Annotated in this window: 46 protein-coding genes and 1 rRNA gene; 20 read left to right on the top strand and 27 right to left on the bottom strand. The window is 62.1% G+C overall.

Going from position 1 to position 51632, the window contains the following annotated elements:
* From rrf to HF682_RS14755, 4 genes are all read left to right on the top strand, one after another.
* Window positions 1–105 (top strand): 5S ribosomal RNA (gene rrf, locus HF682_RS14770); the annotation flags it as partial.
* A 185-nt stretch (window positions 106–290) separates the two neighbouring features.
* The gene (locus HF682_RS14765) at window positions 291–4415 is read left to right on the top strand and encodes a non-ribosomal peptide synthetase (protein WP_168878077.1); all 4125 of its coding nucleotides are present in this window, start codon (window positions 291–293) and stop codon (window positions 4413–4415) included.
* A gap of 29 nt (window positions 4416–4444) precedes the next feature.
* Window positions 4445–5341: a sterol desaturase family protein gene (locus HF682_RS14760; RefSeq protein WP_168878076.1), complete on the top strand. Its 897-nt coding sequence runs from the start codon at window positions 4445–4447 to the stop codon at window positions 5339–5341.
* 33 nt (window positions 5342–5374) lie between these two features.
* Window positions 5375–5710 (top strand): YnfA family protein, encoded by a 336-nt coding sequence (locus HF682_RS14755; protein WP_168878075.1) that lies wholly within the window; start codon window positions 5375–5377, stop codon window positions 5708–5710.
* A 46-nt stretch (window positions 5711–5756) separates the two neighbouring features.
* Here the strand turns inward: HF682_RS14755 and mtgA are convergent, their stop codons facing one another.
* Genes mtgA through HF682_RS14740 form a run of 3 tightly spaced genes read right to left on the bottom strand, consistent with a single transcriptional unit; the run spans window position 5757 to window position 7797 of the window.
* Window positions 5757–6506, bottom strand: a complete 750-nt coding sequence (gene mtgA / locus HF682_RS14750) for a monofunctional biosynthetic peptidoglycan transglycosylase (RefSeq protein ID WP_168878074.1) — start codon at window positions 6504–6506, stop codon at window positions 5757–5759.
* Window positions 6506–7342 carry a shikimate dehydrogenase gene (gene aroE, locus HF682_RS14745; protein ID WP_205882096.1) on the bottom strand — a complete coding sequence of 279 codons (837 nt, stop codon included), beginning with the start codon at window positions 7340–7342 and terminating at the stop codon, window positions 6506–6508. Before aroE ends, mtgA begins: the two co-directional genes overlap by 1 nt.
* Before the next feature lie 2 nt (window positions 7343–7344).
* Window positions 7345–7797 carry a rhodanese-like domain-containing protein gene (locus HF682_RS14740; RefSeq protein ID WP_168878073.1) on the bottom strand — a complete coding sequence of 151 codons (453 nt, stop codon included), beginning with the start codon at window positions 7795–7797 and terminating at the stop codon, window positions 7345–7347.
* A gap of 269 nt (window positions 7798–8066) precedes the next feature.
* Here HF682_RS14740 and glnA point away from each other — a divergent pair, with 269 nt between their 5' ends.
* Complete coding sequence (gene glnA, locus HF682_RS14735) at window positions 8067–9476, top strand: glutamate--ammonia ligase (protein ID WP_168878072.1); 1410 nt, start codon at window positions 8067–8069, stop codon at window positions 9474–9476.
* Window positions 9477–9542: 66 nt separating this feature from the next.
* On the opposite strand, the gene HF682_RS14730 is transcribed toward glnA, so the two are convergent.
* Window positions 9543–10052 carry a hypothetical protein gene (locus tag HF682_RS14730; protein ID WP_168878071.1) on the bottom strand — a complete coding sequence of 170 codons (510 nt, stop codon included), beginning with the start codon at window positions 10050–10052 and terminating at the stop codon, window positions 9543–9545.
* Between the two features lie 188 nt (window positions 10053–10240).
* Here HF682_RS14730 and ompR point away from each other — a divergent pair, with 188 nt between their 5' ends.
* Entirely contained in the window at window positions 10241–10972 is a 732-nt protein-coding gene (gene ompR, locus HF682_RS14725; RefSeq protein ID WP_168878070.1) for an osmolarity response regulator transcription factor OmpR, read from the top strand.
* Between the two features lie 91 nt (window positions 10973–11063).
* On the opposite strand, the gene HF682_RS14720 is transcribed toward ompR, so the two are convergent.
* On the bottom strand, window positions 11064–11501 hold the full coding sequence (locus tag HF682_RS14720; protein WP_168878069.1) for a hypothetical protein: 438 nt from the start codon (window positions 11499–11501) through the stop codon (window positions 11064–11066).
* 137 nt (window positions 11502–11638) lie between these two features.
* Window positions 11639–12001, bottom strand: coding sequence for a hypothetical protein (locus tag HF682_RS14715; RefSeq protein WP_168878068.1), 363 nt, complete (start codon window positions 11999–12001; stop codon window positions 11639–11641).
* A gap of 198 nt (window positions 12002–12199) precedes the next feature.
* On the opposite strand from HF682_RS14715, the gene HF682_RS14710 reads away from it, so the two are divergent.
* The 5 genes from HF682_RS14710 to HF682_RS14690 all read left to right on the top strand — a co-directional run bounded on the left by HF682_RS14710 (window position 12200) and on the right by HF682_RS14690 (window position 17577).
* The gene (locus HF682_RS14710) at window positions 12200–13516 is read left to right on the top strand and encodes an ATP-binding protein (RefSeq protein WP_168878067.1); all 1317 of its coding nucleotides are present in this window, start codon (window positions 12200–12202) and stop codon (window positions 13514–13516) included.
* A gap of 188 nt (window positions 13517–13704) precedes the next feature.
* On the top strand, window positions 13705–15147 hold the full coding sequence (gene mgtE, locus HF682_RS14705) for a magnesium transporter (RefSeq protein ID WP_168878066.1): 1443 nt from the start codon (window positions 13705–13707) through the stop codon (window positions 15145–15147).
* Entirely contained in the window at window positions 15144–15968 is an 825-nt protein-coding gene (prmC, locus tag HF682_RS14700; protein ID WP_168878065.1) for a peptide chain release factor N(5)-glutamine methyltransferase, read from the top strand. The genes mgtE and prmC overlap by 4 nt, the downstream gene beginning before the upstream one ends.
* On the top strand, window positions 15969–16682 hold the full coding sequence (locus HF682_RS14695; protein ID WP_168878064.1) for a helix-turn-helix domain-containing protein: 714 nt from the start codon (window positions 15969–15971) through the stop codon (window positions 16680–16682).
* Window positions 16683–16743: 61 nt separating this feature from the next.
* Complete coding sequence (locus HF682_RS14690) at window positions 16744–17577, top strand: DMT family transporter (RefSeq protein ID WP_168878063.1); 834 nt, start codon at window positions 16744–16746, stop codon at window positions 17575–17577.
* Here HF682_RS14690 and HF682_RS14685 read toward each other — a convergent pair.
* The 3 genes from HF682_RS14685 to hemC are packed head-to-tail and all read right to left on the bottom strand — an operon-like array spanning window position 17565 to window position 21575.
* A complete protein-coding gene (locus HF682_RS14685) occupies window positions 17565–18782 on the bottom strand; it encodes a heme biosynthesis HemY N-terminal domain-containing protein (RefSeq protein ID WP_168878062.1) in 1218 nt (405 codons plus the stop codon). The genes HF682_RS14690 and HF682_RS14685 overlap by 13 nt on opposite strands.
* On the bottom strand, window positions 18779–20632 hold the full coding sequence (locus tag HF682_RS14680) for a uroporphyrinogen-III C-methyltransferase (RefSeq protein WP_168878061.1): 1854 nt from the start codon (window positions 20630–20632) through the stop codon (window positions 18779–18781). Before HF682_RS14680 ends, HF682_RS14685 begins: the two co-directional genes overlap by 4 nt.
* A gap of 10 nt (window positions 20633–20642) precedes the next feature.
* Window positions 20643–21575, bottom strand: a complete 933-nt coding sequence (gene hemC / locus HF682_RS14675; RefSeq protein ID WP_168878060.1) for a hydroxymethylbilane synthase — start codon at window positions 21573–21575, stop codon at window positions 20643–20645.
* 250 nt (window positions 21576–21825) lie between these two features.
* Here hemC and ppc point away from each other — a divergent pair, with 250 nt between their 5' ends.
* The 4 genes from ppc to HF682_RS14655 all read left to right on the top strand — a co-directional run bounded on the left by ppc (window position 21826) and on the right by HF682_RS14655 (window position 26624).
* On the top strand, window positions 21826–24585 hold the full coding sequence (gene ppc, locus HF682_RS14670; RefSeq protein WP_308418747.1) for a phosphoenolpyruvate carboxylase: 2760 nt from the start codon (window positions 21826–21828) through the stop codon (window positions 24583–24585).
* A gap of 230 nt (window positions 24586–24815) precedes the next feature.
* On the top strand, window positions 24816–25352 hold the full coding sequence (locus tag HF682_RS14665) for a metal-dependent hydrolase (protein ID WP_168878059.1): 537 nt from the start codon (window positions 24816–24818) through the stop codon (window positions 25350–25352).
* An 11-nt stretch (window positions 25353–25363) separates the two neighbouring features.
* Entirely contained in the window at window positions 25364–26431 is a 1068-nt protein-coding gene (locus HF682_RS14660; protein WP_168878058.1) for a 3-deoxy-7-phosphoheptulonate synthase, read from the top strand.
* Window positions 26432–26441: 10 nt separating this feature from the next.
* Window positions 26442–26624: a hypothetical protein gene (locus HF682_RS14655; protein WP_168878057.1), complete on the top strand. Its 183-nt coding sequence runs from the start codon at window positions 26442–26444 to the stop codon at window positions 26622–26624.
* Window positions 26625–26713: 89 nt separating this feature from the next.
* Here HF682_RS14655 and HF682_RS14650 read toward each other — a convergent pair whose 3' ends face one another.
* Together HF682_RS14650 and HF682_RS14645 are read right to left on the bottom strand one after the other, a co-directional pair.
* Entirely contained in the window at window positions 26714–28138 is a 1425-nt protein-coding gene (locus HF682_RS14650; RefSeq protein ID WP_240947283.1) for a sensor domain-containing diguanylate cyclase, read from the bottom strand.
* Between the two features lie 83 nt (window positions 28139–28221).
* Complete coding sequence (locus HF682_RS14645) at window positions 28222–28995, bottom strand: class I SAM-dependent methyltransferase (RefSeq protein ID WP_168878055.1); 774 nt, start codon at window positions 28993–28995, stop codon at window positions 28222–28224.
* A 95-nt stretch (window positions 28996–29090) separates the two neighbouring features.
* Between HF682_RS14645 and HF682_RS14640 the strand changes: the two genes are divergently transcribed.
* Complete coding sequence (locus HF682_RS14640) at window positions 29091–30251, top strand: citrate synthase family protein (RefSeq protein ID WP_168878054.1); 1161 nt, start codon at window positions 29091–29093, stop codon at window positions 30249–30251.
* 1 nt (window position 30252) lies between these two features.
* On the opposite strand, the gene HF682_RS14635 is transcribed toward HF682_RS14640, so the two are convergent.
* From HF682_RS14635 to HF682_RS14605, 7 genes are all read right to left on the bottom strand, one after another.
* Window positions 30253–31473, bottom strand: coding sequence for a M24 family metallopeptidase (locus tag HF682_RS14635; protein WP_168878053.1), 1221 nt, complete (start codon window positions 31471–31473; stop codon window positions 30253–30255).
* A gap of 171 nt (window positions 31474–31644) precedes the next feature.
* On the bottom strand, window positions 31645–32709 hold the full coding sequence (gene fba, locus HF682_RS14630; protein WP_168878052.1) for a class II fructose-bisphosphate aldolase: 1065 nt from the start codon (window positions 32707–32709) through the stop codon (window positions 31645–31647).
* Window positions 32710–32899: 190 nt separating this feature from the next.
* On the bottom strand, window positions 32900–34075 hold the full coding sequence (locus tag HF682_RS14625; protein WP_168878051.1) for a phosphoglycerate kinase: 1176 nt from the start codon (window positions 34073–34075) through the stop codon (window positions 32900–32902).
* 109 nt (window positions 34076–34184) lie between these two features.
* Complete coding sequence (gene gap, locus HF682_RS14620) at window positions 34185–35198, bottom strand: type I glyceraldehyde-3-phosphate dehydrogenase (RefSeq protein WP_168878050.1); 1014 nt, start codon at window positions 35196–35198, stop codon at window positions 34185–34187.
* Between the two features lie 175 nt (window positions 35199–35373).
* The gene (tkt, locus tag HF682_RS14615; protein ID WP_168878049.1) at window positions 35374–37359 is read right to left on the bottom strand and encodes a transketolase; all 1986 of its coding nucleotides are present in this window, start codon (window positions 37357–37359) and stop codon (window positions 35374–35376) included.
* A 213-nt stretch (window positions 37360–37572) separates the two neighbouring features.
* On the bottom strand, window positions 37573–38868 hold the full coding sequence (locus tag HF682_RS14610) for an ammonium transporter (RefSeq protein ID WP_168878101.1): 1296 nt from the start codon (window positions 38866–38868) through the stop codon (window positions 37573–37575).
* 24 nt (window positions 38869–38892) lie between these two features.
* Complete coding sequence (locus HF682_RS14605; RefSeq protein ID WP_168878048.1) at window positions 38893–39231, bottom strand: P-II family nitrogen regulator; 339 nt, start codon at window positions 39229–39231, stop codon at window positions 38893–38895.
* Window positions 39232–39525: 294 nt separating this feature from the next.
* Here HF682_RS14605 and HF682_RS14600 point away from each other — a divergent pair, with 294 nt between their 5' ends.
* Together HF682_RS14600 and HF682_RS14595 are read left to right on the top strand one after the other, a co-directional pair.
* Window positions 39526–39783 carry an accessory factor UbiK family protein gene (locus HF682_RS14600; protein WP_168878047.1) on the top strand — a complete coding sequence of 86 codons (258 nt, stop codon included), beginning with the start codon at window positions 39526–39528 and terminating at the stop codon, window positions 39781–39783.
* Window positions 39784–39787: 4 nt separating this feature from the next.
* Complete coding sequence (locus HF682_RS14595; protein WP_205882094.1) at window positions 39788–41044, top strand: multifunctional CCA addition/repair protein; 1257 nt, start codon at window positions 39788–39790, stop codon at window positions 41042–41044.
* Here the strand turns inward: HF682_RS14595 and murB are convergent.
* The 3 genes from murB to HF682_RS14580 form a co-directional block, all read right to left on the bottom strand.
* Window positions 41034–42050 (bottom strand): UDP-N-acetylmuramate dehydrogenase, encoded by a 1017-nt coding sequence (murB, locus tag HF682_RS14590; protein ID WP_168878046.1) that lies wholly within the window; start codon window positions 42048–42050, stop codon window positions 41034–41036. The two genes, HF682_RS14595 and murB, sit on opposite strands and share 11 nt — an antisense overlap.
* Window positions 42040–43428 (bottom strand): MATE family efflux transporter, encoded by a 1389-nt coding sequence (locus HF682_RS14585; protein ID WP_168878045.1) that lies wholly within the window; start codon window positions 43426–43428, stop codon window positions 42040–42042. Before HF682_RS14585 ends, murB begins: the two co-directional genes overlap by 11 nt.
* Before the next feature lie 78 nt (window positions 43429–43506).
* Window positions 43507–44910: an MATE family efflux transporter gene (locus HF682_RS14580; protein ID WP_168878044.1), complete on the bottom strand. Its 1404-nt coding sequence runs from the start codon at window positions 44908–44910 to the stop codon at window positions 43507–43509.
* Between the two features lie 412 nt (window positions 44911–45322).
* Between HF682_RS14580 and HF682_RS14575 the strand changes: the two genes are divergently transcribed.
* Window positions 45323–46456, top strand: a complete 1134-nt coding sequence (locus HF682_RS14575) for a branched-chain amino acid ABC transporter substrate-binding protein (RefSeq protein WP_168878043.1) — start codon at window positions 45323–45325, stop codon at window positions 46454–46456.
* Window positions 46457–46577: 121 nt separating this feature from the next.
* The gene (locus tag HF682_RS14570; RefSeq protein ID WP_168878042.1) at window positions 46578–47591 is read left to right on the top strand and encodes a class 1 fructose-bisphosphatase; all 1014 of its coding nucleotides are present in this window, start codon (window positions 46578–46580) and stop codon (window positions 47589–47591) included.
* Window positions 47592–47663: 72 nt separating this feature from the next.
* Here the strand turns inward: HF682_RS14570 and adk are convergent, their stop codons facing one another.
* From adk to HF682_RS14540, 6 genes are read right to left on the bottom strand one after another with little or no spacing between them, the layout of a single operon-like run.
* Window positions 47664–48320: an adenylate kinase gene (gene adk, locus HF682_RS14565; protein WP_168878041.1), complete on the bottom strand. Its 657-nt coding sequence runs from the start codon at window positions 48318–48320 to the stop codon at window positions 47664–47666.
* A gap of 48 nt (window positions 48321–48368) precedes the next feature.
* Entirely contained in the window at window positions 48369–49157 is a 789-nt protein-coding gene (kdsB, locus tag HF682_RS14560; RefSeq protein WP_168878040.1) for a 3-deoxy-manno-octulosonate cytidylyltransferase, read from the bottom strand.
* On the bottom strand, window positions 49157–49336 hold the full coding sequence (locus HF682_RS14555) for a Trm112 family protein (protein ID WP_168878039.1): 180 nt from the start codon (window positions 49334–49336) through the stop codon (window positions 49157–49159). Before HF682_RS14555 ends, kdsB begins: the two co-directional genes overlap by 1 nt.
* On the bottom strand, window positions 49326–50333 hold the full coding sequence (gene lpxK / locus HF682_RS14550) for a tetraacyldisaccharide 4'-kinase (protein WP_168878038.1): 1008 nt from the start codon (window positions 50331–50333) through the stop codon (window positions 49326–49328). Before lpxK ends, HF682_RS14555 begins: the two co-directional genes overlap by 11 nt.
* A gap of 3 nt (window positions 50334–50336) precedes the next feature.
* Window positions 50337–50768, bottom strand: coding sequence for an ExbD/TolR family protein (locus HF682_RS14545; RefSeq protein WP_168878037.1), 432 nt, complete (start codon window positions 50766–50768; stop codon window positions 50337–50339).
* Between the two features lie 6 nt (window positions 50769–50774).
* Complete coding sequence (locus HF682_RS14540) at window positions 50775–51392, bottom strand: MotA/TolQ/ExbB proton channel family protein (RefSeq protein ID WP_168878036.1); 618 nt, start codon at window positions 51390–51392, stop codon at window positions 50775–50777.
* Between the last annotated feature and the right edge of the window lie 240 nt (window positions 51393–51632).

The following is a 51632-nucleotide window of genomic DNA, read 5'->3' as shown; positions in this document are numbered from 1 at the left end:
CATAGCGCGTTGGACCCACTCCTTCCCATCCCGAACAGGACAGTGAAACGACGTTGCGCCGATGATAGTGAGCAGATCGCTTGTGAAAGTAGGTCACCGCCAGGCTCCCATTTGAAGCCCCTGCAGACAGCTGCAGGGGCTTCTGCATTTGATGCTCTCTCATAGCACACCCTTGCATCTCTCTGTAATTCTCTATACGCTTCCCAAGATTTTAGCTTGGCTAAATAACAACATCACAAAGCCAGAGTCACGGTTACTGCGGATCGGGATGAGGACAGGGGATTGGGGCAATGGGGGCTACGGTAGAGGGCTTGCAGGCACTGTTGACGTGTGTGCAGCAGCAGGGTGGGCGGGTCGAGGTGGTAGATGGCAATCTGCGCCTGAAAGCCCCCAAGGGCGCATTAAGCGCCGACCTGCTGGCAGAGCTCAAGCAACACAAGGCGGACTTGCTGGCGTATCTGCAGGCCGGCGTACGCGATAAGACGGGTTCCCCCGAGTTGCTTGTCGCGCCCTTGTCGGCTGCGCAACGTCAGTTGTGGGTGCTGGATCAATTGGCACCGGGCAATCCCGTCTACAACAACCCGCTGGCTTTTCGGCTGAAGGGGCCGCTGGACAGGGCGGCCTTGGCCCGCGCTGTCCGCCATGTTGTGCAGCGGCACACTATTTTACGCAGTGTGTTTCAGCTCGCGCCCAGCGGAGAGCCACAGCAGCAGGTCCAGGCATGTCCTGCGGAGTTACTGACTGTTGTGGACGGTGCAACACTAGCCGTGGCGCACCGGGAGCAGGAGGCACAACGGCTGGCAGAGCAGGATGCGTTGACCGGGTTCGACCTGGCACAAGGCCCGGTATTTCGTAGCAGCCTGTACTGCTTTGCTGCAGATGACCACGTCTGGCTACTCAATGTGCATCACATTGCTGCGGATGGCTGGTCCATGGGAATCCTGCTTGACGAGCTGATGCTGAGCTATGCGGCTTTCCGGCAAGATCAGCTACCCTCCTTGCCTGCGCTACCCATTCAGTATGCTGACCATGCCCGGCAGCAGAATCAGATGCTGCAGGGGGAGACGCTACAAGCCTTGTTGCATTACTGGACAGACTTGTTGCACGATGCGCCAGCCATACTGCCGCTGCCAACCGATCACCCGCGTCCGCCTGTACAACGCTTCCGGGGAGGCAGTTTGAAGCTGGATGCGGATCCGGCTTTGTTACCGGCACTGCAGCAATTGGCCAGACAGGCAAACACCACGCTGTTTACGGTCATGATGGCCGCATTCTCCGTGCTGTTATGGCGCTATAGTGCGCAGACCGATTTATGCATCGGCACCCCGTTTGCCAGCCGCGACAAGCAGGAGCTGGAGCCGCTGATTGGCCATTTCATCAACCCGCTGGTCATGCGTAGCCGCATTGAGCCAGAGCGGAGCTTCATGTACCTGCTGGAGCAGATGAGGGCGCAGGTATTGGCGGCTTATGCGCACCAGGAGTTGCCATTTGACCGACTGGTCGAAGCGTTGAAGCCTGAGCGCCATACCAGCTATGCACCCTTGGTACAGGTGATGCTGGCCATGCAGAACATGCCCGGCAGCGCGGCTGAAATGACAGAGCTGCAATTCACACCCATACGGGCGGGGACGGCAAGCGCCAAATTTGATCTTTCGCTGGAGGTCATGACGAGTGCGAATGGGCTACGCGTGCATTGGGAATACGACAGCGACCTGTTTGAAGCCGCGACCATAGCCCGCATGGGGCAGCACTTCTTTAATGTGCTGCAAGCGGTGGTACAGACGCCGCAACGGCCACTTGCCTACCTGCAGGTACTGAGCGAGGCTGAGCAGCATCGCCAGTTGCACGAGTGGAACGCAACACAGCAACCGTTGTCGGGTGCAGCGGATCTGGTGTCACGGTTTGAGGCCGTGGCCAGACAATATCCGGCACAGCTCGCGGTATCCTCAGCGCACGGGACGCTGGATTATGCCACGCTAGACCACCAGGCCAACCGGCTTGCCCATGCCCTGAGGGCTCGAGGTATCAAGGCGGGCCAGTGGGTCGGACTCTGTCTTGAGCGTAGCCCAGACCTGCTGATCGGCATATTAGGGGTACTGAAGGCCGGCGCGGCTTATCTGCCAATGGACCCGAGCTTGCCGCTGGAGCGGCTTGAACTTTTGCGGGACGATGCCCAGCCCGCACTTGTCTTGCAGGAGGAACAAGGGCCTGCCTTGGGTGGGACGTTGTTACCTGAGCTGCTGGCCACCACGCCCTGCGAGCATGCGCTTGGTGACCCTGTGCAACCCGAGCAGCCTGCGTACGTCATCTACACTTCGGGTTCAACTGGACGACCGAAAGGTGTGGTGGTGCCTCATCGGGCAGTGGTCAACCTGCTGGACCATTGGCTACGCCGTATTGGGAGCCCGCCGGGGCTGGCAGGGTCATTATGGTCCAGCATTGGCTTTGATGTGTCGGTGCATGAAATCATGCTGCCCCTCATGAGCGGAGGCTGCCTGCATCTGGTGCCGGAAGCGGTGCGCACGGATCCGGCACTGCTGCTGGACTGGATGCGGCTGCAACGGATACAGCAAGCCTATTTGCCACCGGCATTCGTACGCTGGATCATGGATGCTCCGGAAGTACGCTTGCAGGGCTTGGCGCTGACACAATTGCTGGTTGGGGTGGAGCCGCTTTCCGAAGTGGGGCTGTACCGGATGCAGCAGGCGTTGCCGGGTTTGCAGATCCTGAATGGCTATGGTCCGACCGAGACCACCGTTTACAGCTGTGCCTATCACCCCGTGCAGGCGCTGGATCGACGCTGCCCGATTGGGCGCCCACTGGACAATACCCAAGTCTATTTGCTCGATGCCTGGCAAAACCCGGTGCCCGTTGGCGTTGCAGGAGAAATTCATATCGCGGGACGCGGACTGGCGCTGGGGTATCTGGGGGATGAAGCACAAACAGCGGCGGTATTTGTGAAGGACCCCTTTGCTGGCGAAGCCGGTGCCCGCATGTACCGAACGGGCGATTACGCGCGCTACCTGCCAGATGGCCATATCGAGTTTCTCGGGCGGCAGGACAATCAGGTCAAGGTGCGCGGCTACCGCATCGAGCTGGGTGAGGTTGAGGCTGCACTGCGGGCCGATCCATTAGTGCGGGAGGCGGTGGTGCTGACCGAGCAGGATGCTGCGGGTGAAGTCCAGTTGCTGGCGGCAATCGTGGCCCAGGGCGAAGCAGGTAGCCACTCGCCGGTGGAGTGGCGTAGCCGCCTGGCCCAGCGTGTACCCGCGCATATGGTGCCCAGCTTGATTGCGACGGTGGCGGAACTGCCCATGAGCAGTAATGGCAAGCTGGACCGGGCGAAGGTGCTGGCGCTGATCAAAGCCTCGGCCAGCAAGCAAGTCAACCTGGCCAGCCCGCGTGACCATGTGGAGTTCGGTTTGTACGAAATCTGGCGGTCGCTGCTGCTGCAGCCCCATATTGGCATCCGCGACAATTTCTTTGATGTTGGCGGCACCTCGGTGTCTGCCATCAAGCTGTCGCATGCCATCGAGGCCCGGTTCGGCAAGAGCCTGCCGCTGCGAGATATCCTGTTGCACCCGACCATTGAGGCGCAAGGCGGGCGGCTGCGGGCGGCAGAGACCGCCGTTGCCGCCAGCAGCCTGATTACGTTCCGGACTGGCGCTGCAGGACCCAAGCTGGTTTGCATTCATCCGGCAGGCGGCACGGCGTTCTGTTATCTGTCTCTGGCCAAGGCCTTGCCGGAATCGTACGGCGTTTATGGCATACAGTCCCCTGGCGTAGAAGTGGGAGGGGCTTTCTTGCCCACCGTTGAAGCCATGGCGGACACCTATCTGGAGATGCTAGGGGGGCTGACGGATCAGCCTTTGATCCTGACGGGCCTGTCCTATGGCGGCCTGATTGCCTATCAGATGGCGTGCCAACTGGCTCAAACCGGCAAGCGCGATGTGACGGTGTTGCTGCTGGATACCCAGGGGCTGGCGCAGGCGGAGGACCGCGCTGCCGTAGAAACCGTGAGTCTGGACGTCTTCCGCAGCAAGCTGGTCAAATTCAATGGCATGTATCCTGGGATTGATGATCAGCAGATCGAACAGTACTTCCGCATCTATAACCATCATTTGCTGACCATGCGCGACTATGTTGCGCCTGCCTGCCCTGTGCGGGTGGTCTTGGTGCAGGCGATGGGGGGCAAGTCTCGTCCTGAGCTGCATGAGGTGCGCCAGTACTGGCTTGAGCGGGTTGCTGCCCATGACTGGCGGGTGAAGCTGGTGCATGGCGACCATTGGGACATGCTGGAAAGCGCCGAAGTGCGACGTGTCACCGTTGTGCTGCTGCAAGAGTGGTCACGGCTCGCCCAAGGCGGCGTGAGCCAGCCACGACAGTTGCAACAGCATACCAGTGAAGTGAATTGAGCCCCGCAGGGGGCAACGAAGGAGCGGGCATGCAACAGGTCTGGGACTGGATCAAGGATGTACTGCTGGGTACGGGTGGGGCCTTGAAGTGGACGGCGCTGGTGGTCGCCCTGTTCATGTTGCTGGAAGGGGCACCGTTGCGTGGCCTCCTGCACCGTGGCTATAACCTGCTGGTTTTTGCGCTGAACATGATCGGCCTCGCTGTGGTGGGATTGGCTCTGGACCGGGTGGAAGCCGCCATGCCCGAACATGGCCTGATCGGACGGCTGTTGCCGGGCTGGACGCCAGGTCATCCCGGCAGCTGGCAGAATGTGCTGTGGGCCACCTTGCTGTATACCGTGGTGTACGACTTTTTCCACTACTGGGCGCACCGGGCGCAGCATGAGTTTGCCCCGCTCTGGGTGTTGCACCGGGTACATCACAATGATAACAATATGGATGCTTCCACCTCGGTCCGGCATAGTCTGGGCGCGGGGGTGGTGGGTACGGTACTGGCCCACTTCCCCACCTACCTGATCTTGGGCGGCGGCATGCTGCCTTACTTTGGGGCCATTATCCTGTTCTGGGTCTGGTTTTTCTTTACCCACGCGCAACTGCGCTGGTCCATGGGTTGGCTGACCGCCGTATTGGTGGGGCCACAGATGCATCGCATCCATCATGGCCGCTCGGTGGCGTACCACAACCGGAACTATGCCCAGTTCTTCCCCTTCTATGACTGGCTGTTCGGTACCTTGCGCATGCCTGAGCAGGATGAATGGCCTGAGACGGGGGTGGATGGCGATGATCAGCCGCGCTGGGCCTGGCAGCAGGTCTTCTTGCCGTGGTTGCATCCGGTTACCCCTGCCGCATTGCCCGAGCCTGTTGCCCCGGCGGTAGAGGTGGCTGACGACTCAGATCCGGCAGCACCCACCATGGCAGGCCGGTAGGTTGCGGCGGCCATTCCGGACGGGTTGTGCAGCATGGTTTTGCTGAAAGCCGCAGCCCTGTTTGCCGTAACGGCCCTGGCAGAGGTGGTAGGCTGCTATTTGCCATGGCTGGTGTTACGGCAGGGGCGGAGCATCTGGTTACTGTTACCGGCGGCGCTCTCGCTGTCGCTGTTCGCCTGGCTACTGACCTGGCACCCGACGGCAGCGGGGCGGACCTATGCGGCGTATGGCGGCATGTACATCATGGTGGCGTTGCTGTGGTTACGCTGGGTGGAGCAGGTACCATTAACGCGGTGGGACTGGCTGGGGGCAGGCATTGCCCTGCTGGGCATGGCGGTGATTGTGCTGCAACCGGCGACGGCTCGCTGAGCCCTTGCACTGCGGTGGCGTCGCATCGACACGCACCGCAGGCCGCTTAATCGGGGAGCTCGGATGATCCCATGCGCCGCAGGATGATGCCGGTCTTGCGCAGCAGCTTGCGGTCGCGCCGGTTTTTGTCAAAGTAGCGCGGGTTGGGAACCATGGCCGCCAGTTTGGCGGCCTGGCCTGCACTCAGGCTGCTGGCGCTGCGGCCATAGTAGTGCCTGGCGGCGGCTTCGGCCCCAAACACCCCTTCCCCCCACTCGATGCTGTTCAGGTAGATCTCGAAGATCCGTTCCTTGCTCATCATCTGTTCCAACATCACGGTGATCAAGGCTTCTTCCGCCTTGCGCCAAGGGGTGCGCTTGGAGGACAGGAACAGGTTCTTCGCCAGCTGCTGGCTGATGGTGGAGCCGCCCGCCACGATCTTCCCTTGCTTGAGGTTTTTCTGGAAGGCCAGCTTGATGCCTTCAATGTCGAAGCCATTATGGTCGGCAAACTTGGCGTCTTCCGAGGCAATCAGCGCGGCTTTCAGGTTGCGGGAGATTTTCTCGTAAGGAACCCATTCATGCTGCAGCTCGGCGTTGGGGTTGTCTTCACGGATCTCGGCCAGTTGCTCGCGCATGAAGGCAGTGTTGTCTGGATTGTGGTCTACCCACCACCAGATGTGCAGGAAAATCCACAAGTTGTAAACGATGGCCAGCAGAAAGCCCCACCACAGGATACGCTTCGTCCAGAACCAGAAGCCACGTTTGCGGGGCGGGGTGGCGGGGGGCAAGGGCGCGGTATTGAGCGTCTGTTCCATCAGTTCATCCACAGAGGGGTGGGTCGCAGCAGGCTGCGGACCGGTGCCGTATCAGGCCGTACGCCCCGCCACAGCAGAAAGGCTTCAGCCGCCTGTTCCAGCAGCATGCCGAGGCCATCGGCGACCCTGCTTGCACCCAGACTGCGTGCTTGCAGCAGGAAGGCGGTCGGGGTATCGGCGTACATCATGTCATAGGCTAGTGCATCCGGAGCAAACAGCCCGGCCGGCAAGGGCAGGGTTTCTGCGCCCAGACTGCTGGACGAGGCATTGATGACCACATCAAAATGCTGACCATCGAGATCTGGATAGCCACAACCCTCAACGGCGGGCTGATTCAGCAAGCGCGCCAGATGCACCGCTTTGTCGGCGGTACGGTTGGCAATCCACAGTGCAGCGGGCTGGGCCTGCCATAGCGGGAGCAGGGCACCCCGCGCAGCACCACCCGCGCCGAGCAGCAACACGCGTTTGCCGCTGAGCGGGCAGGCCAGGTTGTGTTGCAGGTCATGCACCAGGCCGACACCATCGGTGTTGTCCCCCAGCACCTGCGCGCCGTCGAAACGCAAGGTGTTGACGGCGCCTGCTAGCTCAGCACGGGCTGTCAGCGTGCCGTGCTGGCGGGCGTAGTCAAATGCTTCCAGCTTGAACGGTACGGTGACATTCAGACCACGCCCGCCTTGCTGGCGGAAGGTGTCAACCGTCACCACAAAGCCATCCAGCGGGGCAAGCAGGGCCTCGTAGTGGAGTGCCTGCTGTTCGGCCGCTGCAAAGGCAGCGTGAATGCGCGGCGATTTGCTGTGGGCAATCGGATTGCCGATTACCGCGTAGCGGTCCATCATGCTTACCCCTGCATCCATGGCAGTTTGCGGGCCTTCCAGCCGGAGACGTTCCCCCTGTGACCGTTGCCGTCTTTGTCGCCCTCGAAGCCTTCCAGCACGTTGTAGCTGGCGCTGTAGCCAGCCTGCTGGGCTTGTGCGGCGGCATCATGCGAGCGGGCGCCGGTGCGGCACAGAAACAGCACCACCGATTCGGGATCGACCTGAGCCTTCAGCTGGGCCAGAAAGTTGGGGTTGGGCTGCATGCCCGGCCAAGTCTTGAATTCGATTTCGATGGCACCCGGCACGCGGCCGACCAGCGCCCATTCGGCGGCGGAGCGGACATCGACCAGTTTGATGTGGGGATTGTGTTGCAGCAGGGCATGGGCTTCGTCCGGCTGCAGGGCGCCTGCATAAGGCAGGCCCAGCTGTGCGCCGCGCGATTTGGCGCGCAACAGGATGTCGTTGGCTTCGCTCATCGGTCAGTCATCCTTGAGTCATCAAACAGGCGCACATTATCGCATGAGTGCCCGGTGGCGGCAGCCGACTTGCATGATGCACCATGGCTGTGCAATTTCAAGTGGCTTGCACTATCATGGTGCAGTTCGTGGGGGTTGTGCTGGCTGGAACGCACCCGGATGGTGAAAAAAGGCTGGCATGCTTCATGCTACATAGTTTGCCGTTACCCGGCGCCTTGAAAAAGGTGCATGAGGCATTCAACCAAAAGACATCCATCATGGAGACTGCAATGGCCATCGCCGATGTACTGAAGCTGATCAAGGAAAACGACGTCAAATTCGTCGACCTGCGTTTTACCGATACCAAGGGTAAAGAACAGCACGTGACCGTGCCGTCCCACGTGGTGGACGACGAGTGGTTCGAGCGCGGCCACGCGTTTGATGGCTCTTCGATTGGCGGCTGGAAGGGCATTCAGGCTTCCGACATGCTGCTGTTGCCGGACCCGAACACCGCCAAGCTGGACCCGTTCTTCGACGAGCCGACCGTGTTTCTGACCTGCGACGTGATCGAGCCGGCCGACGGCAAGGGCTATGACCGTGATCCGCGCTCCATCGCCAAGCGTGCTGAAGCCTACCTGAAGGCCTCCGGCATTGGTGATACCGCCTACTTTGGTCCGGAACCTGAATTCTTCATTTTCGACAGCGTGCGCTGGAACGTCGACATGTCCGGCTGCTTTGTCGAGATCGAATCGGAAGAGGCCTCCTGGTCTTCTGCCAAGAAGTACGAGGGTGGCAATATGGGCCACCGTCCGGGCGTGAAGGGCGGCTACTTCCCGGTACCGCCGGTGGATGCCCTGCACGACATCCGTGCACAAATGGTGCTGATTCTGGAAGAGCTGGGCATTCCGGTGGAAGTGTTCCACCATGAAGTGGCCAACGCCGGTCAGTGCGAAATCGGCACCAAATTCTCCACCCTGGTGGAACGTGCCGACTGGACTCAGGTACTGAAGTACGTGGTGCACAACGTGGCGCACCAGTACGGCAAGACTGCCACCTTCATGCCGAAGCCGATCGTGGGTGACAATGGTTCGGGCATGCACGTGCACCAGTCCATCTGGAAGGATGGCAAGAACCTGTTCGCCGGTAATGGCTACGCCGGTCTGTCCGAGATGGCCCTGTACTACATCGGAGGGATCATCAAGCACGCCAAGGCCCTGAATGCCATCACCAACCCGGGTACCAACTCCTACAAGCGCCTGGTGCCGCATTACGAAGCACCGGTGAAGCTGGCTTACTCGGCCAAGAACCGTTCGGCGTCCATCCGCATTCCGCACGTGGCTTCCGACAAGGCGCGCCGTATCGAGACCCGCTTCCCGGATCCGCTGGCCAACCCGTACCTGTGCTTTGCTGCACTGATGATGGCGGGTCTGGACGGTATCCAGAACAAGATTCACCCGGGCGATCCGGCCGACAAGAACCTGTACGATCTGCCGCCGGAAGAAGACAAGCTGATCCCGACCGTGTGTGCCAGCCTGGAAGAAGCACTGGCCGCACTGGACGCAGACCGCGAGTTCCTGACCCGTGGTGGTGTGTTCAGCAACGACTTCATCGACGCCTACATTGAGCTGAAGATGGAAGAAGTGAACAAGACCCGGATGACCACCCACCCGGTGGAATTCCAGATGTACTACAGCCTGTAAGCCTTTGGCTGCAGGATGACAAAACGCCCCGGTTTGCGCCGGGGCGTTTTGTTTGCTGCCGACGGCTCAGCCTTTGCCTTTGCCGCCGCCGTGCCCTCCACCATCACGACCCCCGCGGTCGGAACCCCCACCATTGCGCCCACGCTGGCCACCGCCCTCGCGGCCTCGTTGTCCTTCTGCATCCGCTTCTGTCTTTTGTGCTTCCTTCGCTTTGCGGGCTTCGCGCAGGGCTTTACGGGCTGGCAGATTATCCAGCACCGGGGTTTCCGGTTGCGGCTGCAGGCTCTCTGGCTGGGGCTTGCCGGGTTTGCTCCCCGACGGTTTGCCGTCCAGAAGCTGACCCCGCGTCTTTTCAATGGTGGCCGCCTGCCGTGCCCAGCGTTCCCGTAGCCGCGCGGCGGCCTCCGGGGTGATGTCGCCATTTTCCAGCGCTTGCTGCAGGCGCTTCTCACGCAATTGCCAGCGCTCAGCCAGTTTGGGCGGCAGATTGCTGCCCTGATCCGGCGTTTCTGCATGCGCCGTGCTGCCAAAAGAGGCAAGCAACAGCAGCATGGCAAGCAAGGGGCGGGCGCGCATGGTCAGACTCGGGTGCAAGGCGGAAAACGGGATGAAGGCAGTATGATGCAGGAGTGTATCTGCATTGTGTCGCGCTGTGGGAACCGTGTAAAAAGCTGTAACCTGACCGCTGTTTACCACAGGCTTTTTACGCTTGGGGTGCAACAGGGGCTTGGCAGAACGCAGCCGGCTCCCCTACAGTACAAGGCATGACAAGCCCATCCCGACGCCTGCTGTTGATTGATGACGATGCCCGCATTCGCGAGCTGTTGACCCGCTACCTCACCGAGCAGGGCTTTGACGTTGACGTCTATGCAGACGCCAGCCAGCTGGAAAAACGGCTGCAGCAGCGACGCCCGCATCTGTTGATCCTGGACTTGATGCTACCGGGTGAAGATGGTTTGTCGGTGTGCCGCAAAATTCGTGCGCGCAACGACAATTTGCCCATCATCATGTTGACCGCCCGTGGTGACGACGTGGACCGCATCATCGGACTGGAGATGGGGGCGGATGACTACCTGCCCAAACCGTTCAATCCGCGGGAATTGCTGGCTCGCATCCAGGCGGTACTGCGGCGTCAGGCGGAGGTGCCCGCGCTGGCGGCGGCGCTGGATCCGGAAGAGGTCTATGTCTTTGCCGATTACCGGCTGGATGCAGGGCAACGCAAGTTGTTCCGCAATGACGTTGAGATTCCGTTGTCGCAAGCGGAATTCAGCTTGCTCAAAGTGCTGGCGATGCATCCGCGTCATCCGCTGTCGCGTGAGCGCTTGCTGGAGCTGTCTCGTGGCCGGGAATTTGAAGCGTTTGATCGCAGTGTCGATGTGCAGATTTCACGCCTGCGCAAACTGATTGAGGCCGACCCGTCGCAGCCGGGCTTTATCCAGACCGTGTGGGGCTTCGGCTATGTGTTTGTTCCGGATGGTGCGACTACCACACCTTGAAGGCGGCTGGTCTTCGATGTACAGACGGGCTTGAATGCCCCAGCCCCCCCCCGGCTGCGTGCACAGCCGGGGGGGCTGGGTAAGGCTGCGCTTAGCCGCCTTTGCCTTTGCCGCCTTTGTCCCCGCCCCGGCCACCGTGCTCACCATCCTTGTGCTCACCGCGGCCCTGATGCTCACCTTCCTGGCCCTCACCTTGGTGCTGGCTACGCTTGGCATCCCGCTTTTCATGCTGAATGTCATGTTTCAACTCATTAAGGCGATGCTCCAACCGGGCACGTTCCTGCCCGGTGAGGGTGCCGTCAGCCCGCAGCTCGGCTTCCCGTTTCTTGATGCGGTCCAGCTCGGCTTTCAGCCGATCAGCTTCAGCCTGTGTCAGGTTGCCATTTTGCAGGCCGCGCTCAATTTGCGATTGCAATTGTTGTTCACGCTGCTCCAGGGTCTTTGGCGCCTCATTTTGTGTCGGGGTGTCTTCGGCCCGAGCCACGCCAAAAGCCAGCAGCAGGGACAACAGCAGCAGGGAGGTCTTCATGATTTTAAACTCCGGATCGGGTGAATACGGGATCAGTGTGCGCCAGCGCTGTAAGTACTTTGTGTCCGCCAGGGTGGGCTTTGTAAAAAGGCGTACCGCTGGCGGGTCAGGGTTACAGGTATTTACAGATGGTCCGCTCAGCGACGGCGGCCACCGTTGCGATCACGGTCCTGCGCATCATGCTTCTGCCCATGGATATCGCGGGAGGCTTTGTTCAGATCGCGCTGCAAATCCGCACGCTCGCGGGCGGTCAACTCGCCATCTGCACGATAGCGGGCCTCTTCCCGTTTGATGTGCCGCTGCTCACGGGCCAGGCGGGCGGTTTCGTGCCAGGTCAGTTCGCCACTTTTCACACCCTGTTCAATGCGCTCGCGCTGCTCTTGCTGGCGGTCATTGATGGACGTGGGGTGATCGGCCTGCGGTGCGGGTTCACGCTCGGCATGGGCCAGCAGCGAGGTGAGCGAGAGGGTGAGGGCACTCATCAACAGAATGTGTTTCATGTGTAGCTCCTGTGTGGTCTTAAGGGTGATATGGCGTTTGCCATGGCCTGCAGTCTGCGGTCCGCGTGTAAGCCAGTTGTGTCGGAGCGGGTACGGGCTGTAAAAAAGTGAGCGGCCACATGGCCTGCGTTACAGCGATTTACAACTGCGGCATGTGGCAGATCGGCAAAGCGGGCGGCTTGGTCGTATCATGCAGACATGAAACGCCTGAACCTGCAGCGCTGGATGCCGCGCACCCTGTTTGGCCGACTGGCTGTTGTGGTCATCGTGACCCTGCTGTTGTCGCAATGGTTTGCCTGGGGCGTGTTGCGCTACTACCGGCAAAATCTGGTGGCAGGGCAGCTGAGTGAACAGGTGCTGGATACCTTGTCCGAACTGGAGGGGCAGCTGGAGGCCGTGCCGGAGGCGCAGCGGGCACAATGGCTGCGTGCCTACAACCGGCCTTATGGTCCCAACCTGTATCCACTGAGTGAGGCTGATCCGCCTGCAGACAACAATATCCCGGCGCAAGAGCAGGCGATTGTGCGGCAGCTGCAAGCGGACCAGCTTCCTATCCATGCCGTGCGCGTCCAGCGCCAGCCCAACTGGCGTTTGTGGCTGCAAGTCGATGTGCTGGAGCGCCCGTACTGGTTGTCCATCCCGCTTGGGCGTATTCGCAATGAACGGCGCTGGCCGTTGCTGGTGGGTATCAGCAGCTTTACCCTGTTTGCCATGTTGGGTGCGTCCTTCTTTGTCTGGCGTTTGAACCGGCCCCTGCGCGCACTGGGGATGGCCAGCAAGTTGCTGGCGGAAGGACAGTCACCGCCGCTGCTGGTGTCGAGCGGCCCGCAAGAGCTGCGGCTGCTGACGGATCAGTTCAACCAGATGGTGACTTCGCTGCGCGATGCTGACGATGCCCGACGGCTGATGCTGGCGGGCATCAGCCATGACCTGCGTACCCCGCTGACCCGGATGCGGCTGGCGGTTGAAATGATGCATGACGACAGCCTGCGCGACGGCATGCTGGGCGACCTGCAGGATATGGAACGCATCGTGCAGCAATTCATGATCTATATCGGTGGCGGCCCCAAAGAACGGGCGGAGGTGACCGATCTGCATGAACTGCTGCGACCGTTGCCGGACAAATACCCCTTGGGACAATTGCAGCTGCAGCTGGCGGTGGAAGCGCTGCCGAGGTTGACACTGCAGCCGCTGGCGATGAGCCGCCTGCTGGGTAATCTGCTGGACAATGCCTTCCGCTATGGCGCGCCACCGGTCATCGTACAAACCGGGCAGGATGCGCAGCAGGTCTGGCTGCAGATACGTGACCATGGGCAGGGTATTCCGGAGGCGGAGTGGGCCCGGTTACTACAGCCGTTTGAGCGCGGCAATGCGGCGCGCGGCGGCGATGGCGGCAGCGGACTGGGGCTGGCCATTGTGGCGCGGATTGCCCGTGAACAAGGTGCGCAATTGCGTCTGGCGCAGGCCGACGAAGGCGGGTTACTGGTTGAGCTGCGCTGGCCACGGCCTGCATGACGTTGCTGTGTTGCAACACAGGTTCAATGCTACAATGGCAGTATCACGCGGCAATCGGCCGCCCAGAAGGATGTGTACGACCCCAATGGACTTACCCAGTAAACGCAGTTACGCGTTCCCCTTGCAACATCGTCGTTGATCCCTTCGGGCGTTGAGCTGCAGCCCCCGATGGGGCGGAGCTTGGCGTCATGACCACCGAACTCGAACAAAAACCGCAGGAAAGCCTGCAGGACAACCTGAAACAAGTGGTTGCCCTGCTGCACAAGCACAAGCTGGTTGAGGACCTGATTCACAAGCAATCCGGCCCGCATCAGGATCTGGTGGAAACCCTGGTCCATCGCCAGCATCTCACCGAGCTGCAAAAGCGGCTGGATGCCTTGCATTCGGCGGACGTGGCACACATTCTCGAAGCGCTGCCGCTGGCCGACCGTCTGACCGTCTGGCATATGGTCAAGGCCGAGCGTGACGGCGACATCCTGCTGGAAGTCTCCGACTCGGTACGGGAATCACTGATCGCCGACATGGACGATCAGGAGTTGCTGGCGGCGGCCGAATCGCTGGATGCGGACGAGCTGGCCGATCTGGCCCCCGATTTGCCAGAAGACGTGGTGGCCGAGCTGATGACCGGCCTCGACGCCCAGGAGCGCGAGCGGCTGCAATCGGCCCTGTCTTACGAGGACGATCAGGTCGGCGCGCTGATGGACTTCGAAATGGTCACCATCCGCGATGATGTGTCGCTGGAAGTGGTGTTGCGCTACCTGCGCCGTTTCGATGAGCTGCCAGACCACACCGACAAGCTGTTTGTGGTCGACCAGGCGGGCTTGCTGCAAGGGGTACTGCCACTCAAGCGTCTGCTGCTGAATGATCCGGACAAGCGCGTGCTGGAGGTGATGGCGGATGATCCGGTCACCTTCTCGCCCGGGGATGACGTCAGCGATGCGGCGCAAGCCTTCGAGCGGTATGACCTGATTTCCGCCCCGGTGGTGGATGCCACCGGCAAACTGTGCGGACGGCTGACCATTGATGCGATGGTGGACGTAATTCGGGAAGAATCTGACAGCGAGATGCTGAATCTGGCCGGTTTGAAGGAGGAAGAGGATATCTTTGCCGGGGTGTGGCGCTCGGTGAAGAACCGCTGGGCCTGGCTGGCCATCAATCTGGTGACCGCCTTTGTGGCATCCCGGGTAATTGGCCTGTTTGAAGGTTCCATCGAAAAACTGGTGGCGCTGGCAGCGCTGATGCCGATTGTAGCGGGGATCGGCGGCAATTCCGGCAACCAGACCATCACCATGATCGTGCGCGCCATGGCGCTGGATCAGCTGCATCCGGACAGCGCGCGCTGGATGCTGAAAAAGGAAATCGGCGTCAGCCTGGCCAACGGGGTGATCTGGGGCGGCTTGATCGGCGTGGTGGCCTACGCGCTGTATGGTAGTCCCTTGCTGGGGTTGGTGATGACCGCCGCCATGACCTTGAACCTGATGCTGGCCGCCTTCATGGGGGTGATGATCCCGATGACCCTGGTCAAGCTGGGACGGGATCCCGCCATGGGGTCTTCGGTGATGATCACCGCGTGTACCGACTCGGGCGGCTTTTTCATCTTCCTCGGTCTGGCGACCGTGTTCCTGCTGTGAGTGACGATAGCCTCGATCAGCTGCTGCGCCATTGCGGCCTGCCCCGGCTGGAGGCGCGCCTGCTGCTGCAGCAGGTATTGCAGGTCAACCATGCCTGGCTGGTGGCCCATGGCGGGGAACCCATCTCGAGCGACGCCCGGCTCGATTTTGCCACGCTGGTGCAGCGTCGGCTGGCCGGAGAGCCGATTGCTTACTTGCTGGAGTGCCGCGAATTCTACGGGCGGCCCTTCCGCGTCACGCCCGCCGTGCTGATCCCGCGCCCGGATACCGAGCTGCTGATCGAACAGGCACTGGCCCATCTGCCGGCTGATGCACCGCTGCAGGTGCTGGATGTGGGCACCGGCAGCGGCTGTATCGCCATTACGCTGGCACTGGAGCGGCCACAGTGGCAGCTGACAGCACTGGACCTGTCCGATGCCGCCTTGCAGGTGGCGCAGCACAATGCCAGGCAGTTGGGCGCCTCCGTACGGTTTGTGCGCAGCGACTATCTGAGTGCCGTCACCGGGCAGCGGTTTGATGCCATTGTCAGCAACCCGCCCTATATCCCGCTGGGTGACCCCCACCTGCAGCAGGGCGACCTGCGCTATGAACCCGCCAATGCCTTGACCGATGGTGCCGATGGCTTGCAGGCTTACCGCGCACTGGCCCAGCAGGCGAAGGCCTGCCTGCGCCCCGGCGGCTGGTTGCTGGTCGAGCACGGTTATGACCAGGGCGAGACGGTGCCTGCCTTGTTGCAGCAAGCGGGTTGGCAACAAATCCGTTTGCACCATGATCTGGCCGGGCAAGCCCGTGTCACCTGCGCGCAGCGGCCGGAGGGTTGAATGAGTCAGGCTGCGCTTCGTCACTATGCGGCCAGCCATGGCAGCCATGCCCATGCGTTCAGCCAATGGCTGTGCTGCCTACAGGGTGCGCTGGAGCTGGAAGTGGAGGGGCATCTGTACCGGGTATTGCCGGGCAGCGGGGTGTGGATCCCGCCGCAGAGCCGCCATGACTTTGCGGGCTATCAGAACAATCAGTGTCTGGTGCTGGATTTGCCGGTGGAAGTCTTTCCACGCCGCCCGACCGCGTTTGGCTGGCCTGCCGCCTTGCGGCCCTTGCTGCAGCAGCTGCAACAGGCCTTGCAGCAGCGCCCCGACCATGTCGGGCTGCAGGCTGCCGTTGCGGGTGTGCTGTGCTGGCATCAATCCCCCACGCGTACGGCAACCCTGCCGCTGGACGCACTGGGCCACTGGGTGAGCGCCCATCTGCACCGGCCGATTACGGTGGCCGAACTGGCCCAGCTCTGCGGCTGGTCCGTGCCGCATTTTCACGATTGCTTCCGCCAGCATACTGGACTCACCCCGCAATCCTGGTTACGTCAGCTGCGTTTGCAGGCCGCCCGGCAGCGTTTACAGCAGGGTATGGCGGTGGCTGCGGTAGCGGCACAGGTGGGGTATGCCTCACCCTCCGCCCTCACCGCCGCCTTGCGGCGCAGCGATGGGGTGCGCGCCCGTGACCTGTGGCCAGATACGCACAAAATCGGCACCCCATCCTAGCCTTGCGACGATCCGCCCCGTCCTGCCACGCTAGCATGGGGTTTTTGCCAAGGAGAACACCATGCTGTGGGCGCTGATGGCCATCATCCTGTGGGCCAGCCTGGCGGTACTGGGGCTGGCGCTGGCGCACTGGCCGCCTTTCTTGTTGACGGGCCTTTCCCTGCTGCTGGGGGGACTGTTGAGCCTGCCGCACTGGCGGCAATGGCGGGTACCGCTGCGCACCTTGCTGCTGGGGGTGTATGGCCTGTTCGGTTTCCATTTCCTGCTGTTCATGGCGTTACGCCACGCGCCACCGATTGAGGCCAATCTGATCAACTACCTATGGCCTTTGCTGATTGTATTGCTGACGCCCCTGTTTCTGCCGGGGCACCGCTTGCGGGCCGTGCATGTGCTGGCGGCGGTGCTGGGCTTTGCCGGAGCGGCGCTGGCCATTGTTGGCGGGCGACAGTTCAGCCTGCAGGGCAGTGGCGTCGGCTTTGCGTTGGCCGGCTGTTCGGCCTTGGTCTGGGCGAGCTACTCACTGGCCAGTCGTCGGGTACCTCCATTCCCGACAGCGGCGGTTGGCGGTTTTTGCATGGTATCCGCTGCGCTGGCCTTGCTCTGCCACGGGCTGTGGGAGCCTGCGGTGGTGTGGCGGACGGTAGATGGTGTGAGTCTGCTGCTGTTGGGTCTGGGGCCGATGGGCGCGGCCTTTTACCTGTGGGATCGCGCGCTGAAGCAAGGCGATCCACGCCGGATCGGGGTGCTGGCTAACCTGACACCGCTGCTGTCTACCGTGGCCCTGCATCTGTGGACCGGGCGGCCACTGAGTGGGCAGGTCGGGCTGGCCGCCGTGTTGATCAGCGGGGCGGCCAGTCTGGTCTGGTGGTCCGGGCGGCGGGCTCAGTCGTCCTGATCGGCCAGTGCCTGCTCCACGGCGCTGGCGGCGGCCTCAAAATGCAGCTGTGCGGTGCTGGCCTCATCCAGCTGGGTCAGCAGGCGAGCCAGCTCAATATGGGTGACCGCAGAGGGGGCGACGGCCAGGCTGGCTTCCAGATAGCTGCGGGCCTTGCCCCAAAGCTGCTGCTGGCGGCAGAGGCGACCCAATGCCAGCAGCAGGCTGGCATCCTGCGGGTGTTGCTCCAGCCAGGCTTCGGCCTGCTGCACCCGCGCCAGCACTTCATCAGCCGGTGCGTCCGTGGGCAACTGGCTCAGTGCCAGCACCAGTGCAGGCTCCCAGCCATGCTGCAGTGCCTGGGTCAACACTTCCCGGCTGTCTTGCCACTGTTGCCAGTCGGTCAGCTTGCGAGCCGCTGTCAAGGCCATCTTGCTGTCCAGCCGGTAGTCAGCCGGCAGCTTGTTCCAGAAGCGGCGGAACAGCACCAGCTCCTGTACCTCGTCCCGCAGCTGGCGGGTGAACGCATGTTTGCGCAACTGCTCGGCTTGCACCGGGTTGATCGCCTCACTCTTTTCCAGTTGGGCAATCAGCGGCAGCACATGGGCAAACTGGCCCAATTGCTGGCGAGCGGTCAGTTCCAGCCGCAGGGCAGTGGTCAGCTTGGGCGCAATATTCTTGGCGGTATGCAGGGTTTCCAGCGCTTCTTCGTAGCGATGCGCTTTCAGTTGCAGCGAGGCTTGCACCATCAGCCGGGCGAGGTGGGTATCTGGCGTAGCCAGTTCACTGCGCGCCAGATAGGCATCACGCTTGTCGGTATTCTTGATCGAATCCGCTGCCGCGGCGGCCAGCAGCGCACTGATGGCGCGTGACTGTGGCGATTCTTCCAGCTCCAGCGTTTGCGAAGCCAGCCGCTCGGCGCGCGAGTAGCGACCTTCAAAGTAGGCTAGCAGTGCATCCAGCAGCGACTTCTGTGCCGCGTTGCGCCGCTTGCTGCGGTGGTAGTCGCGCACTTTCTGCGGCAGCGCCAGTGTGGTGGCAGCAGCACGGATGATGAAATAGGCGACAATGAAAGCCAGCACCGTCAGGAATACAAAGGTGTTGAAGCTGATGTCGATGCGATAAGGCGGCACAATCAGGATGGCATAGCCGGTGTTGACCCGGCTGAGCAGGGCCAGCACCACCGCCAGCACAAACAGCAGCAGGGTCCAGAACAGCGCCCTCATGGGTGGGCTCCTGCAGTGAGCTCCTGCTCTTGCAAGGTTTTCAGGCTGCCGAGTGCGCTCAGGCTGGCCGTCAGATCGGGCAATTTGACTTGCAGCGGCGTGGCCAGCATCTGGTTCAGCTGGGTCAGGCTCTGCTTCACGTCCATCGACTGGGTATCAAAGAAGCCCTGCAGGCTCTGGCGCACGGCTTGCAGGTCAGTGCGGAACACGTTTTCGTCGCGCTGTTGCAAGGCGGTGCGGGCGGACAGCAGGCGCAGCTTCATGTTCTCGCGCACAAAATAGGTCTGCTCGGCGGGCAGCAGTGGGGCATCCGGCTTGTCGATACGGCGGATACGGATCAGCTGCTTGATTTCGCCCCAAATTTCCTTGGACAGGCTGTCCGGTTCTTCCTTGACGTTGGGCAGCTTTGGCGCCTGCTGTGGGCGGCTGTCGATGCTGAAGGGCAGGTTGTCCACCACGGCCAGCATGGCATCCAGCCGCATGGTCAGGTTGACGGTATCCACATTGGGCAAGGTCTTGAGGGTGGCAATATCTTTGCCCACGCTCTGCCGCAGCGGCAGGAACTTGGGATTATCCTCCAGCGCCAGCCGCGACTGGGCTCCTTCCAGTGCTACCAGCGCGGCGCGCGGGTCGTTGGCAATCTGCAATTGCTGGCTGGCAGCCATCAGCAGCTGTTCGACTTCCGCCAGCAGCAGGCTGTCACGGTGCTGGTTCAGGTTCTGGTACAAGGCGGCCAGGGTCGCCTGCTGGCTTTGTGATTCGGCCATGCGGGTTTCCAGCGTGACCAGGCGTGAGCGCTCCTCAATACGCGCGCGCTCAATACGCTCAATCAGGTCACGGCTTTGCTTCTGAAAGGCGCCGGTTTCGGCCAGTCGCAGACCGACCTCACTCCTGAGCTGGCTCAGTTGCAGGCTGTTGTCGCGCCATTGCCAGATCAGGATGCCGAGGGCCACCAGGGCTACCAGCAAGGTCGGGTTGATCCGCTCAACCAGTCGCTCACCCAGGCCGGGGCGTTGTGGTTGTACGGGAGAAGCAGGTGTCGGTTCAGGCATCACAGTACGGCCAGTGGTCACGGGTGGGGGCGGCACATCCAGCGCGGCAGACAAAGCCTTCAACAAGGCGAGGTCACCACCGCTGCCGGCTTCGACAGCGCTGCCGCCGTGTGCCCGCACGGTATCCCCAATTTGCGGATGGGTGACACCGATCGGGATGGATTGTAGCTGCTTGAGCAGGCTTTCTCCAGCTGAGCTGAACAGATGGCGGGCCGCCTCACTGCTGGTGACGATAAAAGCATCCGGCGGGTCACTGCTCAGCAGGTCGGCCAGGTGCTGTGCGGTATCCTGTGGCAGCAGTCGACGGTAGCAGGGAATGTACTCTACCTGCGCCCCGCGCGCTTGCAAGCCATCACCCAGCTCCGCCTTGCCGTCTTCGCCACGGAAGATCAGGATTCGCTGCCCGTCCACCGACTGCAGTTCAGGCAGGGCCAGCACACCTTGGCTGTCGTACTGCTGGCGTGGGCACAGTACATCCGTGATGTGGGCTTGCTGCAAGGCGTGCGCGGTACCCGGGCCAATGGCCACAGCTTGCACCCCTTCTGGCCAGCTGCCGTGTGCCAGCAGCAGCGGCAGGGCCTGCTCGACGGCATTGGGGCTGACGAAGATGGCGAAACGGGCAGTAGACAGCGTTTCCGCCGCCTGGCGCAGCTGATGCGGATCAGGTAGCGGCTCGATCACCAGCAAGGGCAACAGCAGGGGTTCCCCCCCCAGCTCCCGGATGGATTGCATCAGGGCGCTGGCTTGTGCTGCCGGGCGGGTAACGACAATACGGCGGTGGTGCAGGGGTGGGTTCACCGAAGTCCAGTCAGGGCAGACTCAATGCTGCCATGATAGCATCCGCGCCCTGCGCAATCAGTGCCATTGCGGCGGCTTCACCCAGTTGTGTTGCGTCTGTCATACGACCGCGCTGCTCGGTGCGCAGCACTTGCTGGCCATCGGCTTGGGCCACGAAACCGCGCAGCCACAGCTGATCCCCCTCCAGTACCGCAAATCCCCCTAGCGGCACCTGACAGCTGCCACCCAGCTTGCGGCTCATGGCGCGCTCTGCTTGCACGCAGGCCGAGGTGGCGGCGTGATCCAGCCCGGCCAGCAGCGTGATCAGCTCAGGGCGATCACTGCGGCATTCAATGCCAATTGCGCCTTGGCCGACGGCGGGCAGGCTTTGCTCCGGCGGCAAGACGGCCCGGATGCGTTCTGCCAGCCCCAGCCGCTTCAGCCCGGCGACGGCCAGGATGATGGCGGCGTACTGGCCTTCATCCAGCTTGCGCAGGCGGGTGCCCAGATTGCCGCGCAAGGGTTCGATACGCAGATGCGGGTACTGCGCACGCAGCTGGCTTTCCCGCCGCAGGCTGGAGGTGCCAACTACGGCGCCGGCCGGCAGCGCTGCCAGACTGTCATACTGGTTGGATACCAGCGCATCAAAGGGTTCCTCCCGCTGCAGAATGGCGGGCAGGGCAAAGCCCTCCGGCAGCAGCATGGGGACGTCTTTCATCGAGTGCACGGCCAGATCGGCACGGCCTTCCTGCATGGCCAGTTCCAGCTCCTTGACGAACAGGCCTTTGCCACCAATTTTTGACAGACTGACATCCAGAATGCGGTCGCCCTGGGTGGTCATGCCCAGCAGTTCAACCTGCAGCCCCGGATATTGCGTTTGCAGCAGATGACGCACGTGTTCCGCCTGCCACAACGCCAGCGGGCTTTCACGGGTGGCGATGACGAGGCGGTCGGGGAAAGACATGAAAAAGTCCTTGATGATCAACTGTTAAAGGTGAACTGACAGTCTCATTGTACCATGCAGCAAATCGGCAACGGCTTGCGCTGGCGCAAGCAAAAAAACCTTTGCCGCGTTGCAATATTTTCGTCAAGATACGGCTTGTAGTTTGATTACATCATAAGAGGTGTTTTTTATGTAATGAAGGTGCCGAAAAGGCACCGGGCGTGGTGGTGATGCCGCAAGGCCGCATCACGCAGAATCGGGGGGATGCAAGGTGCGGGAAGAAGCAGAAGTCAAGTTGCGGCGTGACAAGGATGGACCCCTGCAGGACGATATTGCCCTGCTGGATCGCCTGTTGCTGGAAGTGCTGGCCTGTGTGGAAGGGGTGGAAACCGGGGCCACCATTACCCGCATCCGTGAAACTGCGCATGCCTTGGGGGATGCAGATCCCACCCAGCGCGCGGCGCTGGAAGCCGAACTGACCCAGCTGTCGCATGGCAATACCGTGGCGCTGGTGCGGGCATTCGCCTACTTCTCCCACCTGTCCAATATTGCCGAAGACCTGCACCACAACCGTCGCCGCCGCATTCACCGCATTGAAGGCTCCGCGCCACAGGTCGGCAGCTTGCCGCATGTGATGCAGCGGCTGCAGGAGCAACAAGTGACGCCAGGCAGCGTGCTCGAGCTCCTGCAAAATGGCTGGCTGTCGCCGGTGCTGACCGCGCACCCCACCGAAGTGCAGCGCAAGAGTGTGCTGGATTGTGAGCGCGAGATCGCCCGCCTGCTGACCGTGCGCAGCAACCCGTGGCTGACGCCAGAGGAGATGGACGCCAATACCGCAGCCCTGCGTCGCCTGGTGATGACCTTGTGGCAGTCGTCCGAGATTCGCAGCTTCAAGCTGACGGTATTCGACGAGATTCGCAACGGCCTCGCCTATTACGATTACACCTTCCTGCAGCAGTTGCCCGCGCTGTACCAGAATCTGGAAGCAGCGCTCGGCCAGCAGCTGGGTGCCCCAGTCGAGCTGCCTGCCTTTTTCCGAATGGGCAGCTGGATTGGCGGTGACCGCGATGGCAACCCCTTTGTCAACGCCGAAGTGCTGCGCTACGCCTTCAAGGTGCAGGCTGAAGTAGCCTTCCGCCATTATTTTGATTTGTTGTCGCGACTGGAATCGCGGCTGATGCTGTCCTCACGTGAGGTCAACGTGACGCACGATCTGGCTGCACTGGCCGCCAGCTCGGTACAGCAGCCGGAAAGCCGCAAAGACGAGCCCTACCGCCTGGCGCTGATGGCGATCCGGCAAAAGCTGGCCGCCAAGGCGCTGGCGCTGGGGCTGGATGGGGTGCGTACCTTTTGTGAAGGGGCGGAAGCGTATGCCACTCCGGCGGCTTTCCTTGCCGATCTGGCGGTGGTGGAGCATTCGCTGGAGTCGCATCAGAGTGGCTGGCTGACCGAGGGGACGCTGGCGCGTCTGCAGCGGGCGATCCAGATATTTGGCTTCCATCTGGCGACCATCGACGTACGCCAGCACTCTGGCGTGCATGAGCGGGTGGTCAGCGAGCTGCTGGCGGCTGCCGGGCTGGAGCACTACCCGGCGCTGGACGAAACCGCCCGCCTGCGGGTGTTGTTGCGTGAGCTGACTTCACCCCGCCCGCTGCGTTCGCCCTACTTTGCCTATGGCGAAGAAACCGCCAAGGAGCTGGCGATTTTCGACGCCATCCGCGACATTCGTCAGCAATTCGGCAAGGATGCCATCGTCCACGGCATCATTTCCAACGCCAACAGTGCGTCGGATGTGCTGGAAGTGGCGCTGATCCAGAAAGAGTGCGGCATGCTGCAGTTGCTGCCAACGCCGAAGACCGAGCTGATGGTGGTGCCGCTGTTCGAAACCATCGACGACCTGCAGCGCAGTGCGGGCATCATGCGCTCCCTGTTCGAGCTGCCGTTCTACCGCGCGCTGGTGGACAGCAAGCGCGGTACCCAGGAAATCATGCTGGGTTATTCTGACAGCAACAAGGATGGCGGCTATCTGACCTCCAACTGGGAGCTGTATCAGGCCGAGGTGGCGCTGGTGCAGGTTTGCGATGCCGCAGGGGTCAAGCTTCGCCTGTTCCACGGCCGCGGTGGTTCGGTAGGGCGCGGTGGAGGCCCCAGCCATGAGGCGATTCTGGCGCAACCGGCGGGTACGGTGCGCGGGCAGATTCGCATCACCGAGCAAGGTGAGGTGATCGCCTCCAAGTACGCCAACGCCGAGATTGGCTACCGCAATCTGGAAACCCTGCTGACGGCTTCATTGGAGGCCAGCCTGCTGCACCCGCCCACTGACCCGACCGATCCCGGCTGGCTGGAGGCCATGGCCGAGTTGTCCAATGCCTCATTCCGCGCCTACCGTGGGCTGGTGTACGAAACCGAGGGTTTCGAGACCTATTTCTCACAAGCCACGCCGATTGCCGAGATTGCGGCACTGAATATTGGCAGCCGCCCGGTAGCGCGCGGCGGCTTCAAGGGCATCAGTTCGCTGCGCGCGATCCCCTGGGTGTTCAGCTGGTCACAATCGCGGCTGATGATTCCGGGCTGGTATGGGCTCGGCAGTGCCGTTGCCCGCTTCGTCGAGCAGCGCGGTGACGAAGGCTGGGTTTTGCTGGGCCGGATGTACCGCGAGTGGCCGTTCTTCAAGACGGTGCTGTCCAATATGGAGCAGGTGCTGGCCAAGACCAATCTGGTGATTGCCGGTCGTTATGCTGAGCTGGTGACTGACAAGGCGCTGTCGCAACGCGTTTTCGGCACGCTGGTGGCGGAACGCGAGCGGACCATTGCTGCTGTGTTGCGCATCACCGGGCATGAAGCGCTGCTGGCCGGGAACCCGACCCTGGCGCGCAGTCTGAACACCCGCCTGCCGTATCTGGACGCGCTGTCGCACATTCAGGTGGACCTGCTCAAGCGTTTGCGCGGCGGGGATGAAGAGCCGATGGTGAAGCTGGCCATTTTGCAGACCATTAATGGGGTGGCGGCAGGGTTGCGCAACAGCGGCTGAAAACCTGTCCATAGCCTGCTGCGCGACGGTGATGCGGTGTTGAAAACAGCTTCGGAATGCTCATTTACATCGAGTAAACTCCGCTTCCTCAGCTGTTCTCGCCTTGCCTCACCCTCGCTCGCGAGGCTTTGGTCAGGTTTTAAGGGGCGCGGCTGCGGGCTGCGCCAGAGCATGGCGCAGCCCGCAGTGGCATGCTATAAGGGTAAGCTCGTCTACTGAGGAAGTGTGGCATGGCCACCCTGTTTACCCATCCCGCTGTTGCGTTGGCGCTCCGGCCTTGGCTGTCTAGCCTGCCCGCACAGCGCAGCGTCCTGTTGGGCGGTGTGCTGCTGACCATGCTGCCAGATGCCGATGTACTCAGCTTTGTGCTGCGTATCCCATATGAGCACATGCTGGGGCACCGGGGGCTGAGCCATTCCATCCTGTTTGCGGTGCTGGCAGGCTTCGTCTTTGCCTGGCTGCTGCGGCAGCGTGCCGGCTTTGCTGCGCTGTGGGGATTCGGTACGGTCTGCTGCCTGTCGCACAGTGTGCTGGACGCCATGACCTCCGGGGGGCTGGGCGTGGCCTGGCTGGCCCCATTCAGCAACGAACGTTTTTTTCTGCCGTGGCGACCGATCCGCGTATCGCCGATCGGGGTGGGCTTCTTCAGCCCGCGCGGCGTGGTGGTGATTTTGAGTGAGCTGGTATGGGTGTGGTTACCCTGCCTGCTGGTGATGGCGGTGGGTCGGGTCTGGCGCAAACGTCAGCAGACGGCACCCGTGCAGTAAAGTGAGTGAACATGCAGAATCTGGAAAACCTGAATATCCTGTCGTTTGACGACATGCCCTCGCCGGAGTCGATCCACCAGCGGGTACCGCTGACCGAGCGTGCGGCGCAGGTGGTGGCGCAAGGGCGGCAAGACCTCAAGCGTATTTTGGACCGGCAAGACCCGCGCCTGTTTGTGGTGGTCGGCCCCTGTTCCATCCACGACCCGGAAGCCGGGCTCGAATACGCCGCACGGCTGAAGCGACTGGCGGAGGAGGTGGGCGACACCCTGCTGCTGGTGATGCGGGTGTATTTTGAAAAACCGCGTACCTCGACCGGCTGGAAGGGTTTTATCAACGACCCGCGCATGGATGACTCCTTCCATATCGAAGAAGGCATGGAGCGAGGCCGGCGTTTCCTGCTGGACGTGGCTGAGCTGGGCCTGCCTGCTGCCACCGAGGCGCTGGACCCGATTTCGCCGCAGTACCTGGGTGACCTGATTGCCTGGACCGCGATTGGCGCACGGACCTCGGAATCGCAGACCCACCGTGAGATGTCGTCTGGCCTGTCCACGCCGGTCGGGTTCAAGAACGGTACCGATGGCTCGCTCGATGCCGCCGTGAATGCCATTTTGTCAGCCGCCAGCCCGCACAGCTTTCTCGGCATCAATGGCCAGGGTCGCTCCAGCGTGATCCGCACCCGCGGCAATGCTTACGGCCATCTGGTGTTACGCGGTGGTGGTGGGCGGCCCAACTATGATTCGGTCAGCGTGGCGATTGCCGAGACCGCGCTGAAAAAGGCCGGGCTGGCACAAAGCATTGTGGTGGATTGCTCACATGGCAATTCCTATAAAAAATATGAGCTGCAGCCGCTGGTACTGACCGATTGCGTACACCAGGTACGTGAGGGCAACCGCTCGATCGTCGGGGTGATGATCGAGAGCCACCTGCAAGCAGGTAATCAGCCGATTCCGGCGGACCTCAGCCAGTTGAAGTACGGCTGCTCGGTGACCGATGGCTGTGTGGACTGGGCGACGACGGAAGACATGATCCGCAAGGCAGCGGATACCTTGCGGGATGTGCTGCCGAAGCGTGTAGGTTAAGGGGGACGGGATGCGCGCAATACTGGGCGGTATGCTGGTGCTGACCCTGCTGACGGGCTGCCAGCGTGAGCAAAAGCCGGAAGACCGGCTGTTTGATGGCGATCGCAAGGCGCTGGAAAAGGCGCAAGGCGTGCAGCAGACGGTGGATCAGCAAGCGGCTTCCATGCAGCAGGGTATCGCCTCCGCCCAGTAGTGGACGGGCGCTGGCGCGCCGTCGGCGGGGGCGTGCCGGGCCAGCATCGGCCTGGACTTTCCCCTTGTTGCGGGTCGCCGGTCAAAGACTTACGGCGTCTCGTCTCGCCGATCCTGCAGTCCGCTGTGGTAGGCCCGCTTGGCTTCGTACATGCGGGTGTCTGCTTCGTGAATGGTCTGTTCCAGCTGGCCGCCTTCATGGCAGGTGGCCACACCCATGGACAGTGCCAAGGGGGTGCCGGGGTAGAACTGGTTATTGAGCTGGACCAGCCGGTCCAGCTGCTCGACCATGTTTTTACCGCCCGCCTCATCCGTACCAGGCAACAGCAGCACAAACTCATCGCCGCCAATACGGGCAGCAGAAGCAGGCCGGTCCACGGCCTTGTTCAACACTTCACCCACCCGGCGCAGCAAGGCATCGCCAGCGGCATGGCCCAGCAGGTCGTTGGTCTGCTTCAGACTATTGAGGTCCACAATCAGTACGGTCACCGGGAAGGGGCCGCGCCGCTGCAGGCGGTTCAGCTCGTCTGCATAGTAAGAACGGTTATACAGTTTGGTCAGCACATCGTGCTTGCCGAGAAATTCCAGATAGGCTTCTGCCTTCTTGCGGGCGGAGATATCGGTCAGCGCCACCTGCACCAGTGACCAGTCCCGCTCATAGCCGGGCAAGACGGAAAACTGCATGTAGATATGGCGGATACTGCCATCCAGCGCGTAGTTGACCACCTCGCGCTGCTGGAACAGCTTGCCCTGCCACAGGTCGATCAGCTGTTCAGTGAAGTTGCGCCGCATGTCATCACGGAAAATATCACCCAGACGAGCCAGCAGCGTGGTCTTGTCGGGGGCGCAGAACATCTCCAGTGTCTGTCGGTTCACGTCACTGACGCGAATCTCGCGCATGCAGCGATCGACAAACTCCGGGTGCACATCGGTAAACACCCGGAAATCGGTGATACCGGCTTCACGCACTTCATCCAGCAGAATCTTGACGGCGCTGAAGTCTTCCACCCATAGCGAGACCGGTGAGTGCTCGAATAAGCCCCGGGTATACGCCTCGCTTTGTGCCAGCCGCTCTTGTGCCTGACACAGGGCGGTGATGTTTTCGATCGACAACAGCACCCGTGACCAGTTTGCCTCATGTCCGGGCAGAATGGTGGCTTGCAGTTGAATGTCCAGCGGCTTGCCGCTGAGGGTGTAGTTGATGGTGCGCTGGTGCAGCGTGGTCTTGCCGTCCCACAATTGCTGTAGCTCGGACATGCTGCCCTGCATGCCGTTACGGAAGACCTGGTCCAGATTGGCGGTGAGCTGTTCGAAACTGTCCGCTTCAAACAGCTTCAAGGTGGCTTGATTCACCTTCAGTACCTGAATGCGGCGAGCACACTCGGTTCGCCGCTCAGGCACTTCATCCAGCCAGGCTTGCAGGTCGGTGACCCCGTTGCTTCGAAGCTGCTGGAAATGAGCGTGAACGGCACTAAAATCTTCCAGCCACAAGGAAACTGGGGCCAAGTCAAACATCAGGGCTTCATCGGACGGCATGAGGCAACTTTCAGAAGTGAGCCCTAACAGTTTAGCGGTTCCTGGCCCGGAAAGATGTGAATTTATGTCGCAAAAGGCTTGCGGGCGATGACGGCAAACACCCGATGGGGTACTTGCAGAACGGCTTGCGGAAAGTGGGCTTGTAACAGTAGGGCATGGGCGTCGTCAAAGCGGGCTACCGCGTCGGGTGGCAGCGAAGCCCCTACCCCCGCGCTGGCCCGGATGCGACCACGCCAGGCCTCGGGCGTGTAAGGAACGTCCAGATCAAAACTGAAGCTGTCCAGCCCGACAAAGCCTGCGTCCAGCAGATCGTTGAGGCGGCCTGGGTGGATGCCGCAACCACCATCTTTGTCCCACGCTGGGTTATGCTGTTTGACCAGCGCCTCCATGGCGGCGACCAGATTGCCCGGGCGCGGCAACCAGTCGAAGCTGGCAATCAGGACCGCACCGCCGAGCCGCAGTAGACGCAGAATTTCCTGCGTTGCCAGCCGGGCGTCAAACCAGTGCCAGCTCTGTCCGGCGGTGACCACGTCAAATGACCCTTCAGGCAGACCGGTCGCCTCGGCGCGACCCAGGTGGTAGTCCACCACCACCCCGGCACGCTGGTCCAGTTCGCGTGCTTGCGCCATCATGGGTGCTGCTATGTCCAGCCCGCTGACGCGGCAGCCGCGCAGGGCAAAGCCTCGGGCCAGTGTGCCGGTACCCGTTGCCAGATCCAGCAAGCGCTGGCCTTTCAGGCCGATGCCATAAGGTTGCAGGCGGGCAAACAGGTCCGGCGGAAAGCCCGCGCGGTGGGTAGCGTAGTCGGTCGCGGTTAAACCAAAATCGTAATTCATGATGTCATCCCCTATTGCGATGGATCCGCCCGGGCGGGGAGTTGCATGCATGCGCACTATTGCGCAGCGCTGCGGAAACGGTCAATCTTGATGTAATGAATCAACCTGACCTCCCTGATACCGACTGGCTGGACGCCAAGACTGCTGCCGCATGGCTGGGGGTGAGCCGTGCCACCCTCTACGCCTACGTCAGCCGGGGCTGGCTGCACCCGCGCGAGCAGGGCCGTCATCACCGCTATGCGGTGAAGGAGCTGGTGCGCTTGCGTGCACGGCAGCAGGCGCGCAGTGGCCGCGCAGCGGCGGCCCGCTCGCTGGACTGGGGCCAGCCGGTGCTGCAATCCGCGCTGACGCTGGTGCAGGCGGGGGAGCTGTATTACCGGGGGCGTGCGGTCACCCTGCTGGCACAGCAGGCTACGCTGGAGGACGTCGCCCGTTTGCTGTGGCAGGTGCCGGGGGAGGACTGGGCGCAGTGCCGTGCTCCAGCCGCCTTGCAGGGGCTGGATGTGTGGGCGGCACTGGCGCGTTGTGTGGGGCAGTTCTCCTTGCTACCGGTCTCGGCGATGGGCTTGGTGCGCACGGTGGCCCAAGCACTGCTGGGGCAGGGCGACCCAGGGCTCGCCCTGCACCACTGGTGTGCAGAGGCCTGGGAGCGGCCGGAATCGGCTGAGGCCATCCGGCTGGCGCTGGTGCTGTGTGCTGACCATGAACTGAACCCCTCCAGCTTTACCGCGCGCTGCATTGCGGCAACCGGGGCTGATTTGGCGGCGGTACTGCTGGGGGCGATGGCGGCACTGAGTGGGGCCCGGCACGGCGGCGCGACCCGTGAGGTGGCCACCTGGTGGGCGCAGCTACCAACGGAAACAGTGGCGCGGCGGGTGGCGTTGCAGGCGGCGGCAGGACAAGCGTCGGTGGGGTGGGGACATCCCCTGTACCCGCAAGGCGACCCGCGGGCACGCCTGATGCTGGCTACCCTGCCGATGTCGGACGCTGGGGTGCAGCTGGTGCAGGAGATGCAGGCCGCAGGGGCCGCACCGCCCAGCCTGGACTTTGGTCTGGTGGCCTTGGCACGGCACTGGCAATGGCCGCAGGATGCGGCGTTCACCCTGTTTGCCCTGGGGCGAAGCGTCGGCTGGCTGGCGCATGCACTGGAGCAGGTGGCGCAAGGGCAGCCGATCCGGCCGCGGGCTGACTATACCGGCCCGCTACCAGACCGTGAACCCGCGCCACCGGGGCGGCGGGTTCGTTTGCTGGACTGACTCAGGCGGCCAGGCCGAACGGATCGTCGATACTGTGCGATGGCTGGGTGAACCAGCGCGGGCCGTCTTCGCTCATGTAGAAGTGGTCTTCCAGACGGATGCCGAATTCGCCGGGCACACAGATCATTGGCTCGTTACTGAAGCACATGCCAACCTGCAGCGGGGTATCATCGCTGCCGACCAGGTACGGCCACTCGTGGATGTCCAGCCCGATACCGTGGCCGGTACGGTGCGGCAGACCTGGCAGGTCGTAACCGGCGCTCAGGCCGTGGGCGGCCAGACAGCGGCGTGCAGCGGCATCCACCTCCTTGCACGGCACACCCAGCTGCGCCGCCTTGAAGGCTGCAGCCTGTGCGGCTTTTTCGGCATTCCAGATCTCACGCTGGCGTGGGCTGGCCTCGCCGAACACGTAGCTGCGGGTGATGTCCGAGATGTAGCTGTGCAATTTGCAGCCGGTGTCGATCAGCACCATATCGCCTTGCTTCAGCGTCTGCGGGTACTTCACGCCGTGCGGGAACGCGCTGGCCTCGCCAAACAGCACGATGCAGAAGTAGGAGCCGTTGGCGCCGACCTTGCGATGCGCCGCTTCAATGAAGGCTTCTACCTCGGTCGTGGTGATGCCTTCATGCAGGATGCTGGCGACGGCCTTGTGCACTTCCAGTGTCATGTCCTTGGCGCGTTGCATCAGTGCAATTTCGGCGGGGGATTTGCAGGTACGGCAATGTGCCGTCACCGGCTTGGCGTCCACAAAATCATGGGCGGAGGTCAGCTTCTGTATGCCATTGACCACAAAGAACGGTGTGCTTTCGCTCAAACCGATCACCGGGCGACGACCCTGAGCAGGCAGTGTATCCAGCATGCGTACAAATAGCGCATACGGGCTCTCGTGCTCATGCCAGGCCAGCACTTCACCCTCCACCGCCATGTAGTCGCGCAGGGTGCCAATCTCAAACCAGGGCGAGATGTAACGCACGGGCCCTTGTGCGGGCAGCAAGGCGCCGACCATGCGCTCGCTGGGGTTCCAGCGGGTACCGGTAAAATAATACAGGTCGGTCCCGGCATGCAGATAGACGGCGTCGATACCGTTCGCCTGCATATAAGCCTGGGCCTTGGCGATGCGGGCCTGATACTCGGCCTGCTCAATAGGGCGTGCACCCGCTGTCATGTCTGACAGTCGGGCCAGTGCTGCTTCGGGCGTACTGCCGCCGATGCCGATACTCATTTGTCCTCAATCCTTGTTATGTTGTCAGGTGTCGCTAAAAAACAGTTTCCCGGCCTGACCAACATCCCATTTGATTGGTCCGACTAAAAAATGCAGCCGTATTATAGCGGGGGACAAGGACGAGCGAAACCCGCCGGGCGGATGCGCCGCCCGGCGGGTGAGTGGAAAGGGTCAGCGAACGACCGCTGCCAGCTCGCCCTTGGCGTAGCGGCTGGCCATGGCATCAAGCGACAGGGCTTTGATCTTGCTGGCCTGCCCGGCGGCACCAAACGCTTCGTAGCGGGCCACGCAGATGTCACGCATGGCGGTGACGGTTTCCTTCAGGTACTTGCGCGGGTCGAATTCGGCCGGGTTCTTGGCGAGGAAGCGGCGGATAGCGCCGGTGGACGCCAGGCGCAGGTCAGTGTCGATATTGACCTTGCGTACGCCGTGCTTGATGCCTTCCACGATCTCTTCGACCGGCACGCCGTAGGTTTCCGGAATCTGGCCACCAAACTCGTTGATCACCGCCAGCCAGTCCTGCGGCACGCTGGAACTGCCGTGCATCACCAGATGGGTGTTGGGGATGCGGGCGTGGATGGCCTTGATGCGGTCAATTGCCAGGATGTCGCCGGTCGGCGGGCGGCTGAACTTGTAGGCGCCGTGGCTGGTGCCAATGGCGATCGCCAGCGCATCCACCTGGGTGTCGCGCACAAAACGGGCGGCCTCTTCCGGGTCGGTCAGCAGCTGTGAATGGTCCAGCGTGCCTTCGGCACCCACGCCATCTTCCTCACCGGCCATGCCGGTTTCCAGCGAGCCCAGGCAACCGATTTCACCTTCCACCGACACGCCGCAGGCGTGAGCCATTTCAACGGTGGTACGGGTCACCCGCACGTTATAGTCGTAGTCAGTCGGGGTTTTGCCATCTTCAGCCAGCGAGCCGTCCATCATCACCGAACTGAAGCCCAGCTGGATCGAGCGCTGGCAAATGGCCGGACTGGTGCCGTGGTCCTGATGCATTACCACCGGGATATGCGGAAACTCTTCTACCGCCGCCAGAATCAGGTGGCGCAGAAACGGTGCACCCGCGTATTTGCGGGCACCGGCGGAAGCCTGCACGATCACCGGGCTGTCGGTCTTATCGGCCGCTTCCATGATGGCGCGCATCTGTTCCAGATTGTTGACGTTGAAAGCGGGCAGACCATAGCTGTGCTCGGCAGCGTGGTCGAGCAACTGGCGCATGGATACGAGAGGCATGCGAATCTCCGGGGTTGGCGGTGCCCCGTGCCTTGCGGCGGGGGAGGGGCAACCGCACGATTTCAGTCGAGTGGTATGCTGCTTGCTGTGGCGTATTGTACCACTGGCCCGCCTGCCGCCAAGCAGACCGCTATGGGACCACTGCAAGTGGTCTGCCATATCAGGCAGACCACATCCGATAGGCCGTTGATCAGGCGCGCTGTTGCAGGATGTCCACCGCCGGCAGCACCTTGCCTTCGAGGAACTCGAGGAAGGCGCCGCCACCGGTGGAAATATAGGATACCTGCTCGGTAATGCCATACTTGGCCACCGCCGCCAGCGTGTCGCCGCCACCGGCAATCGAGAAGGCCGCGCTATCGGCAATGGCGCGTGCCAGCGTTTCGGTGCCCTTGCCAAACTGATCAAATTCAAACACGCCGACCGGGCCATTCCACACCACCGTACCGGCATGGGCAATCAGCTCGGCCAGCTCATTGGCGGCGTTCGGGCCAATATCGAGGATCATCTCGTCGGCCCCGACGGCCGCCAGCGGCTTCACCGTGGCCGTGGCCGTGGCGCTGAATTCGCTGGCCACCACCACATCTTGCGGCAGAGGCACCTTGCCACCGCGGGCGCGCAGCTTCTGAATGACGGCTCGGGCTGCATCCAGCAGGTCCGGCTCGGCCAGCGACTTGCCGATCTGGTGGCCTTCAGCCAGCAGGAAGGTGTTGGCGATACCACCGCCGACGATCAACTGGTCTACCTTGTCGGCCAGTGCCTCCAGGATGGTCAGCTTGGTGGAGACCTTGGAGCCCGCCACGATGGCGACCAGCGGGCGAGCCGGTTGTGCCAGCGCCTTGCCCAGAGCGTCCAGTTCCGCCGCCAGCAGCACCCCGGCGCAGGCGACCGGGGCAAACTTGGCAACGGCGTGGGTGGAAGCCTCGGCACGGTGGGCGGTACCAAAGGCATCGTTCACGAACACATCACACAGCGCGGCATAGGCCTGCCCCAGTGCATCGCTGTTCTTCTTTTCACCGACATTGCAGCGCACGTTCTCCAGCATGGCGACTTCACCGGCTGCCAGCGACACGCCGTGTTGCTGCCAGTCGGCCACCAGCCGCACCGGCTTGCCCAGCAGCTCAGCCAGGCGGGCGACCACCGGGGCCAAGCTGTCTTCCGGCTTGAGCTCACCTTCGGTCGGGCGGCCCAGATGGGTCATCAGCAACACCGATGCACCCTGTGCCAGCGCCAGCTCAATCGACGGCAAGGAGGCGCGGATACGGGTATCGTCGCCAATCACACCGTCCTTGACCGGCACGTTCATGTCGACGCGAATCAGCACCCGCTTGCCGGCCAGCGCTTGATCACTCAGTTTCTTGAATTGCATGCCACCACTCCTGTTTCAGTTGGAATCCGCATCACAGCCGGGCGATCCCGGTTGCTCCATCTCTGTCCGATGACGCACCCCCGTCATCGCCCTGCTGCAGCGGAAACGCTCAAACGGCCATCAAGGCCTTGGCAGCATCCAGCATGCGGCAGGAGTAGCCCCACTCATTGTCGTACCAGGCCGACACATTGAGCAGGTTGCCATCCAGCACCTTGGTGAGGGTGGAGTCAAAAATGCTCGACGCCGGGGTGTGGTTGAAATCCACCGACACCAGCGGTTCGTCGTTGTAGTCAATGATGCCCTTCATCCTGCCGCTGGCAGCATCCGCCATCAGCTGATTGACTTCGTTCTTGTCGGTATTGCGCTTGAGCACCACCGCCAGATCCACCATCGACACATTGATGGTCGGTACCCGGATGGAGAAACCATCCAGTCGGCCATTGAGTTCCGGCAGTACCAGGCCCACTGCGGCTGCAGCGCCGGTCTTGGTCGGGATCATGCTTTGCGTGGCCGAGCGGGCACGGCGCAGGTCCTTGTGGCGCACGTCGGTCAGCACCTGATCATTGGTGTAGGCGTGGATGGTGGTCATCACCCCTTTTTCAATGCCGATGGCCTCGTGCAGCACCTTGACGATCGGTGCCAGGCAGTTGGTGGTGCAGGAGGCGTTCGACACCACCACATGCTCCGGGCGCAGAATGTGCTCGTTGACGCCGACCACGATGGTGGCATCCACGTCCTTGTCGCCCGGTGCCGAGATCAGCACCTTGCGGGCGCCCGCTTCCAGGTGCACCTTGGCCTTGGCCTTGCTGGTAAAGGCACCGGTACATTCCAGTACTACGTCCACCCCCAGCTCCCCCCACGGCAGTTCTGCCGGGTTACGGGTCGAGAAGAAACGGATGTCCTCACCGTTGACCCGTAGCCACTTGCCGTCGGCATCGGCCTTCACCTCAAACGGGAAGCGGCCGTGCACGGTATCGTACTTGGTCAGGTGGGCGTTGGTTTCCAGATCGCCCGAAGCGTTGATGGCCACCAGCTTGAATTCGCTGCGGCGCTGGGTTTCGTACAAGGCACGCAGCACATTGCGGCCAATCCGACCGTAGCCGTTGATGGCGATGCGGATCATGGGGGGAGACTCCTTACGGTTTCACGAGTGGGTTTGACAAGACCGTCCGCCCGGCATGGGGGTGCCTGACCATCCGATTGGGGGAGGATGGGGGAAGACGGGGTGATGAGGCCCCGCTGCCGCAGGCAGCTGGGGGAGGGGCGGGAGCAGGGCGTCATCGGGATGCTGCGCGGGATTACAGGACCGCCTTGACCTGGGCGACCACGTTATCCACGGTAAAGCCAAATTGCTTGAACAGGGCCGGGGCCGGGGCGGATTCACCAAAGGTGTCGATGCCGACAACGGCACCATGCAGGCCGACATACTTGCGCCAGTAGTCCGATACACCCGCCTCGATGGCCACACGTGGGGTGTGGCGCGGCAACACCGACTGCTGGTAAGCGCTGTCCTGACGGTCAAACAGGAAGGGCGACGGCATCGACACCACGCGAACGTGGATGCCTTGCTCGGCCAGCGCAGCTTGCGCTTTCACCGCCAGATCAACTTCGGAACCGGTGGCGATCAGTACCGCTTTCAGTTCACCCGCTTCGGCTTTCAGCACGTAGCCGCCCTTGCGGATATCCGCCAGCTGCTGGGCATCCTTCGGCTGGTAGGCCAGATTCTGGCGGCTGAAGATCAGGCAGCTTGGGGTGTTGCGGTGCTCCACCGCCACTTGCCAGGCCACCAGCGCTTCCGCGGTATCGGCCGGACGCCACACGTCCATGTTCGGGATCATGCGCAGGGTCGCGGTCTGTTCCACCGGCTGGTGGGTCGGACCATCTTCACCGAGGCCGATCGAATCATGGGTGAACACGAAGATCGGGTTGATCTTCATCAGCGCCGCCATGCGCAGGGCATTGCGGGCGTATTCCGAGAACATCAGGAAGGTGCCGCCGAACGGGCGGAAGCCGCCGTACAGGGTCATGCCGTTCATGATGGCGGCCATGCCGAACTCGCGTACGCCGTAGTAAATGTAGTTGCCACCGGCTTCCTTGCTGACGCCGCTGGCCCCTTTCCACAGGGTCAGGTTGGACCCGGCCAGGTCGGCCGAGCCGCCGATCAGTTCCGGCAGTTTCGGTGCCAGCGCCTGAATGGCGTTCTGGCTGGCCTTGCGGGTGGCAATGGTTTCCGCCTTGCTGTCTACCGCTTGCAGTTGCTCGGCAGCGTACTGGGCGAAGTCGGCCGGCAGTTCACCGGACAGACGGCGGCTCAGTTCGGCAGCCAGCTGCGGGTGGGCTTGCTGGTAAGCGGCGAAGCGCTGGTTCCACTCGGCTTCCAGGGCCTCACCCTTGGCGCGGGCATTCCAGGCTTCAGCAATCGGGGCCGGAATGTCGAACGCAGCATGCGGCCAGCCAATGGCGGCGCGGGTGGCGGCAATCTCATCTGCACCCAGCGGTGCGCCGTGGCTGTCGTGGGTGCCTTGCTTGTTGGGCGAACCCTTGCCGATCACGGTCTGGCAGCAGATCAGGGTGGGTTTGCCTGCGGTTTTGGCTTCGGCAATCGCGCGGCTCACCGCGTCGGCGTCATGACCATCCACTTTGGGGATCACATGCCAGCCATAGGCAGCAAAGCGTTGCGGCGTGTTGTCGGTGAACCAGCCTTCGACGTGACCGTCGATGGAAATACCGTTGTCGTCGTAGAACACCACCAGCTTGTCCAGCCCCAGCGTACCGGCCAGCGAGCAGGCTTCGTGCGAAATGCCTTCCATCAGGCAGCCATCGCCGAGGAACACATAGGTGTGATGGTTGATCAGGTCAAAGCCGTCGCGATTGAATTCGGCGGCCAGCATCTTTTCAGCCAGTGCCATGCCCACCGCATTGGCAATACCCTGCCCCAGCGGGCCGGTGGTGGTTTCCACGCCCGGTGCGTAGCCATACTCCGGGTGGCCCGGTGTGCGGCTGTGCAATTGGCGGAACTGCTTGAGGTCGTCGATCGACAGGTCGTAACCGGTCAGGTGCAGCAAGCTGTACAGCAGCATCGAGCCATGGCCGTTGGACAGCACAAAGCGGTCACGGTTGGGCCACTTCGGGTTGGCAGGATTGTGCTTCAGCTCGCCATGCCACAAGGCCACGGCGATGTCGGCCATGCCCATCGGCATGCCGGGGTGGCCAGAATTGGCTTGTTGCACGGCGTCCATGGCAAGGGCGCGAATGGCGTTGGCGAGGTCGGTACGGGAAACCATTGCAAGTTCCTATTGTGCGAGAAGGGTCACGCAGGGGGTGGGGGCAAAATAAAATCTGCTAATTATCGCGTATCGGGCCGGATGGCGGCAAGTCAGACCATTTTAGTACCAGCACAATTAAGGGTTTATCAGGGGGACAGGGTCGAAAAAAAACCGCCGGGCAAGCCGGCGGCCATCAAGAGACATGCCCTGTTTATGGCAGGACAGGAGTGATTATTCGACGTGCTCACCATGCAGCACGATGTCCAGCCCTTCGCGCTCTTCGTCGGTGCTGACACGCAGCCCGATGGTCATGTCCAGTACCTTCAGCAAGAGCCAGGTCACCACCAGGGTGTAGCACGCCGTCGCCAGCGTGGCCTGTGCTTGCACCCACAGCTGCTCCATCGGGGGCAACAGGACCGGGGTGCCCTTGGTGATGCTGGCGTCAGCCAGGACACCAGTCAGCAGGGCGCCGAGAATACCGCCGACACCATGCACGCCAAAGGCGTCCAGCGAGTCGTCGTAGCCCAGCTTGTGCTTGAGCCAGGTGGCGCTCCAGTAGCAGACAATACCAGCGACCAGACCCAGCACCAGAGCACCGCCTACCCCCACATAACCGGAGGCCGGGGTAATGGCGACCAGACCGGCAACGGCACCGGAGGCGAGGCCCAGCACCGATGGCTTGCCCTTGCCCAGCCACTCTGCAAACAGCCAGCTCAGGGCGGCAGCAGCAGCGGCCACCTGGGTGGCGACCATGGCCATCACGGCACGACCATCGGCGGCCAGCCAGCTACCGGCGTTGAAGCCGAACCAGCCGACCCACAGCATGCCGGTACCGATCAGGGTCAGCACCAGATTGTGCGGTGGCATGGCTTCGCGGCCAAAGCCCACCCGCTTGCCGAGCATCAGGGCACACACCAGACCGGCGACACCGGCGTTGATGTGCACCACGGTGCCACCAGCAAAATCAAGCGCACCTTTGGCGAACAGCCAGCCCCCGGCTTGCCACACCCAGTGCGCAACCGGGGCATAGACCACCAGTGACCACAGTACCGAGAACAGCAGCATGGCAGAAAACTTCATCCGCTCGGCAAAGGCACCGGTGATCAGTGCCGGGGTAATGATTGCAAAGGTCATCTGGAACATCATGAACAGCAGTTCCGGGATGGTGTAAGCGGTTCCGGCGCCATCGGTCCACAGGGTGCCATGGTCGATGCCGCGCAGCATTACCCGGTCCAGACCACCAATGAAGCTGTTGTTCGGGTCAAACGCCAGGCTATAGCCCACCACCACCCACAGTACGCTGACCGCGGCCGTGATGGCGAAGCTTTGCATCATGGTGGCCAACACGTTCTTGCGGCGAACCATGCCGCTGTAGAACAGCGCCAGGCCGGGCAGGGTCATGAACAATACCAGTGCGGTGGCAACCAGCATCCAGGCGGTATCGCCGCGATCCAGGGTAACCGGTGCGCCGGCCAATGCCGGCATCGCCAAGGCAGGGCTGGCCAGCGCCAGCAGAAAACGGGACATCTTCATGTTCAGGGCTCCAGCGGTTTACAGGGCGTCAGAACCGCTTTCGCCAGTGCGAATGCGGACCACTTGTTCCAGATCGAATACAAACACCTTGCCATCACCGATCTTGCCGGTGCGCGCGGCCTGTTCAATGGCCTCCACCGCCTGATCGACCAAGGCGTCGTCCAGGGCGACTTCCAGTTTGACTTTGGGCAAGAAGTCCACCACATACTCGGCGCCCCGATATAACTCGGTGTGCCCCTTCTGGCGTCCGAAACCTTTGACCTCGCTGACGGTCAATCCTTGCACGCCGATGGCGGACAAGGCTTCGCGCACCTCGTCCAGTTTGAATGGCTTGATTACCGCTGAAATGAACTTCATGACAGTTCCTATCTCCAGTCTGAGGAAGGGGTGCGGTGTTCTGCGCAGGGCGGCCCGCTTTTTATTGCACAGCAACATGCTGTTTCCCTCCTACTGGCAAAAGGCGTGCCAGCCCTGCAGTGCACCGCCAGACGCGGTAGCGCCGTGATTGAGGGTTGCTCATGCACCAGGGTGTGACGGGATGCGCATCAGACTGCACCGCATTGGTGCATGGACTTTGATGTGCTGCACTGCCGATGCGCCGACGGAATGGCATACAATGCAGACAAGCTGTTTGAACAAAGGACACAAACCATGTTGCGAGACAAACTGAAGGATGAGCTGTCACAGAAATTCTCTGAATTGCTGGCCAACAGCCCGGCCAAAGATCTGGAGAAGAACGTCAAGGCCATGCTGGGTAGCGCATTCGGCAAGCTGGATCTGGTGACCCGCGAAGAGTTTGATGTACAGACCCAGGTGTTGGCGCGAACCCGTGAGCAGCTCGCCGCGCTGGAGGCGCGGCTGCAGGCACTGGAAACGCCGCCACAGCCGCATGAGGCGGATGAGGCCTGAGCGGATGCAGGATCCCTTGTTGCAAGGCTTGCAGGTCTACCGGGTGGGGGGTGCGGTGCGCGACCGTCTGCTGGGGCTGCCGGTCAAGGACCATGACTACGTGGTGGTTGGCGCACGAGCGGAAGAGTTGCTGAGCCGGGGCTTTCAGCCGGTGGGGCGGGATTTTCCGGTGTTCCTGCACCCGGTCAGCCACGAGGAGTACGCGCTGGCGCGTACCGAACGCAAGTCGGGCAGTGGCTATACCGGCTTTGTGGTACACGCTGATCCGGAAGTTACGCTGGAGCAAGACCTGGCCCGGCGGGATCTCACCATCAATGCCATGGCGGAAGGCGCAGATGGCCTGCTGCTTGACCCCTACGGCGGTGAGGCGGATTTGCGCGCCGGGCTGCTGCGGCACGTGAGCCCGGCGTTTGTGGAAGACCCGGTGCGGGTGTTGCGGCTGGCCCGCTTTGCCGCCCGCTTTGGTTTTCAGACAGCACCGGAAACCGCTGTCTTGCTACAGCAGCTGGTGCAGAGCGGTGAGCTGGACCATCTGGTTGCTGAGCGGGTGTGGCAGGAATTTGCCAAGGGACTGATGGAAGCCCGGCCTTCGCTGATGATCCGCAGCCTGCGGGAAAGTGGGGCGCTGGCGGTGATCCTGCCCGAGCTGGATCGGCTGTTCGGGGTGCCGCAACCGCCACTGCATCATCCGGAAGTGGACAGTGGCGAGCACGTACTGCTGGCATTGGACCTCGCGGCAGAGGAAGGCGCGTCGCTGGCGGTGCGCTGGGCGGTGTTGCTGCATGATCTGGGCAAGGGACTGACGGATCCGGCGGATTGGCCCCGTCATCATGGGCATGAGCAGGCTGGCGTGCCTGTGGTCAGCGCGGTGTGCGAGCGTCTGAAGCTGCCCGCCGCCTTGCGTGAGCTGGCCGAGCTGGTGTGCCTGTTGCATTTGCAGATTCACCGTCTGGCCGAGCTGCGGCCGAGCACGGTACTCAAGTTGCTGGAGCGGGCGGACGCTGTCCGTCGTCCCGATCGCTTTGCCGAGCTGGTGCAGGCGTGCCGCTTTGATGCGCAAGGGCGAACCGGGCTGCAGCAACGTGCCTATCCGCAGCAGGCGCAGTGGCTGGAGCTGCAGCAGGCGGCGAGGGCGGTGGATGCCGGGGCAGTGGCCAAGGCGTGCGCCAAACCGCAGGCCATTCCGCAAGCGGTACATGATGCGCGCTTGCAGGCGGTCAGTGCCATTTTGGCCGCGCAGCGCAGCGGCGCTACAGGATGATGGGTTCGGGCTCCAGCGCGATCCCGAAGCGTTGCATCACGTCGCGCTGAATCGCCTGTGCCAGCGCCAGCACTTCGCCACCGCTGGCGCCGCCGTGGTTGACCAGTACCAGCGCCTGCCGCTCATACACCCCGGCCGCACCCTGTTGACGGCCTTTCCAGCCGCACTGGTCGATCAGCCAGCCTGCAGCCAGTTTGACCTGCCCGGCAGTGGCCGGGTAGTGCACCAGATTCGGGTATTGCGCCAGCAAGGCAGCCGCTTGCGCGGCGGGTACCAGCGGATTTTTGAAAAAGCTGCCGGCGTTGCCGATCACGGCCGGGTCCGGCAGCTTGCGCTGACGTACCCGAATCACTGCCTGTGCCACGTCTAGCGGCGTGGGGGCGCTGACCTGCATGGCGTCCAGCTCTTTCTGCAATTCGCCATAGCCGGTATGTACGGTGGCGGTCTTGTTCAGGCGGAAACGAACCCGCAGCACAATGCCATGCTCGCGCCAGGCGTGCTTGAACACGCTGTCGCGATAGCCAAAGGCGCACTGTTCCCGGTTCAGGGTATGCAGGCTACCGTCGCGTGCATCCAGCAGGGTGAGCTGCTCGAAGCAATCTTTCAGCTCTACCCCGTAGGCGCCAATATTCTGGATGGGGGCCGCGCCCACCGTGCCGGGGATCAGCGACAGGTTCTCCAGCCCGTAGCCACCTTGAGACAGCGTCCACTGCACAAAAGGATGCCAGGTCTCGCCAGCGGCCGCCTCCACCCACAGGGACGCGGCATCTTCGGCCACGCATTGCTTGCCCTGTGTGCACAGGCGGAACACCACCCCGGCAAAGTCACCGGTGGGCAGCAGGTTGCTGCCGCCGCCCAGAATCAGGCGCGGTAGCCCTGTCCAGCGCGGATCGTTCAGTGCGGGCCAGAGTTCATCATCCTGTTCGATGTGGACCAGCCAGCGGACGTGGGCGGCAACGGCAAAGGTGTGGTACGGCGTCAGCGACGCGTGAGGTTCAATGCGCATGGCCGGATTGTGCCACAAGCCGCTGCCGGTTGACGCGCAACAGGCTGATGGTGAGCAGCAGTGCCGCCACAAACAGCCCGGCGGTCAGCCCGTACCAGAAGCCGCGTGCGCCCAATGGCGCCCCCCCTGCGATGGGGGAAAAGGCCAGCCAGTAACCCAGCGGTACCGCAATCACCCAGAACGACAGGCCCATGATCCACATCGGCAGCGAACCTACCTTGTAGCCCCGCAAACCACCGCCTGCAGCGGCCTGCAGGCAGTCGCCCAGCTGAAAGGCTGCTCCGATGGGCAACAAGCCAATGGCGACCTGCAATGCGCCGTGATCACTGGTGTACAGGCTGGCAATCTGCATGGGGAACAGGAACATCAGCGAGCCCGACAGCAGCGCAAAACCACTGACCATCAGCAGGGCGACCATGGAGACCCGCCGTGCCTGATCGGGTCGCCCCGCGCCAATGTGCTGCCCGATGCGCACGGTGAGGGCATGCCCCAGGTTGCTGGGTACCATGAACATCAGGGCCGCAAAATTCATCACGATCTGATGGCCCGCCACCACTTCGGCCCCCAGTGAGGCCAGAAACAGGCTGACACTGGCAAAGGCCGCTACTTCAAACAGGTAGGTCACGCCAATGGTGGCACCCAGTCGCAAGATGGGCTTGATCAGACTCCAGTCCGGCCGCGGCAGCCGCAGTGGCAGGCGGAATGAGGCGTAGTTGCGGTGTCGGCGGACATGCCACAGCATGACGAAGAAGCCTGCCCACATGCTGATGCCGCTGGCCCAGCCACAACCAGCCCCGCCCATGGCGGGCAGGCCCCAGTGGCCGTAGATCAGCAACCAGTTCAAGGGGATGTTGAGCAATAACGATCCAAGTCCGATCACCATCATCGGGCGGGTGAGCGAAACACTGGCGGAGTAAAAGGTGAGCACCCGGAACAGCAGGGCCGCAGGGGTACCAAATATCATGCCGTACAGGTAGACCCGTGCCTGTGCCACCACTTCCGGTTGCGCACCGGTCAGGTGGAAAAGCTGGCTGCAACCGAGCAGCAGGAGCACCACCAGCACGCCGCAGATCAAGGCCAGCCATATCCCTTGCATGGCCAATCCGGGAATCTGCGCGTAGGTTTTGGCCCCATAGTGATTGGCAATGAAGGGGCCAATGGCACTGAGCAGGCCAAACAGGGTAACAAAGGGGATGACCCAGGTGTTCAGGCCCAGCGATACGCCAGCCAAGGAAACTGCGCCAGTTTGGCCTGCCATGACGGTATCCACAAAGCCCATCAGCAGCTGGGACAAGCCCGCAACGATGGTGGGGCCGGCCAGGCGAGCAAGGGCATTGCCTTCGGCAATGTGGGGGGCAAATCGGGTACGGAACGTCATGGTGTCAAAGAGCGAAAGTAAAGTTGGCCTTGCATTGTAGCGGATTCTATCCGGCATCGTACGGACGGAATCCGCCAATCAATGCGTGCTGGCCGCAGGCTGCAAAGGCGGTGAATGCAGGCAGGCCTGGCGGCTGACCCGGAGCAAGGCCCACAGCAGCATGCCGGCCGCCAGCGTCAGGCCCAGCAGCAAGGCCAGCCAGAAACCCAGCGCCCCCAAGGGTGGCAGGGTCAGCCCAGGCAGCAGGTCAGGCCGGTAAGCCAGCAGGTAACCCACCGGCATGGCGATGCACCAGAACGCGACGAGCATGGCCAGCATCGGCAGGGTACTGATCTTGTAGGCACGCAGGGCGGCGGAAGCGCAAACCTGTATTGCATCCGACAACTGATACCAGGCCGCCACCCCCAGCAGCACGCTGGCGATGTGCAGCACCGGCAGGTCGACATGGTAGAGATAAGCCAGACGCGCCGGGGTGGCCAGCCACATCAGGCTGGCACTGCCGCAGGCCACCAGCAGGGCCAGCAGCAGGCCGACTTGCCAGCGGAAGCGGGCGTCTTGCGGCTGCTGTGCCCCCAGTGCCTGAGCCACCCGGATGGACAGAGCAATGGAGAGCCCCTGTGGCAGCATATAGGTCAGGGTCGACAGGCTGGTGACGATCTGGTGTGCTGCCGTGGTGACTTCGCCCAGGCGGCTGATGAACAGGGCCACGCTGGAAAATGCCCCGACTTCACCAAGGAAAGTCAGGCCGATTGGCAAGCCAAAGCGTAACAGCTGCGCGAGCGTGGGCCAGTGCGGACGAGAAAAATTTTGCAAGGCGCGAAAGCCCTGGTAGCGCGGTGAGTGCTTCAGGTGCCACAGCTGCAGGGGCAGCAGCAACCACATGCTGATGCCGCTGGCCCAGCCACAGCCAGCGCCCCCCAAGGCGGGTAGTCCCCAGTGACCGTTGATCAGCAGCCAGTTCAGCGGAATGTTGAGCACAACCGCACCCAGCGCAAAGAACATGCCTGGGCGGGCATTGGAGGTGCTGGAGGCGTACAGGCCCAAGGTTCGTCCCAATAGCCCGGCGGGGGTGCCGATGGCAATGCCCTGCAAGAACAGATGAGCCTGGGCAATCACGGCAGCCGGTGCGCCTGTCGCCTCCAGTAACGGCCGCATATTCAGCAGCAGCAATACGGCCAATGCGGACAGGCCCAAGGTCAGCCACACGGCTTGCTGGGTGACATGGCGAATCTTGTCTGGCGCATTGGCACCATGATATTGCGCAACAAACGGTCCTACCGCGCTGCAGACGCCAAACAGGGAGAGAAACACGGCGATCCAGATGCTGCTGCCCATAGACACTGCCGCCAGAGCCACTGCGCCGGAGGGGGCCGCCATCAGGGTATCCAGCAGCCCCAGCAGCACATAGGCGATCTGGCTGATGATCAAAGGCAGCGCCAGGCGAACCAGCTGCCGGGCTTCATTGCGCGCGCGATTCAGCATGCCAGGCCCGCGCCACAGCTGTTTTGTCGCCATTCTTGCAACACTGACTGCTCCGTGAAATTACTGAGATCCCGACGAGTATAGCGGCTAATGGCCCCGTCTGGCTTGCGTATTGCTGTATGAGGGCCTGCGCGGCGTCTGTCATGGCGATTCAGCCGTGACGCGGGCTGTAGCGTCATGGTGCGGACAATTCCGGCAATCCGCGAGCGTTGGGCAAGGTCAAGGCTGTCCAGCCGCAGGATAAATGGGCGGACCTGTAGAAAACGCTTGATAGCAGATAAAAATCGGCGTAATAATTTCCCGCGCTCCCAAGCCCCATCAGGGTACGGGTATGGCCAACCCCCAGCAGTAAAACCGATATTATTGGCATACGTGAAACGTAAGTTCGCCCGCCAATGCATGAGGAGAGAGTATGTTTACCAAGAACAAGCTGGTTATCGCTGTTGCTTCCGCTGTTGCTCTGGCGGGTGTTGCTCACGCCGACATGGTGGTCAAGCTCGGCCAGGTCAGTCCGATGAGTGGTGGTATTGCTCACCTGGGCAAGGACAACGAAGCCGGCGCCAAGATGGCCATTGAAGAAGCCAACGCCAAGAAGATCAAGATCGGCGGCCAAGTGGTCACCTTCCAGCTGGTGTCGGAAGATGATGCTGCTGACCCGAAGACGGCAACCGTGGTTGCCCAGAAGCTGGTGGATGCTGGCGTGAAGGGCGTGGTGGGTCACCTGAACTCGGGTACCTCCATCCCGGCCTCCAAGATTTACTCTGATGCAGGCATTCCGCAGATCTCCCCGTCCGCGACCAACCCGAAGTACACCCAGCAAGGCTTCAAGACCACCTTCCGTGTGGTGGCGAACGACGTGCAACAAGGCACCGCCATGGGTTCCTTCGCGATCAAGAACCTGAAGGCCAAGACCGTGGCCATCATTGATGACCGTACCGCTTACGGCCAGGGTCTGGCTGACGAAGTGGAAAAGGCTGTCAAGGCTGCCGGTGGCAAGGTGGTGGCGCGTGAATTCGGTACCGACAAGACCACCGACTGGTCTGCCGTGCTGACCTCCATCAAGGCCAAGGCACCGGATGTGGTGCTGTACGGTGGCATGGACGCAACCGCTGGCCCGCAAGTGCAGCAAATGAAGCGTCTGGGCCTGAAGGCCAAGTACGTGGTGGGTGACGGTGGTTGCACCGGCGAAATGATCAAGCTGGCTGGCGACGGCATGTCCGGCGACGTGTACTGCACCGAAGCCGGTGTACCGCGCGCCATGATGCCGAAGGGCAAGGACTTCGAGAAGCGCTTCAAGGCCAAGTTCGGCATGGATATCCAGATCTATGCACCGTATGAATACGATGCCATGAACGCCATCATCGAAGCCATGAAGCAGGCTGACTCGGTCGAACCGGCCAAGTACCTGCCGAAGCTGGCTGCCATCAAGATGGCCGGTGTGACCGGTACCATCTCCTTTGACGCCAAGGGCGACATCAAGGGCGGCGCTGTGACCGTGAAGCAATTCACCAACGGCGCATGGAAAGATGTGCAAGTGGTGAAATGAGTCTCTGACTCGTCACACCCTGAAACGGCACCTTCGGGTGCCGTTTTTTCTTTGTGGCGGACTGGTATTCAGCCCGCTCATGCTGGGGTAAACTGCGCGCACTGCATCGTGGAGTCCCCCCATGTCCCGTGTCACCCTCAGCCGTTACCTGATCGAACAAACCCGCGATCATGGCACCCCTGCTGACCTGCGTTTCCTGATTGAAGTGGTGGCCCGTGCCTGCAAGGCCATCAGCCATGCCGTGTCGAAAGGCGCGCTGGGTGGCGTGCTGGGCAATGCGGGTACGGATAATGTCCAGGGTGAGGCACAAAAGAAGCTGGATGTGATCTCTAATGAGATTCTGCTGGAGGCCAATGAATGGGGCGGCCATCTGGCGGCGATGGCGTCCGAGGAAATGGACACGGTATACCCCATTCCTGGCCGTTTCCCCAAGGGCGCCTACATGCTGTTGTTCGATCCGCTGGATGGCTCCAGCAATATCGACATCAATGGCTCGGTGGGGACCATCTTCTCGGTGTTGCGCTGCCCGGATGGGGTGAGTGAACCCGGTGAAGCCGATTTTCTGCAGCCCGGGGTGACCCAGGTGGCGGCAGGCTACGCCATGTATGGTCCGCAAACCATCCTGATGCTGACGCTGGGCAGTGGGGTCAAGGGCTTTACGCTGGATCGCGAGCTGGGCTCGTTTGTGCTGACCCACGACGACATTCGCATCCCTGAGCAAACGCAGGAATTTGCCATCAATACCTCCAATGCTCGCCATTGGGAGGCTCCGGTACAGCGTTATGTGGAAGAGTTGCTGGCAGGCCAGACCGGGCCGCTGGGCAAGAACTACAATATGCGCTGGATCGCCGCCATGGTGGGCGATGTGCACCGCATCCTCACTCGGGGCGGGATTTTCATGTACCCGTGGGATGCGCGTGAACCGAACAAGCCGGGCAAGCTACGCCTGATGTATGAGGCCAACCCGATGAGTTTCATTGTGGAGCAAGCCGGTGGCGCGGCAACCAACGGTCGCCAGCGCATCCTCGATATTCAGCCTTCGAGTCTGCATGAGCGGGTCGCGGTGTTTCTGGGCTCAAAAGCCGAGGTGGAGCGGATTACCCGTTATCATCTGGAGGCGGACGCTGCCCGCTGAGTGGTTCCCTCGGCTGTGCGCATTAAAAAAGCCCGCATGGTTGCGGGCTTTTTGCTGTGGCCAGGCGAGGGTTTAGCTGCCCAGTGCCGCCAGAATGCTGTCGCGAATGCCTTCCACACTACCCACACCGGCCACCTTCACATATTTCGGTGCGCTGCGGTCCCCGGCTTTGGCTTGTTCGGAGTAGTAGCCCACCAGCACTTCGGTCTGGGTGTGGTACACATCCAGGCGCTTTTTCACGGTATCTTCATGGTCGTCCGGGCGCTGCACCAAGGCTTCGCCGGTTTCGTCATCCACGCCATCCTGTTTCGGCGGGTTGAACTTGATATGGTAAGTGCGGCCCGACGGCAGGTGAACGCGACGGCCTGACATGCGCTCGACGATCTCGCTGTCCGGTACGTCGATCTCCACCACGTAATCAATCGCAACACCGGCGGCCTGCAAGGCATCGGCTTGCGGGATAGTGCGCGGAAAGCCATCAAACAGAAAGCCCTTGGCGCAGTCCGGCTGGGCGATACGCTCCTTGACCAGACCGATGATGATGTCGTCGGATACCAATTGACCCGCGTCCATGACGGCCTTGGCCTGTAGACCCAGCGGCGAGCCTGCGGCCACGGCGGCACGCAGCATGTCGCCAGTCGAAATTTGCGGAATGCCGAAGTGGGCCTTCAGGTAGTTGGCCTGGGTGCCTTTGCCTGCACCCGGTGCGCCCAACAAAATCAGTTTCATGGTGTTCCTCTGCTCAAAGGTCGAAGTTGATTGTCATCAGGGCATGCCTTATCCCGGCATGTTGTCAGGCACAGGCTGGGAGGTCAGCCATTGTCGCACCCGTTCCAGATCCTCTGCTGTATCCACCCCGGCGGGCGGGGCGTCCGCCGCGATGGCCACCTGGATTACATAACCGTGCCACAGTGCGCGCAACTGTTCCAGTGCTTCAAACTGCTCCAGCGGACAGGCTTGCAGCTGCCGGTAGGCGCGCAGAAAGTGGGCACGGTAACCATAGATCCCGATGTGGCGATAGGCCGGCAGGCCCTCTGGCAGCGCGTCACGCTGTTGTGCGAAGGCATCGCGTGCGTAAGGCAGCGGGGCACGGCTGAAGGTTAGCGCACGGCCGCGCTGATCAAAGCTGACCTTGACCACATTGGGATTAAAGAAATCGGTCGCGCTATGGATCGGATGGCATAGCGTGGCAATGGCGGCCTCAGGGGTATCCGCCAGCGCGCGCGCCACCTGCTGGATCAGCACGGGCGGCAGCAAGGGTTCATCGCCCTGCACGTTGACGATCAGGGCTTCATCAGGCAGCCCTAACAGGTCGGCGGCCTCAGCCAGTCGGTCCGTCCCGCTTGGGTGGTCTTCCCGGGTTCGCAGCACCGGCAGGCCCGCGTCGCGTACCACCTGCTCAATGTCGGCATGATCGGTGGCGACCACCACTTGGGCGGCACCGGAGCGCAATGCTTGCTGCGCCGTCCGCACGATCAGCGGCACACCGCCCACCTCCGCCAGCATCTTGCCGGGCAGGCGGGTGGAGGCGTGTCGCGCCGGAATAAGGACGGTGAACGCAGTCATCAGGCTGCGTCAGGGGTATCGAGGCTGCGGGCCTCGTCTTCCAGCAATACCGGAATGTCGTCACGGATCGGAAAAGCCAGCCGGTCGGCTTGGCAGACCAGCTCCTGGGCCGGCTTATGGTATTGCAGGGGGCCCTTGCACAAAGGGCAAACCAGAATGTCGAGCAGTTTAGCGTCCATGGGCGTTGAGGCGTCTTTCCACCAGGGCGGCCAGATCCGGGTGGACCTCTGCCGCGATGCACAATGCCCACAGTGTATCATTATTCAGCGATTTGCATTTCACTGCGTCTTTTTCCGTCATCAGGATGACATCTGCGGCCAGGGGGGCGAAGTCTGCCGCCTGATAGGGGTGATGATCGGGAAATGCGTGCAGGGGCAGTGCCAAGCCCAGGCTGCCTAGCGTGCGGGCAAAACGCTGCGGATTGCCGATCCCGGCGACCGCCACCAGACGCGCACCTTGAAAGTCGGCTGCTTGCCGGCGTCGCTCGGGGTGGTTGACCTGGTAAAAATCCTGCGGCTCAAGGTGCATGATGAAGGCAGGCGGCGTGGCGGCAGCCGGCGCGACCGGGCTGCCGTTGTAGACGATGGCATCCACCCGCTGCAAGCGGCGCAGCGGTTCCCGTAGCGGACCTTGCGGCAGCAGGGCCTGGCTGCCCCAAGGGGCTGCACCGTCGATCACGCAGATTTCCACATCACGCTGCAGACGGTAGTGCTGCAGGCCGTCGTCGCACAGGATGAGGTTAACTTCAGGGTGTGCGGCCAGCAGGGCATGCGCTGCGGCCACCCGGTCCTGCCCCACCCACACTGGCACCTCATGGTCGTACAGTTGCTGCGCCAGCAGTACCGGCTCATCGCCGGTCAGAGCCGGATCACTGCTGGGGTGGACGGCTTGTGGTTGACGATGGCTGCCGCCATAGCCCCGGCTGACAATGGCCGGATGCCAGCCACGTTCGCGCAGGGAGCGGGCCAGCCAGGCGGTCAGGGGCGTTTTGCCACTGCCGCCAACATGGATGTTGCCCACCACGACGACCGGCACCGGCAGCTGCACCGAGCGCAACAGGCCGACCCGGTAGAGGGCGCGCCGCAGGCTGGCCAGCAGCCCGTACAGCCGGGCGGGCCACCACAAAACAAAGCGCCGCCAACTGGGGCGGCGCCATTCTGCGGTCAGGCCCCGCATGGTTTACTTGCCGGGTGTCTGTTCATCAATGGCAAAGGTGACTTTGGCAAAGCCGACGCTCTGGGCGGCTTCCATTACCAGCACCACATTCTGGTGCTTGGCATCCTTGTCGGCATTGATGACCACCACCGGGTCCTTGTTGTCACCCGCTGCCTGTTGCAGGGCGGCCTTGATACCGGCCAGATCCGTCTGGTTCAGCGGCTGGTTATTGATGTTGAAACGGCCCTGTGCGTCGATGGCCACATTCAGCATCTTGTCCTTGGGATCGCTGACGCTGGCGGCTTCCTCGGTTGACGGCAGGTTGATCTGCAACTCGGCAAACCGGGAGTAGGTGGTGGTGACCATCAGGAAGATTAGGATCACCAGCAGCAAGTCGATCAACGGGATGAAGTTGATCTCCGGTTCTTCCCGGTGCTTGGCGCGACGGAAGTTCATGGCGGCTTAACCTTGCCGTTCGCCGTGGAGAATTTCCACCAGCTTGATGGCCTGCTGCTCCATCTCCACCAGCAGCTGATCCACCTTGGTGCGGAAATGGCGATAGAAGGCCATGCTGGGTACCGCGACGATGATGCCGAAGGCGGTGTTGTACAGGGCAACCGAGATACCATGTGCCAGCTCTGCAGGGTTTTGCCCGGTGCTGCCGCCACCGGCACCAAAGATTTCGATCATGCCCACCACCGTGCCAAACAGGCCAAGCAGCGGCGACATGGCGGCGATGGTGCCGAGGGTGGTCAGGAAGCGCTCCAGCTCGATGGAGGCAGCACGTCCGGCTTCCTCGATGGATTCTTTCATGATCTCGCGCGAGCTGCCCACGTTTTTCAGGCCGGATGCAAACACGCGCGACATCAGCGGCGCGCGCGGATCAATCAGCTTCTTCAGCAAGGCTTCGTTCACACCGTGCTGGCGGTATTCCTGCACCACTTCCCGCAACAGGCCCGACGGGATGATGTTGCCGGACCGCAGCGACCAGGCGCGCTCGATGATGATGGCCAGCGCCGCAATCGAAGAGACGATCAACAACCAGATCGGCCAGCCGGCCGCTTGAATGATGGAATACACAACTGTTCCTTCTTGGTGAAACAACCCGGCGCTATGGCGCTGCGGTTACAATGGATACCGAATCAGGCGTCCGGCGCAAGGATACCATGAACCGCCCGTTCGCTGCGCCATGCCGTTGGGGTAAAGCGGCGCCAGTGCGCATGCTAAGCGATTGTTTTCTCCTCAGCAAGACGGGGGCTACTTTAAGAATGTGGGCTAAGCCCGTCATCCATCACGGTTTTTTGGATTTACCCACAAAAG

This window comes from Leeia aquatica (genome assembly GCF_012641365.1).
Taxonomy (GTDB): Bacteria; Pseudomonadota; Gammaproteobacteria; order Burkholderiales; family Leeiaceae; genus Leeia; species Leeia aquatica.
This window is presented reverse-complemented; position numbering and strand designations above follow the sequence as displayed.

Excerpts from the sequence above, each read along its gene's own strand:
- HF682_RS14765 (WP_168878077.1), top strand. The coding sequence starts at position 291 with ATGGGGGCTACGGTAGAGGGCTTGCAGGCACTGTTGACGTGTGTGCAG.
- HF682_RS14760 (WP_168878076.1), top strand. The coding sequence starts at position 4,445 with ATGCAACAGGTCTGGGACTGGATCAAGGATGTACTGCTGGGTACGGGT.
- HF682_RS14755 (WP_168878075.1), top strand. The coding sequence starts at position 5,375 with ATGGTTTTGCTGAAAGCCGCAGCCCTGTTTGCCGTAACGGCCCTGGCA.
- mtgA (WP_168878074.1), bottom strand. The coding sequence starts at position 6,506 with ATGGAACAGACGCTCAATACCGCGCCCTTGCCCCCCGCCACCCCGCCC.
- aroE (WP_205882096.1), bottom strand. The coding sequence starts at position 7,342 with ATGATGGACCGCTACGCGGTAATCGGCAATCCGATTGCCCACAGCAAA.
- HF682_RS14740 (WP_168878073.1), bottom strand. The coding sequence starts at position 7,797 with ATGAGCGAAGCCAACGACATCCTGTTGCGCGCCAAATCGCGCGGCGCA.
- glnA (WP_168878072.1), top strand. The coding sequence starts at position 8,067 with ATGGCCATCGCCGATGTACTGAAGCTGATCAAGGAAAACGACGTCAAA.
- HF682_RS14730 (WP_168878071.1), bottom strand. The coding sequence starts at position 10,052 with ATGCGCGCCCGCCCCTTGCTTGCCATGCTGCTGTTGCTTGCCTCTTTT.
- ompR (WP_168878070.1), top strand. The coding sequence starts at position 10,241 with ATGACAAGCCCATCCCGACGCCTGCTGTTGATTGATGACGATGCCCGC.
- HF682_RS14720 (WP_168878069.1), bottom strand. The coding sequence starts at position 11,501 with ATGAAGACCTCCCTGCTGCTGTTGTCCCTGCTGCTGGCTTTTGGCGTG.
- HF682_RS14715 (WP_168878068.1), bottom strand. The coding sequence starts at position 12,001 with ATGAAACACATTCTGTTGATGAGTGCCCTCACCCTCTCGCTCACCTCG.
- HF682_RS14710 (WP_168878067.1), top strand. The coding sequence starts at position 12,200 with ATGAAACGCCTGAACCTGCAGCGCTGGATGCCGCGCACCCTGTTTGGC.
- mgtE (WP_168878066.1), top strand. The coding sequence starts at position 13,705 with ATGACCACCGAACTCGAACAAAAACCGCAGGAAAGCCTGCAGGACAAC.
- HF682_RS14695 (WP_168878064.1), top strand. The coding sequence starts at position 15,969 with ATGAGTCAGGCTGCGCTTCGTCACTATGCGGCCAGCCATGGCAGCCAT.
- HF682_RS14690 (WP_168878063.1), top strand. The coding sequence starts at position 16,744 with ATGCTGTGGGCGCTGATGGCCATCATCCTGTGGGCCAGCCTGGCGGTA.
- HF682_RS14685 (WP_168878062.1), bottom strand. The coding sequence starts at position 18,782 with ATGAGGGCGCTGTTCTGGACCCTGCTGCTGTTTGTGCTGGCGGTGGTG.
- hemC (WP_168878060.1), bottom strand. The coding sequence starts at position 21,575 with ATGTCTTTCCCCGACCGCCTCGTCATCGCCACCCGTGAAAGCCCGCTG.
- HF682_RS14665 (WP_168878059.1), top strand. The coding sequence starts at position 24,816 with ATGGCCACCCTGTTTACCCATCCCGCTGTTGCGTTGGCGCTCCGGCCT.
- HF682_RS14660 (WP_168878058.1), top strand. The coding sequence starts at position 25,364 with ATGCAGAATCTGGAAAACCTGAATATCCTGTCGTTTGACGACATGCCC.
- HF682_RS14655 (WP_168878057.1), top strand. The coding sequence starts at position 26,442 with ATGCGCGCAATACTGGGCGGTATGCTGGTGCTGACCCTGCTGACGGGC.
- HF682_RS14650 (WP_240947283.1), bottom strand. The coding sequence starts at position 28,138 with ATGTTTGACTTGGCCCCAGTTTCCTTGTGGCTGGAAGATTTTAGTGCC.
- HF682_RS14645 (WP_168878055.1), bottom strand. The coding sequence starts at position 28,995 with ATGAATTACGATTTTGGTTTAACCGCGACCGACTACGCTACCCACCGC.
- HF682_RS14640 (WP_168878054.1), top strand. The coding sequence starts at position 29,091 with ATGAATCAACCTGACCTCCCTGATACCGACTGGCTGGACGCCAAGACT.
- HF682_RS14635 (WP_168878053.1), bottom strand. The coding sequence starts at position 31,473 with ATGAGTATCGGCATCGGCGGCAGTACGCCCGAAGCAGCACTGGCCCGA.
- fba (WP_168878052.1), bottom strand. The coding sequence starts at position 32,709 with ATGCCTCTCGTATCCATGCGCCAGTTGCTCGACCACGCTGCCGAGCAC.
- HF682_RS14625 (WP_168878051.1), bottom strand. The coding sequence starts at position 34,075 with ATGCAATTCAAGAAACTGAGTGATCAAGCGCTGGCCGGCAAGCGGGTG.
- gap (WP_168878050.1), bottom strand. The coding sequence starts at position 35,198 with ATGATCCGCATCGCCATCAACGGCTACGGTCGGATTGGCCGCAATGTG.
- tkt (WP_168878049.1), bottom strand. The coding sequence starts at position 37,359 with ATGGTTTCCCGTACCGACCTCGCCAACGCCATTCGCGCCCTTGCCATG.
- HF682_RS14610 (WP_168878101.1), bottom strand. The coding sequence starts at position 38,868 with ATGTCCCGTTTTCTGCTGGCGCTGGCCAGCCCTGCCTTGGCGATGCCG.
- HF682_RS14605 (WP_168878048.1), bottom strand. The coding sequence starts at position 39,231 with ATGAAGTTCATTTCAGCGGTAATCAAGCCATTCAAACTGGACGAGGTG.
- HF682_RS14600 (WP_168878047.1), top strand. The coding sequence starts at position 39,526 with ATGTTGCGAGACAAACTGAAGGATGAGCTGTCACAGAAATTCTCTGAA.
- HF682_RS14595 (WP_205882094.1), top strand. The coding sequence starts at position 39,788 with ATGCAGGATCCCTTGTTGCAAGGCTTGCAGGTCTACCGGGTGGGGGGT.
- murB (WP_168878046.1), bottom strand. The coding sequence starts at position 42,050 with ATGCGCATTGAACCTCACGCGTCGCTGACGCCGTACCACACCTTTGCC.
- HF682_RS14585 (WP_168878045.1), bottom strand. The coding sequence starts at position 43,428 with ATGACGTTCCGTACCCGATTTGCCCCCCACATTGCCGAAGGCAATGCC.
- HF682_RS14580 (WP_168878044.1), bottom strand. The coding sequence starts at position 44,910 with ATGCTGAATCGCGCGCGCAATGAAGCCCGGCAGCTGGTTCGCCTGGCG.
- HF682_RS14575 (WP_168878043.1), top strand. The coding sequence starts at position 45,323 with ATGTTTACCAAGAACAAGCTGGTTATCGCTGTTGCTTCCGCTGTTGCT.
- HF682_RS14570 (WP_168878042.1), top strand. The coding sequence starts at position 46,578 with ATGTCCCGTGTCACCCTCAGCCGTTACCTGATCGAACAAACCCGCGAT.
- adk (WP_168878041.1), bottom strand. The coding sequence starts at position 48,320 with ATGAAACTGATTTTGTTGGGCGCACCGGGTGCAGGCAAAGGCACCCAG.
- kdsB (WP_168878040.1), bottom strand. The coding sequence starts at position 49,157 with ATGACTGCGTTCACCGTCCTTATTCCGGCGCGACACGCCTCCACCCGC.
- HF682_RS14555 (WP_168878039.1), bottom strand. The coding sequence starts at position 49,336 with ATGGACGCTAAACTGCTCGACATTCTGGTTTGCCCTTTGTGCAAGGGC.
- lpxK (WP_168878038.1), bottom strand. The coding sequence starts at position 50,333 with ATGCGGGGCCTGACCGCAGAATGGCGCCGCCCCAGTTGGCGGCGCTTT.
- HF682_RS14545 (WP_168878037.1), bottom strand. The coding sequence starts at position 50,768 with ATGAACTTCCGTCGCGCCAAGCACCGGGAAGAACCGGAGATCAACTTC.